The sequence below is a fragment of the Streptomyces sp. NPDC001816 genome (assembly GCF_042892235.1).
Lineage (GTDB): Bacteria > Actinomycetota > Actinomycetes > Streptomycetales > Streptomycetaceae > Streptomyces.
In genome coordinates this window covers 110,161-167,250 of sequence record NZ_JBIATY010000003.1, presented here as the reverse complement: position 1 = coordinate 167,250, position 57,090 = coordinate 110,161, and the positions used below count along the sequence as shown (strand labels likewise).

Here is a 57,090-nt window from a genome sequence, read left to right as displayed (position 1 = left end):
CCTCCTCCGGCCGCCGCACGATCCGTACGACTCAGCAGCACGTCGGCGCGGCAAAGCCCCGCGCGGGCGGCGGCCTGGCCCTGAACCTGCGCGACGGTGTCGGGCTCCTCGACCCCGACGACACCTTCCGCTGGCTTCACCACGAGCCCGTCCCCGGCCGCCGCGCGAACGACGCGGCCGTCGCTCCCGACGGGTCCCTCTGGGCGGGCACGATGCGCTACGACGAGGCGACGGGGGGCGGCACGCTAACCCGCCTCACCGGCGACGGGGACATACGGCTCGCCCTCCCCGACGTCACCGTCAGCAACGGCATCGGCTGGAGCCCCGACGGCTGCCTCATGTACTACGCCGACACCCCCACCCGGCGCGTGGACGTCTTCGACCACGACACTGAAGGCATCCGCAACCGGCGCACGCTCGTCGAGATCGAGCAGGGCGCCGGCTTCCCCGACGGCCTGACGGTCGACGCGGAGGGCTGTGTGTGGGTGGCGCTGTGGGACGGGGGAGCGGTCCGCCGCTACACGCCGTCCGGCGGCTTGGACCGCGTGCTCACCTTGCCTGCTCCGCGCACGACAGCTTGCACGTTCGGCGGTCCGGACCTGACTGATCTGTACATCACTACGGCTCGCACGGGATTGTCGGCACCGCATCCGGTGTCGGGTTCGGTGCTGGTGGTGCCGGGGGCGGGGAAGGGGTTGCCGCAACCTGCGTTCGCGGGCTGACCGGAACCGGCTGCGTCTTCGGCTGCGGGCGCGTGGGGGCTGGTCGCGCAGTTCCCCGCGCCCCTAGGGAGTTGCAGCCCCGTCGGCCGCATACGCACCCTGCGTAGCTGCGGGCAGTCGTGCCGCTGGGGCGGCACGGGTGGGCGCAGCGGCACCCCGCCGGCGCCGGGCCGCGCGAACCCACCCCCGCCCAGCCCCAGCCGACCCACGCCTACGAAACCCCCGCAGCCTTCCGCTCCTCCACAGTCAGCGGCGGAGCCGTGAGCGGGGGCTTCAGCGGCCCCACCGCCGCAGCGATCAACATGCTCGGGGTCAGCAAGGATTCCGCGCCCCGCTGCAGAGCCGTCACGTCCGTCACCCGGCGGGCAATGCGGCCGTTGCCCGTCGCGGTGTGCAGGAGGCGCCCGACGTAGGCGGACAGGAGGCGGTCCCGGAGAGTGGGGCCCGTCTCGGTCGCGCCGGGGTAGAAGACATCCGCCCCGATGGCCAGGTCCCAGGCCGCCCGAACCGTGCGCCCCACCGCCTTCTGGATGTGACAGGAGAGGCCGGGGGTGTCCAGGGAAGGCAGGCCCTGACGGCGGATCACCTCCCGCATCGCGAGGGCCGACTGGGCCGACACCGCCATCCCGTGGCCGTACAAGGGATTCAGCGCACACACCGCATCCCCGAGCACCACGAAGTTCTCGGGCCACAGCGGCATCCGCTCGAAGAAGTGGCGCCGGTTCGCGGTGGTCCGGGTCAGCGCCACCTCGGTCAGCGGCTCCGCGTTCGCCAGCAGCTCGCCGATGATCGGATGGCGAAGCTCCTCGCGGGCGTACCGGGCGAAGTCGTCGGCGGTCGTGGGCATGTCGTCGCCCCTGCCGCCGAACAGCGTGACGATCCACTTGCCGTCCTCGACCGGCATCAGCGCGCCCCCGCGCCCGGTCCCCGCGCCCCGTGGATCGGGTTCGATGTTGACGATCGGGAAACCGTCCCGTGCCGCCTGCTCGGGCGCCCGGAACAGCCGGCTGGCGTACACCAGCCCGGAGTCGACCTCCCGCCGCTCCGGCCCGGGCAGCCCCAGCTCGGCCAGCCAGTGGGAGGCCCGGGAGCCACGGCCGGTGGCGTCCACGACGAGGTCGGCCGACAGGGTGCGCTCGGCGTTGTCGTGGTCCCGGATCCGTACCCCGGTCACCGCCGCGTCCGTGCCCGTCAGGGCGACCGCCTCGGCCCGCTCCACCAGCTCGATGTCCCCGTCGGCCAGCACGAGTTGCCGTACCACCCAGTCCAGCAGGTCCCGGCTGGCCGGCAGCATGAACGCCGATTCGGCCCACCGCCGGTACCAGCCGTGCGGCGACAGCGCCACCATGCCGGTGGTCATCGGCACCCGGCTCACCCCGGCTGCCCGCAGTCGCCCGATCGCCCCGGGCAGCAGCTGCTCCAGCGCCCGGGCCCCGCCCGACCACAGCTGGTGCACGTGCCGGGCCTGCGGCAGCCCCTTGCGCGGCTCGGGCCCCGCGGGCAGTGCGTCCCGCTCGACCACGGTCACCCGGGCGCCGGTCGAGGCCAGGGCGCGGGCCGCGAGCAGGCCGGCGAGAGAGCCGCCGAGCACGACGGCGACGGGCTTGCGTTCAGTCATGTACGGCAACGCTCTCTGCTGGGACGGCCGCACGCGCGCGGACCGCCTCGATGTCGTCGGGACGGCGCAGGGCCCGGGAGACGGCCGCGATCTCCTGGAGCAGGCTGGTGGTGTCGGGCCCGGCGGCCGACTCGGCCGACTCGGGCGGCTCGGGGTCACGGGCCTTCGCCTCGATCGCGTCGAGGATGCTCACCGCGGCCGCCAGCGCCCGGGCCCGGGCCGGCGGATGCCCGAGGTCGAGCGCGGCGTCGTACGACCGTCTGTTCAGGCCGGTGTCGATGTGCCGGGCCAGCGGCAGCAGCACGTCCCGGATGAAGGTCTCGCGCCGGGTCAGCCGCAGCTCGGGCGTGGCCCGCAGCACGAACGGCACGCCCTCCCCGCTCGTGGACCGCATCAGCTGGTACAGCGGCCGCAGTTCGCGGTGGGCGAGCCGGACCCGCCAGCGGTCGTGCAGGTACTGGCCGGCGTGCGGCAGGATGAAGCCGACGGCGATCATGATGGCGGACAGGGCGGCGACCGGCGGGGCGAGGTTGGTGCTCAGCCAGTCCAGGTCCTGCCCGCACCAGCGCGCGACGACGGCGATCAGCTTGCTCGCGTCGAAGATCAGGTTCAGTACGTAGCCGGCCCCCAGCAGCTTCAGTCCCCAGCGCAGCCACGCGTCCAGGCCCTCGGTGCGCACCCAGTTCCAGATCAGCTTGGAGGTGATCAGACAGGCCACGGCGTGCGCGACGAGGTAGAGCAGGATCTCCTCGCGCATGAACGGGGTGGTGGCGTAGTACGTGTCGAGGTCCCGCAGCCGCTCCACGGGCGCGTCGGCGAGCAGGAACAGCACCCACAGCGCGACGACCACCCCGGAGTAGACCGAGACGACCCAGCGCATCGCGCGCCGGGTGGCGGCCGAGCGGTCGGACAGGCCGTTGCGCCAGGTGATGATCAGCAGCAGACAGGATCCGCAGAACGCGGTGATCAGCGAATAGCACCAGGGCGCCGAGATGTTGGGGACGCCGGTGAACCGGTTGACGGCGGCGATCGTGGACGGGGTGCAGAACACGAACACCCCGCAGGCGAGCAGCAGCAGTCCGCCGACCGCGCGCAGCAGCGGGTCCCGCCACAGCCGGATGATCGTGGGCAGCTTGATCACCAGGGCCGCGGTGAGCACCGCGGTGGGGATCCAGAAGGAGATGTAGAACTCGCTGAGGAAGTCCGAGGGGTCGAGTGCCAGCAGGGTCACCGCGCGGCTCCGCCTTTTTTGGTCGCTCGGTTCGTCTCCGGGGTGCGCCCCTTCGGCTCACTCGCTCGGTCGCGTCCGCGGTAGCCGAGGGAGCGCTGGACCGGGTCGAGGGGCGTGCCCGGGCCGGGACCGGTGAGGTAGGGCCGGAACAGCGTGGCCAGGCGGTGGCCGAAGTCGTCGGCCTCGGCCTCGTCCACCTCGCGGGAGCCGTTGCGGGCGGCCACCGTCAGGGCCATGTCGCGCCAGCGGGGCTCGCCCGCGAGTGCGCGGGCCGCGGCGGCCCCAGGCAGGCGGTGGTGCCGGTGCCCGGTGTGCAGATGCCACAACTCGTGTCCGAGGATGACCAGTTGCTGCACGGCCTCGGCCCGCTCCTCCACGATGACCAGGTCGAAGTCCTGGAACTCCACCCACAGGCCGGTGACCTCGATCTCGTCCGGGAAGCGCTCGAAGCGCAGCTCCACCGGCCGCCCGGCCCGTCGTGCGGTCATCTCCTCGCACAGCGCGTGGCACAACTCGCGGACACCGTCGGGTGGTTGTGGTCGCGCGCGGAGGGCGGTGGCGAGGTCGGCGGCCAGGGCGCGCATCGCCGGGCCCGGGCGGGAGCCGTACAGCCATGCGGCCAGCCGCGCCGCCCGCTGCCGCGCACCCGCGATGGTCATCGGTCCCCCTTCTCACCGCCGGTGTGCGGTTCGTCCGAGCGTACGCGCCTGGATGTGTCCGCGTCAGGTGATCGGACGACCGTCGTTCAACGCGGAACGACTGCTTCCCCTCCCGTGACGAGCGAAAGCCCGCCTCCAACCCATTGACGCGCAAGCGCTTCGATTCTACGGTCCCGTTCGAAGTTACGGGCAATATTCGATATCCCGAACGGTGGCGCAACACGAAAGGCACCCATGAGCAAGAGCACCGCCCGCTTCACGCTGGACCCCGCCTTCACGATCGGCGAAGTAAGTCCCCGCCTCTTCGGCTCCTTCGTGGAACACCTCGGCCGCTGTGTCTACACCGGCATCTTCGAGCCCGACCACCCCACGGCCGACGCCGAAGGCCTCCGTACCGATGTCCTCGACCTGGTCCGCGAACTCGGAGTCACCACGATCCGCTACCCCGGCGGCAACTTCGTCTCCGGCTACAAGTGGGAGGACTCCGTCGGCCCCGTGGAGGACCGCCCCCGCCGCCTCGACCTCGCCTGGCACTCCACCGAGACCAACCGCTTCGGCCTCTCCGAATACATCGCGTTCCTGAGGAAGCTCGGCCCCCAGGCCGAACCCATGATGGCCGTCAACCTCGGCACCCGATCAGTCGCCGAGGCTCTCGAACTCCAGGAGTACGCCAACCACCCCGAAGGCACCGCCCTGTCGGACCTCCGTGTCTCCCACGGCGACAAGGACCCCTTCGGCATCAAACTCTGGTGCCTCGGCAACGAGATGGACGGTCCCTGGCAGACCGGCCACAAGACGGCCGAGGAGTACGGCCGGATCGCCGCCGAGACGGCCCGGGCCATGCGCCAGATCGACCCCGCCGTGGAACTGGTGGCGTGCGGCTCCTCCAGCCAGTCCATGCCCACCTTCGCCGCCTGGGAGGCGACCGTCCTCCAGGAGACGTACGAGCTGGTCGATCACATCTCCCTGCACGCCTACTACGAGCCGGTCGACGGCGACCTGGACTCCTTCCTCGCCTCCGCCGTCGACATGGAGTCCTTCATCGAGAACGTGGTGGCCACGGCCGACCACGTGGGCGCCCGCCTCAAGTCCAAGAAGAGGATCAACCTCTCCTTCGACGAGTGGAACGTCTGGTACCTCTCGCGCTGGGAGGAGTACGCGAGGACCCTCGACCGGACCGGCTGGCCGGAGGCCCCCCGCCTCCTGGAGGACAACTACAGCGTCACCGACGCCGTCGTCTTCGGCTCGCTCCTCATCGCCCTGCTCCGGCACGCCGACCGTGTCACCGTCGCCTGTCTCGCCCAGCTGGTCAACGTGATCGCGCCGATCATGACCGAGCCGGGCGGCCCGGCCTGGCGGCAGACGACGTTCTTCCCGTTCGCGCAGGCCTCGAAGTACGGCCGGGGCGAGGTGCTGGACGTGCGGGTGGACTCGCCGACGTACGAGACGAAGAAGTACGGCGAGACGGACCTGCTGCACGCCACCGCCGTGCGCGCGGCCGACGGCACGGTCACGGTGTTCGCCGTGAACCGCAGCCGTACGGACGCCCTGCCCCTCGAAGTCGCCCTGAACGGACTGGAGTTGACGCACGTCACCGAGCACAGCGCGCTCGCGGACGCCGACCCCGACGCCCGCAACACCCTGGACCACCCCGAGCGGGTCGCCCCGCACCCGGTCGAGGGCACCGCCCTGCGCGACGGCACCCTCACCGCCGTGCTGGAGCCCCTGTCCTGGAACGTGATCAGGCTCGCCTGAGCGGTCTCAGCGGCCGGGGGAGAGCACCGGAGTCACCGGTGTCCCCCCGGTCGCCCGGCCCAGCAGGGTCAGCTGGACGTTCCCCGGGCCGGACTCCGTGGTGAACTCCGAAAGGACCGCCAGCGCCAGGGTGTTGGAGCCCCGGGTGCGCAGGATGCCGTTCGGCAGGACGAAGGTGTGCTGCGGGCCGACGTTGTTGATGTACTGGCCCATGTTCCAGCCGTTGAGGAAGATCTGCGCCCGGTAGGCCCGGTACGGGTCGTCCTCCAGGGTCAGGCCGATCGAGGCGTCGATGTCGGCCGGGACCGACAGCCGGAAGCTGGTCCGGTACCAGGTCACGCCCTGCCGCCGCTCGGCCCGCGGGAAGCTGACCGTCTTCCAGTCGCTGTCGCTGTCGCGGAAGCCGGGCAGGTGCCAGCCCTCGCGCTCGCCGTACAGGCCGCCGTTGTTCTGCGGCCCGCGCACCGGGTCCGGTGCTGCCTCGCCCTGGATCCGCCAGGTCACCTTCGGCGCGGCCCCCTTGAAGAGGGCGGCGGTGAGGCCGCGGGCCACCTTGTGGGTGTCCAGCGCCTTGCCGTCCTGGTCGTGCTGCATGCGCCGGACCAGGACCGACAGCACGTGCCGGCCGGGCGAGCGCAGCCGTTCGTCCACCGGGAAGACCGCAGTGGCGTCCCAACTGCCCTTCCTGACCGTGGTGTTCTTGTCCGGCACGGGCATCCGGTGGGTGCCCAGCGGCTCCCCGTCCAGCCATGCCATCAGCAGGCCCTGCGTGCCCGTGGTGTAGGCGAGCGAGACCTCCTCGATGCCGGCGGAGTCGCTGAACGTGCCCCGGTACCAGACGTCCCCGTAGTGGAAGCCGTAGTCGTCCGCGAACAGCACCGGCCGGTCCTCGGGGACCGGGGTGACGCTGTACGACGACGTCCGGTCCGCCTTCTTCCAGGACGAGTCGTCGAAGTTGGGCCCGGCCTCCGGGTTCTCGGTCCGCATCCGCCAGCGGTCCAGCCGGGGCAGCACGACCTCCGGCACGGAGGGCAGCATCCCGGTCGTCATCACGCTCTGGGACATGGTGATCCGGGCCGGCACCTTGCGCCCGTTCCACACCAGGCTTGTGATCCCGCGCGGCCCCCACACCTCCACGCTGGTCTCCTCGGTGACGTCACCCGTCAGGTGGACCTCGGAGCCGCGCACCTCGGCGTGGCGCAGCAGCGAGGGGCCGTACACCAGCAGGGTGCCGGACGGGGTGTCGTACGGGAAGATCCGCACGGCGGTGGCGTCGTCGGCGAAGAGCAGCAGCAGCGGGATGTCGCTCTCGCCCTTGGCGACCAGCACCCGGGTGAGACCGCCCTGCCCGAGGATCGCGTTGACGTGCAGTTCGTTGCTGTCGTACGCCCAGGCGCCCTCCGGGTCGAGCCGGGTGACGTAGGGCTCCTCCGGGCACTTCAGGACCAGTTCCGCCATGTCGTCGCGGCGGCCCGCGAACACGGCGATGTCCTGCCGCCCGGCCGTCACGCACAGCATGGGCTGGGTGGTGGAGTACTTCAGCGTCCGGTGGCCCAGGCGGAGTCCGGTGGTCAGCATGCGGGCGTCGCGCGCGGGCACGGTGATCTTCAGGTCCCCCGCGTCCGTGGGCAGGTCGGTGGTGACCGGCTCGGTCCCGTCGTTGCGGGCCACGTACACCTGGGTGCCGGTGTCCGGGTTGGAGAGGTGGTAGACCTTCAGCCCTTCCGCCTTGACCTCCGCGGCCCGGTCCAGCCGGGCGAAGTCGGGCACGCGCTGGAGCAGATGCCCGAGCTGGTGCATCGGGGCGATCTTGTCGGTGACGTTGCGCGCCTCGTCGATGGCGGCTCCGTAGTCGTACGACGTGTAGACGACCGGTGCGGGCAGCCAGCCCCACGACGTCCCGCCGAACGTCATGTACACGTTGTGCAGGGTGATGCCGTTGGCGAGGTTGGTGAGGTAGAAGCGGCGCTCGTAGGCCGCGTCCCGGGTGCGCCGCGACTCGGCGTACCCCTTGCCGTCGAACCAGGACCCGCCCCACGGGTCGAACCAGCCGCCCCCGAACTCGGGCATGAACCCGGGCGTGCGCGGCGAGGCGGTGGACCCGCCGGTCGGCCCGCCGGGCCCGAAGGTGCCCCAGTCGGGCGGCGTCTGGGACGGCGACGGATATCCGTCGAACCCGTACAGCCAGCCGCCCTTCTCCCCGCCGGTGTCGAACGCGCCCGGGACCCAGTGGCCGTTCCTGCCCTTGTCGTTGTGGAAGAGCGGGACGTCGATCCCGTCCTCCCTTACCTTCTTGTAGAGGTGGGACATGTAGTCCCGGCCGGTCGCCTCGTCGACGTGGGAGTCGTACTCGTTCTCGATCTGGTAGAGCAGGATCGTGCCCTTGCCCTGGGTGAACAGGTGCCGGCGGGCGATCCGGTTCACCTGGGTCAGCCATTCGTCGACGTGCGACAGATAGGTCGGGTCGGCGGTGCGGGCCGTCCCCTTGGTCGCCGTCAGCCAGCCCGGGAAGCCGCCGCCGTCGACCTCGGCGTTGATGTAGGGGCCGGGCCGCAGGATGACGTACAGGCCGGTCTCGGCGGCCATCCGCAGGAAGAGGTCGAGATCCCGGACCCCGGAGAAGTCGTACCGGCCGGGCGCGGGGGAGTGGTAGTTCCACGACACGTAGATGCTCACGGCGTTGTACCCGTGCGCCCGCATCTTCTGCAGCACGTCCCGCCACAGGGACGGGCTCGGCAGCCGGAAGGGATGCATCTCGCCGGACCACACGACCAGCCGCCGGCCGTCGACCAGCAGCGAGTAGTGGTCGTACCCGATCGTGTGGTGCTGCCCGTCGGCGCGCGGCGGGGCGGGTGCCGGACCGGTCGGCACACTGCGCGCCGCGTACGCCGAAGGCGCCCCGGGGCCGCCGCTGCCGCCCAGGGCGAAACCGAGCGCGGCCGAGCCGGCGAGGGCACTGAAGGTACGTCTGCTGAGCGCCAAGGTGGATCCTCCCGGGCGATCTTACGGGGGCGCGGTCCGGCCATTCTCCATGGAGATACGCCCCACAATGGACCCATGAGGATCTCGGCACGGGCGGATTACGCGGTACGGGCGGTCCTGGAGCTGGCCGTACGGGAGGGTGACACCCCGATGAAGGCCGAGGAAATCGCCGCTGTACAGGACATTCCGCACAAGTTCCTGGAGGGCATCCTGGGCGATCTGAGGCGCGCCGGAATCGTCGAGAGCCGGCGCGGGGGAGGCGGCGGTTACCGGCCGGCCCGGGCCGCGGCCGCGATCACTGTGGCGGACGTCATCCGGGCGGTGGACGGCCCGATCGTGTCGGTACGCGGAGAACGCCCGACGGACCTGTCCTACACGGGCACGGCCCAGCCGCTGCTGCCGCTCTGGATCGCTCTGCGTGCCAACGTCCGCCGCATCCTGGAGGGCGTCACGATCGCCGACCTCGCGGCGGACGCGCTGCCGGAGCCGGTACGGGCCCTGGCGGCGGAGCCGGCGGCGTGGGAGAACCCGTAGCCCGCCGGGCGGCCTGTGAACGGTCCGAAGTGAATGGCCGGAGTTCGCCCTGCCGGGGTGGAGCGGGGCTTCCTACGATTCCCTCGCCTCCCCCTCCTTCACAGGTTCCACACAGCTTCTGCAAGGTTGAACGGACGGGTCGGAGGCCGAAACCCCCCACTCGACATCTGGAGAAAGCATGGCTGGTGGACTCCTCCTGAGCGGTGCCTTAGCCGCTCTCCTCACCACCGCGATACCCGGCTCGACCTCCTCCCCCGTCTTCGACGACCCGCCGCCGGACAAGATCGTCATCGACGTGGCCACGGTGAACGGCTCCGGCTGTCCCGCGGGCACGGCCGCCGTGGCCGTCTCCCCGGACAACACCGCCTTCACGGTGACCTACAGCGACTACCTCGCCCAGGCCGGCGGCAACTCCGACCCCACGGCCTTCCGCAAGAACTGTCAGCTCAACCTCGTCGTGCACGTCCCGCAGGGCTTCACCTACGCGATCGCGAGCGCGGACTACCGCGGCTTCCTCTCGCTCCAGCAGGGCGCGACCGGCACGCAGAAGGCCTCGTACTACTTCCAGGGCTCGCCGAACACCGCGGCCAAGACCCACCCGTTCGGCGGCCCCTACAACGACGACTGGCAGGCTACCGACAGCACCGACTGGGCCCAGCTGGTCTGGGCTCCCTGTGGGGTGCTGCGCAACTTCAACATCAACACCGAGCTGCGGGTGTCGGCGGGCACCCAGGCTCCCGGCAAGGTGAGCTTCATGACGATGGACTCGACCGACGGGGACATCAGCACGGTGTACCACATGGCGTGGAAGACGTGCCCGCACAAGTGACGCAAGCCGAGACGTAACCGACTACTGCCGAGGCGCGTCGAACTCCTGGGAGACCACCTCGACGCGCCCGGTGGCAGGATCGGAACGTACGGTGTCCAGGCCCATGCGCTCCAACTCGGCGAGCGTCGCCGCGTGCGTGGTGGTGTTCAGGGCGAGCATGGCCACCTGGGGGCTTCCCTCCCCGAGCACCACCTCCCCGCCGAGCAGCGTCTCGGTCAGCCGGTGCGCGGAGGCCGACGGCAGCGGCTCGTCGACGGCCATGTGCAGCATCAGGTGCTCGAACCCGGTGTCCATGCGGCGCGCGTGCGACACCCAGACCGTACGGACGGCCGGGAAGTCCCGGATCCGCCGGGCGAGGGCATCCCGCAGCGCCACGGCTACGGGGTGTGTCGACCAGGTGAGCTTCAGCTGCTGCCCTCCGGCCTGCTGACCTCGCTCGCGCAGCGTCTGGGACAGCAACGGCAGCGGTACGCGCGCCCAGTTCGTGGCCGAGTGGAGCGCGAGGACACCGACGCCGGTCTGCTGGGAGATGTCCAGCAGCCGCAGGGCGTCGCAGTGGACGGCCCCGGCTGCCTGCGGCAACCGCTCGGCGCAGCACGCTTCGCTGACGTAGCCGGGGAGGAGGGGGCTGCCGTCCTCGCTGTTGCGCAGGAACATCACCGACCCGTTCGCCTGCACGGGCACGAAGACGCCGTGATCGGCGAGGGCGGCGAGCAGTTGCTGCGACTCCGACGCTGCGGCGCCACGGTCGAGGATGTCGGCGAGGGCCCCGTTGATGGTCATTCGGGCAGCATAGGTCAACTGTGTGGAGTTTCCTGGAGGTTGCTGTCGGAGGGAGGAGGGGAGGGGAGTGGGCGGCTTGGTACCGCCTCTACGTAAGTCGATTACTGTGCGTGTTGACGCTCGCATGGGTCGTCAGTGGTTCGACGTTGACCTATGGGTGATCTGAGCAGCCGCTCTTTGCGGTTGGGGCGCATGGGGGCGCGAGTTGTGAGCGGGACTCTCCTCGCGCGCCGCCTGTTTTGCTTACTCAACGTGATCGTGACTCTGATAGTCCTGTGTACGCAGCGTGACGACGCCTCGTCGTCGCGTTCTCATGTGTCACGGGATCCGAGGGAGAGTCATGCCACTCGAGACGGCGACAGCACCGGCCGCGGGCGCGGAGTCGGCCCAGCAGCGGGAGCAGCAGAGCCTCAGCACCGCGGCGGCGCGCAATCTCGCCACCACCACCAAGTCCGAACCCCAGATGCAGGGCATCAGCTCCCGCTGGGCGACCCGCATGCTGCCCTGGGTGAACGTGCCCGGTGCGACGTACCGGGTCAACCGCCGCCTGTCGTTCACCGTCGGGGACGGCCGGGTGTCCTTCGTGAAGACCGGCTCGAAGGTCCAGGTGGTCCCCGCCGAACTGGGCGAACTGCCGCTGCTGCGCGGCTTCTCGGACACCGACGCGCTCGGCGCGCTGGCCGACAAGTTCGTGCAGAAGGACTTCACGCCGGGCCAGGTCATCGTCCAGGCGGGCCGCAAGGCCGATCACGTGTACCTGATCGCGCACGGCAAGGTCGAGAAGATCGGCGAGGGGCCGTACGGGGACGAGGTCGTGCTCGGGCTGATGGCCGACGGGGACACCTTCGGCGGTCAGGTGCTGGCCGGGCAGGCCAGGAAGTGGGAGTTCACGGCCCGCGCGACGACCGCCACCACGGTGCTCGCGCTGCCGATGACGGCGTACAAGGCGGTCGCCGACCGGCACGAGGCGCTGCGCAGGCATGTGCAGCAGATCAGTTCCGACGGGCACCGCAAGGTGAACCGGTCGGGCGAGGCGGCGATCGAACTCAGCTCGGGACACGCGGGCGAGGCGACCCTGCCGCATGCCTTCGCCGACTACGAACTCTCCCCGCGCGAATACGAGTTGAGCGTGGCGCAGACCGTGCTGCGGGTGCACAGCCGGGTCGCCGACCTCTACAACGAGCCGATGAACCAGACGCAGCAGCAGTTGCGGCTGACCATCGAGGCGCTGCGGGAGCGGCAGGAGCACGAGCTGATCAACAACGCGGAGTTCGGCCTGCTCCACAACGCCGACTTCGACCAGCGGATCTCCACCTACTCGGGCCCGCCGACCCCGGACGACATGGACGAGCTGCTGAGCATGCGGCGCAAGACCCGCTGCTTCCTCGCCCACCCCAAGGCGATCGCCGCGTTCGGCCGCCAGTGCAACAAGCGGGGCCTCTACTTCGGCGGCATCGAGCTGCACGGCAACCATCTGCCCGCCTGGCGCGGGGTGCCGCTGCTGCCGTGCAGCAAGATCCCGATCAGCGAACAGGGCACGTCGTCGATCATCGCCATGCGCACCGGCGAGGACGACCAGGGCGTCATCGGCCTGTACCAGACCGGGATCCCTGACGAGGTCGAGCCGGGCCTGAACGTGCGGTTCATGGGCATCGACGAGAAGGCGATCATCTCCTACCTGGTCAGCACCTACTACTCGGCCGCCGTCCTGGTGCCCGACGCCCTCGGTGTCCTGGAGAACGTCGAGATCGCCCGTACGAACGGGAGCTGACGACGGTGTCGTTGATCTCCCGGGTCACGGCACCCGCCGCGACCCATGACGTGGCGGGGCTGGTCCGGGCCCTGCTGGCGGCGGTCCCGCCGACCCGGGCCAACCGGCCGCCGGGCGGGGCGGCCCCGCGGGGGTCGGTTCCGCGGGGGTCGGCGCAGCCTGGACCGCGCCTGCCGGAGGGGCGGCGCCTGCTGGAGGGGCGGCGCCTGCTGGAGGGGCCGCGCCTGCCCTCCGGCCCGACCGGGTCGGGCACGTCCGCGGCGCGGATCTCCGCCGGCGTCACGGCTGCACCGCACCCCTCCGGGACCGGCCCCGCCACGGCCGACGGCACCGTTGCATCTTCCCTCCCGCGGCCGACCTCGGCTGCACCTTCTCTCCCGCTGCCGACTCCGGCGGCATCTTCCCTACCGCTGCCCACTCCGGCTGCACCTTCCGTACCCCCGCCGGCTGCGGCCACCCCGCCCACGCCGGCGCCCAGGTCAACGCTCACGGCCTTACTACCCAACGGCCCCACCGGACTCGGAACATCCGGCGCGGCCGTCCGGATGACCACCACCCCCGAGCCCCGCCGGGAGGCGGCGCCTGCGGCCGATCCCGCGCCGGGGCTGTACTGCCCGCCCGCCATGCGCGACGATCCCGCCCTGGGGGAGACCGTCACCGAGCGGCTGGTCGAGCGGGCCGAGGAGATCGGGATCTACCCAGGCCAGCTCGACAAGATCCGCACCGCCGACTTCGGCCGGCTGATCATGCTGGCGCATCCCGAGTCGGACGACCCCGACCGGCTGCTCGCGGCCGCCAAGTGCGCGCTGTCGGAGTGGGCCGTGGACGACCACTACGTGGACGGCGAGGCGGAGGAGGCCCGGCACGAGCAGCTCGGGCAACGGCTCGCCATCGCCCACTCGGTGATCGACCAGGCACACCTGCCGCTCGGCTACGCCCCGCAGCTCGAAGAGGCCGTACGGGCGGACCCGGTCATGCGCGCCCTGCGCGACAGCCTGCGCAACCTCCACACGTACGCGACGACCTCCCAGGTGCGCCGGCTCCGCCACGAGCTGGGCATCATGTTCATCGCCTACAACCAGGAGGGGTACTGGCACACCGCGGGGCACACCCCGCCGGTGTGGGAGTTCCTGATGCACCGGCACGAGAACAGCTTCGTTCCGTGCATGGTGCTCGTCGACGCGGTCGCCGGATACGAGATCCCCTACGGCGAGTTCGCCGACCCCCGGGTCCGGCGCGCGTTCACCATGGCGGGTACTGCCAGCGTGATCGTCAACGACCTCTACTCCATGGGCAAGGAGGACCCGACGGACTTCAGCCTGCCCCGGCTGATCGTCGCCGAGGACGGCTGCTCGCCACAGGAGGCGGTCGAGCGCACCGTCGGGATCCACAACGAGCTGATGCACACCTTCGAGGCGGAAGCGGCCGCGCTCTGCGCGACCGGCTCCCCGGAGCTGCGCCGCTTCATGGCGAGCACCTGGGCCTGGCTCGGCGGCAACCGCGAGTGGCACGCGGGCAGCGCCCGCTACCACGCCGACGCGCAGGCTGCCTGACCCCACCCCACCCCGCCCCGTCTCACTGCATTCCCCCCACCTCAGTAAGGAACGCCTGCCATGTCCAAGATGTCCACCCAGATGGAAGGCATCGCCATGCGCGACGTCCTGCGCACCGAGTACCAGAAGTCGGTCGCGGAGTACTGGAACAAGGAGAAGGACCCGGTCAACATCAAGCTCGGCGAGGTGGACGGCCTCTACCACCACCACTACGGCCTCGGCGACTGGGACCCCTCGGTGCTGGCCGGCGCGCCGGAGAACCGCGACCAGCGCATGATCGAGGAAATGCACCGCCTGGAGACCGCCCAGGCCGAGGTGCTCCTCGACCACCTGGGGGACATCACCCCGGACGACCACCTCCTCGACGCCGGTTCCGGACGCGGCGGCACCAGCTTCATGGCCAACGCCCGCTTCGGCTGCCACGTCGACGGCGTGAGCATCTCCGAGCAGCAGGTCGACTTCGCCAACGACCAGGCGAGGCACCGCGGGGTCACCGACCGGGTCCGCTTCCACTTCCGGAACATGCTCGACACCCGCCTGGACACCGGCTCGCGCCGCGCGATCTGGACCAATGAGACGACGATGTACGTCGACCTCTTCGAACTCTTCGCGGAGTTCTCGCGCCTGCTGGAGTACGGCGGCCGCTACGTCTGCATCACCGGCTGCTCCAACGACGTCACCGGCATGCGCTCCAAGGCCGTCAGCCGGATCGACGAGCACTACACCTGCAACATCCACCCGCGCAGCGAGTACTTCAAGGCGCTCGCCGCCAACAACCTGGTGCCGATCCAGGTCGTCGACCTGACCCCCGACACCATCCCCTACTGGGAACTGCGCGCCAAGTCGTCCGTGGCCACGGGCATCGAGGACCCGTTCCTGACCGCCTACAAGGAGGGCAGCTTCCACTACCTCCTCATCGCGGCCGACCGCATCTGACCCACGCGCCCCTTGGAGCCGAGCCAGGCTCCAAAAGGCGGTCGTGTCAGAGGGCCTTCGGTCAGCCGGACACGCCCAGGGTGAGGGTGCCGGTGTACCGACACCCGAGCGAACGGTCTCGTGTGGCACTGCTCCGTACAGGCCACGAATCTCGCGTCGTCGGGATTGGCTGACATCCCCGCCTCGGGAGGGGCCTACAACCCCGGGACACCCACCACCAACAACGGGACGGTGACTCCCCACACCTCAAGCAACCTCGGCGCATCCACGGAGATCGCGACCCACTCGTCGGGCACCGGGAACAGCACCACCACATGGAACCCGACCATCACCTGGACCGTGCCCCTCACCGCCGAAGCAGGCAGCTACACGGGGACGGTGACGCACTCTGTCAGTCCCACGTAGACGGCCCGCTCCGCTGCTCCTGATCCTGCTGCTGGCCGCGCTTCTCCCGTGCGCGGCCAGCAGCCATGCCCAGGCCCAGGCGATGAGCGGCGGACACGGACAGGACAAGCAACCCACGCAGCCACAGGGGTCGTTCGGCCTCCGGCTGCTGGAGGCGCCCGTCATCCGCCGTGACGATCCCCGCGCATACACCTCCATCGTCGACCACCTCAACCCGGGCGCCGTCATCCGCCGACGGGTAGAGGTCAGCAACATGTCCCCGAACCCGCTGCGCATCGAGCTCTACGCCGCCGCAGCCTCCATCGAGAAACGGACGTTCACCTTCGCCCCCCGTCGCACTCCGAACGAGCTGACGGAATGGACATCGCTCGACCACTCCGCCCTCACCCTCAATGCAAACAGCAAGGAGACCGCTCGGATCACCATCCGGGTGCCGCCGAAAGCCTCGCGAGGCGAGCGGTACGGTGTCGTCTGGGCCCAGGTCGCCAGTTCCGGCCAAGGCAACATCCAAGTGGTCAACCGGGTCGGGATCCGCATGTACCTGGACATCGGCCCGGGCGGTGAACCACCCTCCGACTTCCGGATCGACAAGCTCACTCCCGGACGCTCCCGCGACGGCCGACCCGAACTCGCCGCCCAAGTCCGCAACACCGGGGAACGCGCCTTGGAAATCTCCGGCCGTCTTTCCCTGTCCGAAGGACCGGCGGGTCTGCGTGCGGGGCCGTATCGCGTGCCGACGGGTACCACTCTGGCCCTCGGCGACACCGGGTCGGTGAAGATCGTCCTGGATGACCGACTGCCCGACGGCCCCTGGACAGCGCGACTGACGCTGACCAGCGGCAGGGTCCAGAAGACCGCCACCGCCACCGTCACCTTCCCGGCGGCCGGCATGTGGGGAACGGCTGTCATGCCAGCAGACATCTCGCAATGGCCGCCGACGCTGTCCTGGGGACTCGCCGCCGTGGCCGCGATCCTGGCCGTCCTTGGCATCCGGACTCTGAAGCAACGACACGCACAGCGCCGGGACCCACCGGCCGACCGCACAGACGGCTAGGGCGCGTATCGAGTCGTGGTCAATGGGCGAATTCGGGTGAGGTCTTTGACCGAGATCATTCGGGCGCCGCTGACGCCACGCCCGACTGCGGCGCCGGAACCACCGCCTACGAGCCCATCCCGCTCCTCTCGGGCACCAAGGCCCTGCCCCTGCCCTGAGAACCGCCGGCCCGCCAGTCCGCTAGCCCGCCTGTCCCATATCCGCCGCGTTCGGCCAGCTCTGTGCGTTGGGCCAGCCGGTCGCCGGGGCCGGGGTCAGGTCGGCCGCCGGGGTGCCCGGGGCCGTCATGCCACGTACCTGGGCCGCCGTGAGGCCCCCGCGGGCCGGGACACCCGGCGGGGTGGGGCCGAGCGCGGCGGCCGGGACGGGGGCAGGAGCCATGGGGACAGGGGCGGGGGCGGGAGCCGCGGGGACAGGGACAGGGGCGGGTGCGGGTACCGGTGTCGGGTACGGCGCCGGTGCAGGAACCGGAGTCGGGACAGGTGCCGGCACCGGAACGGGCGCCGGAACCGGCACCGGTGCAGGTGCCGGGGCCATCGGCTGCTGTGCCGGGACCGGTACCGGCTGAGCCGGCGTCGGCTGCTGTACTGGCATCGCTTGAGCTGCCGCCGGCATCGGCATCCCGCCGCCGGTCGGCGCTGCGGCGGCGGGGAGCGGCATGCCGGTGCCGGCGGCCGGGACGGCGCCGGTGCCGACGGCCTGCGCGGCAAGCCCCGGCACTCCGGCGCCGTTGGTCGCGCTCACCAGCCGATCCACGGCCGCCGTACCCGAGCTGTAGCTGGTCCCTGTGCCCAGCTCGGGTACGGCGGCTCCCCTCCTGGTCCCGTAGAGCACCTGCTCCAGGCCGGACACCAGGCGACGCACGTCGACCTGGGGGCGCACCACGAGTCTCAGGAAGCGGCTGGAGGAGCCGATCTTGTTGCCGCACTCGCGGACCAGGATCCGGTGCTCGGTGAGCATCCGGTCCCGGACCACCGTGCCCTCGGCTCCCACGGGAAGGCGCACGAAGAGGAAGTTGCCCTGGGAGGGGTAGACGGTCAGGCCGGGCAGGGCCGACAGGTGGCTGGCCATCTCCAGGCGGTCCCGGCGCACCTGCATCAGGCTCTGCGCGTACTCGGCACCGTGCTCCTTCAGCATGAACACCACGTGCTCGGCGAAGGAGTTGAGGTTCCACTTCGGGAGCATCGAGCGGACGCGGCCGGCCAGGGCCGGGTTCGCCACCAGGTAGCCGAAGCGGATGCCGTGCAGGCCGAAGTTCTTGCCGAGGCTGCGCAGCACGACCACGTTGGGCCGGAGCATGGCCTCCTGGACGACGCTCGGGTCGGCCTCCGCGTCGGCGAACTCCAGGAACGACTCGTCCACGACCACCAGGTCCAGGTCCGCCATCGCGTCCATGAACTGCACGACGGATTGCTTGCGCAGGTAGCCGCCGTCCGGGTTGTTCGGGTTGCAGATGACCGCGACCCGGGTGCCGCGGGCGCGGATGAACTCGGCGTACTGGGCGAGGTCCAGCGCGAAGCCGTTCGCCTCCTGGAGCGGGAACATGTCGACCCGCTTGCCGGTCTCCATCGGCTGGTCGGTCCAGCGGCCGAACGTGGGGACGGGGATGGCCAGGGACTCACGGACCAGGAGATGGTCGATCCAGGTGATCAGCTCCGTCGAGCCGTTGCCCATCGCCACGCACTGCGGCGGCAGCTGGAGCAGACTGCACAGCTCGGCCGTGATGGTGTCGGCGCTGCTCGGGTAGTACGTGATGATCTCGCGCAGCCGGACCGCCAGCTCCTCGAACATGGCGGGAGTGGGGAAGTACGGATTGCACGGGATACAGAAGTCCACCGGGCCCGACCCGTCGCTCTCCCGCGCCAGCGCCGCCATCGAAGGGCTGTGCGCTGCGGTGTTGCGGAACAACGAGGTGACGTTGTCAGGCAAGGGAACCTCCGTCCAAGGGTGGCCCGGGCGGGGGAGCCCGGGCCACCCTTGGATACGGAGGAGACAGCAGTGGCGTTCAACTCACCTGCTGTGTGAGCCGCTTCACGCCGAGAACGTGTGGACCGTCGTCGTCCGGTAGGTGTGGCCGGGCCGCAGCACGGTCGACGGGAAGTTCGCGTGGTTCGGCGAGTCCGGGAAGTGCTGGGTCTCCAGGCACAGGGCGTCGCCCTGGCGGTAGGTGCGGCCGCCGGTGCCGGTCAGGGTGCCGTCGAGGAAGTTGCCGGAGTAGAACTGCAGGCCCGGCTGGTCGGTGGCGATCTTCAGGGTGCGGCCGGAGCGCGGGTCGCGCAGCGTGGCGACGTGCTCGGGCCGCGTGGTGATGCCCTTGTCCAGGGCCCAGTTGTGGTCGTAGCCCTTGGCCTGCACCTGCTGCTCGTGGCCGGCGCGGATGTCGCGGCCGATCGGCTTGGCGTGCCGGAAGTCGAAGGGGGTGCCCGCGACCTTGGCCAGTTCACCGGTGGGGATCAGACCCGAGTCGGTGGGGGTGTAGCGGGAGGCGGCGATGCGGAGTTCGTGGTCCTCGATCGTGCCGCTGCCCTCGCCGGCCAGGTTCCAGTAGACGTGGCTGGTGAGGTTGACGACGGTCGCCTTGTCGGTGGTGGCCTCGTAGTCGATGCGCCAGTCACCGTGCCTGGTGAGGGTGTACGTCACCGTCGCCTTGAGCGTGCCGGGGTAGCCCATCTCGCCGTCGACGCTGGTGTAGTGCAGGTGCAGGCCGACGTCGGTGCCCTTGGTGAACGGCTCCACGTCCCACACGTGCTTGTCGAAGCCCTGCTTGCCGCCGTGCAGGCTGTTCACGCCGTCGTTGACGGACAGCTGGTGGCTCTTGCCGTCGAGGGTGAACTGGCCCTTGGCGATGCGGTTGCCGTAGCGGCCGATGAGGGCGCCGAAGTACGGGGTCTTCGCGACGTAGTCGTCGATGTTGTCGAAGCCCAGGGAGACGTTGGCGTAGTGGCCGCGCCGGTCCGGGATCTCCAGGCTCTGGACGACACCGCCCCAGTTGAGGACCTTCAGGCGGGTGCCGCCGTTCTCCAGCGACCAGCGGTAGATCTTCGTGCCGTCGGCGAGCTTCCCGAAGTGTTCCTTCACCGGCCTCCTGCCTCCCGAGGCGGCCTCGGCGCTGCCCGTGCCGAGGGTGGTGGTGGCGAGGCCTGCGGCTGCCGCGCCCGCAATGACCGTGCGTCTGTTCAGTTCCATCTAGCGGCTCCTTAAGAAGAGAGTTGAAAGGCGCCCGCTGAGCCCCGCGCCCCAAAGGGGCGCGGGGCGGGGACATGTGCGGCTCCGCCGCGCGAGCGCGACCAGCCGCCGACGGCCCGCAGCTTTGATTCGGCCTGCCCAGCGGAGCGTTCGCGCTGACTTACGAACCGGACTTGCGCTTGTTCCACACGTCGAAGCCGACCGCCGCCAACAGGGCGAAGCCCTTGATGACCTGCTGCCAGTCGGTGCCGACGCTGAGGAGGTTCATGCCGTTGTTCAGCACGCCGAGGACGAGACCGCCGATGATCGCGCCGAGGACGGTGCCGACACCGCCGCTCATGGACGCACCACCGATGAACGACGAGGCGATCGCCTCGAGTTCGTAGTTCAGGCCCGCCTTCGGCGAGGCCGCGTTGAGGCGGGCGGCGATCGCCAGACCCGCCAGGGCCGCGAGCGCGCCCATGTTCAGGAAGACGTAGAAGGTGACCTTCTTGTCCTTGATGCCGGACAGCTTCGCCGCGGGCAGGTTGCCGCCGATCGCGTAGATGTGGCGGCCGAAGACGGCGTTGCGCATGACGTAGGTGTAGGCGACCACCAGGACACCGAGGATGATCAGCACGATCGGGGCGCCCTTGTAGCTGGCCAGCAGCAACGTGAGGGTGAGGACCGCGGCGACCAGGGCGACCAGCTTGAGCAGGAAGAGGCGGCCGGGCAGCACCTCCAGCGCGAACTCCTGCTGGCGGCGCCGGTCCTGCACCTCCTGCCACACCACGGCGACGATCAGGACGAGGCCGAGGAGCAGCGTGAGGTTGTGGTAGTTGGTGTTCGGGCCGACCTCGGGCAGGAAGCCGTTGCCCATCTTCTGCAGGCCGTCGGGGAAGGGGCCGAGGGTCTGGCCCTTGAGCAGGATCTCCGTGAAGCCGCGGAAGATCAGCATCCCGGCGAGGGTGACGATGAACGACGGTATGCCGAGGTACGCGATGAAGAACCCCTGTGCCGCGCCCGCCGCCGCGCCTGCCAGCAGACACAGCACCACGGCGATCGGCCAGGGCACATGGTGCTGCACCGTCAGCAGGGCCGCGAACGCGCCCACGAAGGCGGTCAGCGAGCCGACCGACAGGTCGATGTGGCCCGCGATGATCACCAGCATCATGCCGATGGCGAGGATCAGGACGTAGGCGTTCTGCAGCACCAGGTTGGAGACGTTGTGCGGCAGCAGCAGGTCGCCGTCGGTCCAGATCGCGAAGAGCAGGACGATCAGGCCGAGCGCGAGCAGCATGCCGTACTGGCGCATGTTGGCGCGCAGCCCCGCCAGCATCAGCTGGAGCAGGCCCTCGCCGGAGCCCGATCCGCTCCTGCCCGGCGGCGCGGAGGCCGGGATCTTGTCGGTCACGTCGGTGCTCATCGCGTTACCTCTTTGTCCTTCGTCATATGACGCATCAGCACTTCCTGCGTGGCCTCGGCCCGCGGCACCTCACCGGTCAGCCGTCCGGCGGCCATCGTGTAGATGCGGTCGCACATGCCGAGCAGCTCGGGCAGCTCGGAGGAGATGAAGACGACCGCCTTGCCCTGGGCGGCCAGCTGGTCGATGACCGTGTAGATCTCGTACTTGGCGCCGACGTCGATGCCGCGCGTGGGCTCGTCCAGGATCAGCACGTCCGGACCCGAGAAGATCCACTTGCTGAGGACGACCTTCTGCTGGTTGCCGCCGGACAGCTTGCCCACCGGCTCGAAGACGGTCGGCGCCTTGATGTTCATGGACTTGCGGAAGCCCTCGGAGACCTGCCGCTCCTCGTGCTCGTCGACGATGCCCCGCTTGGCGACCTTGCTCAGGGCGGTCAGCGAGATGTTGCGGTTGATCGTGTCGATGAGGTTGAGGCCGTAGTGCTTGCGGTCCTCGGTGACGTACGCGATGCCGTGGTCGACCGCCTCCGCGACGGTCTTCGTACGGATCTCCTTGCCGTCCTTGAGGACCGTGCCGCCCGCGTACCGGCCGTAGGCCCGCCCGAAGACGCTCATCGCGAGTTCGGTGCGGCCGGCGCCCATCAGGCCCGCGATGCCGACGATCTCCCCGCGGCGCACGTCTATCGACACGTCGTCGACCACCTTGCGCTCCTGGTCGATCGGGTGGCGCACGGTCCAGTTGCGGATCTCCAGGGCCGGGGCGGCACCCTCCTCAGCCTCGTGCGGGGTGCGCTCGGGGAAGCGGTGGTCCAGGTCGCGGCCCACCATGCCGGCGATGATCCGGTCCTCGGTCGTCTCCGGCGACTTCACGTCGAGCGTCTCGATGGAGTGGCCGTCGCGGATGATCGTCACCGAGTCGGCGACCTTGCGGATCTCGTTCAGCTTGTGGGAGATGATGATCGAGGTGATGCCCTGCTTCTTCAACTCCAGGATGAGGCTGAGGAGTTTGTCGCTGTCCTCGTCGTTCAGCGCTGCCGTCGGCTCATCCAGGATGAGCAGCTTCACCTTCTTCGACAGCGCCTTCGCGATCTCCACGAGCTGCTGCTTGCCCACGCCGATGTCGGCGACGCGGGTCTCCGGGTGGTCGTCGAGACCGACCCGGCGCAGCAGCTCGGTGGCGTGCCGCAGGGTCTCCCGCCAGTTGACGAACCCGCGCTTGGCGTGCTCGTTGCCGAGGAAGATGTTCTCCGCCAGGGAGAGGTACGGCGACAGCGCCAGTTCCTGGTGGATGATGACGATGCCGTGCTGCTCGCTCGCCCGGATGTCCTTGAAGCGGCAGACCTCTTGCTCGAAGAGGATCTCGCCCTCGTAACTGCCGTGCGGATGGACGCCGGAGAGCACCTTCATCAGGGTGGACTTTCCGGCGCCGTTCTCACCGCAGATGGCGTGGACCTCGCCCTGACGGACGGTCAGTGTGACGTCCGACAGCGCTTTGACACCGGGAAAGGTCTTGACGATCGAGCGCATTTCCAGGACGGGTCCCGCCATGGTCGTGCCTTCCAATCAGTGTGGGGTCGGTCGGTTGGCGGGACTACTTCAGCTGGGCGTCGGTGTAGTAACCGGTCTTGATCAGCGCGTCCTCGTAGTTGGTCTTGTCGACGCTGACCGGCTCCAGCAGGTAGGCGGGGACGACCTTGGTGCCGTTGTCGTACGACTTGGTGTCGTTGACCTGCGGCTTCTTGTTGTGCAGGACGTCGTCGACCATCGTCGAGGCGACGTCGGCGAGCTTGCGGATGTCCTTGTAGACGGTCTGCGTCTGCTCACCGGCGATGATCGACTTCACCGAGGCCAGCTCCGCGTCCTGGCCGGTGATGACCGGCAGCGGCTTGCTCTTGGTGCCGTAGCCGTCCGACTTCAGGGCGGACAGGATGCCGATGGAGATGCCGTCGTACGGCGACAGGACCGCGTCGACCCGCTCGCTCTTGTAGGAGGAGGTGAGGACGTCGTCCATGCGCTTCTGCGCGGTGGCGCCGTCCCAGCGCAGGGTGGTGACCTTGGTCAGCTCGGTCTGTCCGGAGCGGACGACCAGCTGCTTCTTGTCCATGTACGGCTTCAGGACGCTCATCGCGCCGTTGAAGAAGTACCGGGTGTTGTTGTCGTCGTTGGAGCCGGCGAACAGCTCGATGTTGAACGGGCCCTTCTTGCCGCTGTCCAGGCCGAGCTTGTGCACGATGTAGGTGCCCTGCAGCTTGCCGACCTTCTCGTTGTCGAAGGAGGCGTAGTAGTCGACGTTCTTGGTACCGAGGATCAGGCGGTCGTAGGAGATGACCGGGATGTTGGCGTCCGCGGCCTCCTGGAGCACGCTGTTCAGGGACTTGTTGTCGATCGCCGCGATGATCAGGCCCTTGACGCCCTGGGTGATCAGGTTCTCGATCTGCGAGACCTGGGTCTCCGGGTCGTCCTCGCCGTAGACCAGCTTGGTCTTGTAGCCCTTGGCCTCAAGGTCCTTGACGACGTTCTTGCCGTCGGCGATCCAGCGCTCGGACGACTTGGTCGGCATCGCGATGCCGATGGTGGACCCCTTGGTGCTGCCGGCCTTCTCCTTGCTGCCGCCCTCGCCGCTCTGGCCGCAGGCGGACAGGGTGAGGGCGAGGGAGGCGGCTCCGGCTATCGCGGTGAGAGCGGCTCTGCGGTTGCGCATGTGATCAGTCCTTGTTCTTCTCGTCGTTGAGAGGGGTCACGCGTTGGTGGGGAAGCGGTTGAGCGCGCCGGGCAGCCGGGAGCCGAGCGGCGCCATGTCGCCGTCCGCGCCGTGCCGGGCGAGCAGGTCGAGGGCGAGCCGGCCGCGCCGCACCCGCTCCCGGGCGGTGTCCAGGGTCACGTCCCGCAGGTGGGTGCCCCACGGGTAGATGCCGGGAGCCTTGGACAGGCCGAACTTCAGGTAGAGCGGTGCGCCGCGCCGGATCAGCTCGGCGACCTCGTACATCCGCACATAGCCGCCGAGGTCGTCGGGGGCCTCGATGTACATGTCCATGGGGGTGGCGGACACCCGGCGGATCTCGGTGAGGTGATCCAGCGTCAGATCGCTGGGCACGTTGATGGAGTCGGCCCCCAGCCCCTCGTACACCGCATACGAGGCGGGGTTGACCGGTCCGATCAGCGCCGAGACCTTCAGGGTGGTGTCGGCCGGGATGATCCCCGCCTGACGAGCCCGGTGCAGGGTCCACAGCACGCCCTCGTCGGCGACGAGGAGGCACTTGACGCCGAGTTCGGTGGCGCGGACGGCGTCCTCGACACAGCCGGCGACGGCGTCGTGACCACGGGCGCGCAGTCCGGCCCCCCGCGAGTCGGTGCGCACCGAGCCGCCGATGTCCCAGGTGCCGCGCGGGCCGGTGAACAGGCAGAGTTCGATGTCCCGTTCGCCGGTCGCGTCGACCATCTCGGTGATCTCGGCGTCGGTCAGCATCCACACGCCGCTGCCCTGGCTGATCCGGTGGATCGGCACGTCGAGGCGGGAGGCCTCCTTCAGTACGACGGCCAGCGCTTCGGGACCCTCACACGAGGGGATCTCGGTGCGCCAGCGGCCGCCGCCCGGGAAGCTGTGGGCGGAGGTGTCGGCGGGGTCGAGGGCGGGCGCGTCCAGGCCCAGTGCGGCGAGCACCTGCTCGCCGGGCCTGCGGGCTGCCGGAGCGGAAGCGTCGGTCACAAGCTGTCCTTCGTGTTCGATATATCGGACAAGGTTCGCGGCTCTGGGTAGAAAAAGGCCTTGGTGGTACGCCGGTCAGGGCGCCGTCAGGTCACGCCCCGACCGGCGTACGGTCAGGGGCGGAGCAGCACCTTGCCCACCTTCGGATCGCCGGCTCCCACCAGCTCGATGGCCTGCGGGAACTCGGTCAGCGGCAGCTCGTGCGTGACCAGCGGCAGCGGGTCGAGCAGCCCGGCGCCGAACACTCGCACGGTGTGCGCCCAGGCGTCCGGCGGCGCCCCGAACACGGTGTGCACCTCCAGCTGCCGTACGACGAGATCGGTCGGGTCGAGCCCCTCGGCGCCCGGCGCCGGGATGCCCGTCAGGACCAGGCGTCCGCCGCGCCTGAGCAGGGAGGCGGCGGTGCGCGCGGCGGACGCGGACCCGGCGGTCTCGATCACCGCGTCGAAGTCGTCGGGCAGTTCCTGGTCCCTGAGCCGGAAGTCGGTCGCTCCGAACTGCCGGGACAGCGCCTCCCGGTCGCCCCGGGTGCCCACGACGAGCAGCTCCACCGGCGAGATGGCCTTCAGGAACTGCACCGCGAACATCCCGAGCGTTCCCGTGCCCACCACCGCGACCCGCTCGCCCGGCTGGGCCTTCGCCTTCAGCGCGGCGGCTGCGATGCACGCGGCGGGCTCCAGCAGGGCGGCGGCGGTGAGGTCGGCGTCGTCCGGCAGCGGGTGCAGCAGCCGGGCGGGCAGGGTGAGCGTGGCGGCCATGGCACCGGGCTGGGTGAACCCGGTCTCCTCGTACCCGGCCGTGCACAGCGTGGTCTCGCCCGCGTGGCAGCGGTCGCACACCTGGCAGTTGCGGAAGCCCTCGCCGACGACCTTGCGGCCGACGAGGCTCTCCGGCACACCGGCCCCCACGGCGCGCACGGTCCCCGACCACTCGTGGCCGGGCGTGAGCGGGTACCGCACGTACCCCTCGGGCCGGTTGCCCTGGTACACCTCGCGGTCGCTGCCGCAGATGCCCACCGCGTGCACGGCGACCAGCGCCTCGCCGGGACTGGGATCCCGGGGCGTGTGCTCCTCGACCCGGTGCGTGCCCGGCGCCTCGATCAGGACCTGGGAACTCACTTCGAGCCCTTCGGCTTGCGCTGCTCCCAGCCCTCGGCCCACAGGTCGAACCGGGCCTGCTGCTGCGGGAACTCGGCGGCCGCGTCGGTGTCCAGCTCGACGCCGAGACCGGGCTTGTCGGAGAGGTGGAAGTAGCCGTCCACGACCTCCGGCGCCCCCTTGACCACTTTCTTGATCTCCGCGTCCGCGAAGTCGTTGAAGTGCTCCAGGATCTTGAAGTTCGGGGAGGTGAAGCCGACCTGGAGCGAGGCGGCGGTCAGCACGGACCCGCCCACGTTGTGCGGGGCGACGAGCATGTAGTGCGTCTCGGCGGTGGCGGCCAGCTTCCGGGTCTCCCAGATGCCCCCGATGTGGCCGACGTCGGGCTGGAGGATGTCCGCTGCCTGGCTCTCGAACAGCTCGCGGAACTCGATCCGGTCGTGGATGCGCTCACCGGTGGCGACCGGGATGTCCACCTTGGCGGCGACCTTCTCCAGCGCCTTCAGGTTCTCCGGCGGCACCGGCTCCTCCAGCCAGGCCGGCTTGAACGGCGCCAGCTCGTGGGCGAGCCGGACGGCGGTGGCGGGGGAGAAGCGGCCGTGCATCTCCAGCATCAGCTCGGCGTCCGGACCGATGGCGTCGCGCACGGCCTCGATGAGCGAGACGGCGTACCGGGTCTGCTCGTGGTCCAGCTCGAAGTGCCCGGTGCCGAACGGATCGATCTTGAGCGCCTTGTACCCGCGCTCCATCACCCTCCGGGCGGCCTTGTGGTACGCCTCGGGCGTTCGCTCGGTCGTGTACCACCCGTTGGCGTACGCCTTGACCTTGTCGGTGACCTTGCCGCCCAGCAGCTGCCACACCGGCACGCCGAGGGCCTTGCCCTTGATGTCCCAGCACGCCATCTCGACGACCGCGATGCCGGACATGACGATCTCGCCGGCCCGGCCGAAGTCGCCGTACTTCATGCGGCGGACGAGGTCCTCGACAGCGAACGGGTCCGAACCGAGAATGTGGTTGGCCTCGGCCTCCCGCAGATAGCCGAGCAGCGCGTCGGTGTGACCGAGCATCCGGGTCTCGCCGACTCCCGTGATCCCTTCGTCGGTGTGCACCTGGACGTAGGTCAGGTTGCGCCACGGCGTCCCGACCACGTGTGTGCTGATTCCGGTGATGCGCACGGCAGTTGCCTCTCAGCTGTTCGAGATTTCGTCACACGTTCGAAATGCTGGCGTGACAGTAAGGACGGCGCGGCGGGGGTGTCAATGGGTCGAACGGGTAACGGTTTCGACAAGACTTTCGAGAACCTTTTCGGTCCCGCACGAAACCTTCACAGCGGCGCCTAGGAACGTGACCGATGGGGAATCTAGTCTTCCGGCGTCATGGACTTCTGCCACCCGTGCCAACGGCACCTCAACGGCGCCCTGGCCTGCCCCGGGTGCGGCGCGCCGGCGCCCTCTCTCGCCGCGCACGGACACACGGGCACGGCGGCGAGTCCGTACGGTCAGGAAACCTTCACGAGTGCAGCGGCCCGGCCGTACGCCGAACAGGTCGCCCACCACCCCCACGAGTCCCCCCGCGTGCCCACGCAGTTCGGCGCCGCGGAGGCGGCGGACGCGTACGGGGCCGCCACGGACGCGTACGGGGCCGCCACGGACGAGTACGCGTACACCGGCGCGGACGCCCACACCGGCCCGGACGACTACGCAGACCACGCAGGCCAGGACAACTACGCCGACCACGCAGACCGGGACGCCCCTGACGACGCTCGCGGCGAGGCACAGGGCGACGCCGATGACGCCTCCGACACCCCCGACGAGCCCGGGGGCCGTGCCGCCCGGCGGCAGTCGCGCGGCCGGGGCCGCGGTGGAGCCACGGGCGGCGGCGAGGCGGACAGCGGCCCCGGCGCCGCCGACGCCAGCCGTCGCGATCGCAAGGCCGCCGCGCACCGGCGCCGCCGCCGTCGTACCGTCCTGATCGCCGCGGGCCTCGTGCTGGCGGCCGGCGGCCTCAGCGTCGCCGAACTCGGCACCGACGCCCCCTTCTCCCCGTTCTCCAGCGACGAGCCGGCGACGACCGCGGACACGTCGGCGGACGGCGGCACCTCCTCCGCGTCCCCGGACCGGACGGCGAACCCCCTCGACGACGCCTCGGGCGCCGCGGGGAAGGCGGGCGCCTCCGCCTCCCCGGACGCCTCGGCCTCGGCCTCCGCCTCCAAGTCGCCGAAGGACAAGGCCTCCAAGTCCCCGTCCGCCACGGACCAGGCGGAACAGTCGGCCACGTCGGGCGCGGGCGGGCCGACCACGGCGCCGACCGCGCCGGCCACCTCCCACCCGACGTCCACCCCCACGTCCGACCCGACGACGTCGAACCCGACCGCGCTGCCGTCGCCGACGAAGACGTGCAACCGCTTCCTGTGGTGGTGCACGTAGGCCCTGCAACCCCTCTCCCTCTGATCCCTCACTGGGATACCCCCTGTCACGTACCGCCCTGAGCCATCGGCCATCCGGGGTATCGATGACACCAACCCGCCTCCTGCGCGGTTGAGTCGGACAGGTACATCCCGCCGTACACGATCCAGGGAACGCGCGACGGCGGAACGGGCGTTGTGCACAGGGGGAGCAGCGAGCAGCGGCTCAGTGGAGGAAAGCGGATGACGCAGGGGATCACCGTGCACGGCACGGTCGCCGAGGGATTCGAAGCGGTGCGCGAGCAGTTCGCCTCCTTCGTCGCCGAGGAGCGGGACGACTACGAGGGCCAGTTGTGCGCCTACGTCCACGGCCGGCGGGTCGTCGACCTGTGGGCGGGCGAGGGCGCCGACGGGGACTCGCTGTACGGCGTGTTCTCGTCCACCAAGGGCGCCGCCCATCTCGTCGTGGCCCTGCTCGTGCAGGACGGCACCCTGGAGCTGGACCGCAAAGTCACCTACTACTGGCCGGAGTTCGGCGCCGAGGGCAAGGGCGCGCTGACCCTGCGCGACGTGCTCGCGCACCGCGCGGGCCTGGTCGGCACCGACACCGGCTTCAGCGCGGCCGAGCTGGCCGACGACCGTGCGCTGGCCGAACGCCTCGCCGACCAGCGGCCGTTCTGGCGTCCGGGCACGGCCTTCGGCTACCACGCGCTGGTGATCGGCGCGCTGACCGGCGAGGTCGTCCGGCGGGCGACGGGCCGCACGATCCAGGAGCTGTACGAGGAACGGGTACGCGCCCCCTACGCCCTGGACTTCCACCTGGGTCTGCCGGTCTCCCGCGAGCCCCGCTTCCGCACGGTTCAGCCGATGCTGCCGACCCCCGAGCAGCAGGCGGAACTCGACGCGCTGCCGTCCGGACCGCACAGCCTCTCCGCGATCGCGTTCAACCGGCACACGGCCGAGCCGACCGACCTGGTCGCCCTGCCGAACGAGCGCGGCGTCCGTGCCAAGGGCCCGGCTTCGGTGGGCGGTGTCGCCTCGGCGCGCGGCCTGGCCGGGATGTACGCGGCGATGATCAGCGAGTTCGACGGCAAGGCACCGCTGCTGAAGGAGGACACGGTCGCGGAGTTCGGCCAGCCGCACTCCGTCGGGTACGACCTGGTGGCCCGCGCCCACAGATCGTTCGGCCTCGGCTTCCAGGCCACGTCCGACGCCTGGTACCCCTTCCTGGGCGCCGGCACGATCGGCCACAGCGGAGCAGCAGGCTCCCAGGCCTTCGCGGACCCACGCAGCGGCTTGGCGTACGGCTACACACGCCGACGGTTCGCATTTCCGGGAGGCGCGGCGCCAGAGAACGAAAAGTTGGTGGCGGCACTACACCGGGCGGCGCTAACTCGTTAAGGGGCGCGGGGCTGTATCGATATGCGGCTCCGCCGCGTGGGCGCGAGCAACCCACCACAACCCGCACCCGAAAAGCACAGCAGCCGCACCCCACGTCCAAGGATGCGGCTGCCGATGTACGCAACGACGGTTCTCAGACCAGCGTCACGGTGATGTTGCCCCGGGTCGCCTTCGAGTAAGGGCACACCTGGTGAGCCTTCTCGATCAGCTCCCGCGCAGCGGCATCGCCGACGTTCGGGATCTCCGCGGAGATCTCCACGATGATCCCGAACCCCTCCTCGTTCCGCCCGATCCCCACCTTCGCGGTGACGGTCGAACCGGAGACGTCGACGCCCTCCTGCCGGGCGACCACGCCGAGCGCGCCCTGGAAGCAGGCGCTGTACCCGGCGGCGAACAACTGCTCCGGGTTGGTACCGGCGCCGCTGCCGCCCATCTCCTTGGGCGGGTTCACGACGACGTCGAGCTTGCCGTCGTCGGTGGCGACCCGGCCGTCGCGGCCGTTCTCGGCGGTGGCGACGGCGGTGTACAGGACGTCGGACTGCTGGATGGGCATGCGGTTGTCTTCCTCCTCGGTCCGCCGTGACTCGCGCCCACGATCGACGGCGGATTTCGGAAAGAAGTTACCGCATGCCGGAAAGTCCGGGCCAGGGGTCAGGGATCGTCAGAGCTTGACGATCATCTTGCCGGTGTTGTCGCCGCGCAGGACCCCGAGGAACGCCTCCAGGTTGTTCTCGATGCCCTCGACGACGGTCTCGCGGTACTTCAGCTGCCCGGAGGCCACCCAGGGGCCGACCTCGGCCACGAACTGCGGCTGCAGGTCGTAGTGGTCGCCGACCAGGAACCCCTCGATGCGACCGCGGGTCTGGATCAGCCGGGTGAGGTTCCTCGGGCCCGGGGCGGGCTCGGTGTTGTTGTAGACGGAGATCATGCCGCAGACCGCGATCCGGCCGCCCTCGTTGAGCGAGCCGATGGCCGCCTCCAGGTGGTCGCCGCCGACGTTGTCGAAGTAGACGTCGATGCCGTCGGGAGCGGCCGCGCGCAGCTGCTCGGCCACCGGGCCGTTCTTGTAGTTGAAGGCGGCGTCGAAGCCGTACTCCTCCACCAGCAGCTTGACCTTCTCGTCGGAGCCGGCCGAGCCGATGACCCGCGAGGCGCCCTTGAGCTTGGCGATCTGTCCGACCTGGCTGCCCACGGCACCCGCGGCGCCGGACACGAACACGACGTCGCCCTCCTTGAAGGCGGCGGTGCGCAGCAGGCCGGCGTAGGCGGTCAGGCCGGTCATGCCGAGCACGCCGAGGTACGTCGACAGCGGCGCAGCCGCGGGGTCGACCTTGACGGCGTGCTGCGCGTCCAGGGCCGCGTACTCGCGCCAGCCGAAGAAGTGCAGGACGTGGTCGCCGACCGCGATGCCCTCGGCGTTGGAGGCGACGACCTCGCCGACCGCGCCGCCCTGCATCACCTTGCCCAGCTCGAAGGGGGCGGCGTACGACTTCGCGGCACTCATCCGGCCGCGCATGTACGGGTCCACGGAGAGGTACTTGTTCCGTACCAGAATCTGGCCCTCACCCGGCGTCGGGACCTCTGTCTCGACCAGGGCGAAGTCCTCGGGCTTCGGCCAGCCGACCGGTCGGCTGAGCAGGTGCCATTCGCGGTTGATCATGACAGTGCCTTTCGAGATTTACTTCAGTATCTGAAACAACCATGCGCCTGAATATTTCAGGATGTCAAGTAACGGGGTATCCTGGAGCCCATGTCCACCCCAGAGAAGACCCGCCGCCCCGACGCCGTGACCATGGAGGTCGTCGAGCTGATCGGGGACGTCGTGGCCCGCTTCTACGCGGACTACGAGCTGGCGGCGGGCGAGCACGCACTGACCGGTCCGCAGGCCCGCCTGCTCAGCCTGCTGTCGCTGGAGCCGCTGCCCATGCGCAAGCTGGCCCAGAAGCTGAAGTGCGAGCCGTCCAACGTGACCGGGATCGTGGACCGCCTGGAGGCACGCGGCCTGGTGGTGCGCCGCCCCGACCCCGCCGACCGCCGGGTGAAGGTGGCCGCCGCCACCGACGAGGGCCTCGGGGTCGCCCGGGACCTGCGCGAGGGCCTGCGCTTCGCCCGCGAGCCCCTGGCCGGCCTCACCGACGAGGAGCGAAGCTCCCTCAGGGACCTGCTGCGCCGCATGCTGGACGCGTAGCGCCGGTCTCGACGCGTAGCGCCGGTCCGTCGGCCGGACAAGGTCGTGAACGAGCCAACGGCATCCCCCGATAGGGTTTCCCCATGCGCGATCTCGGGGTGGGTTTCGGTTATCTCCTCAAGGGCCAGCGGTGGGTCGGCCGGCACGGCAAGCAGTACGGCTTCGGCCTGCTGCCCGGCCTGATCGCGCTGGTCCTGTACGCGGCGGCGCTGGTCGCGCTCGCCGTGTGGGGCGAGGACGGCGTCGCCTGGGCGACCCCGTTCGCGGACGACTGGTCGAGCCCCTGGCAGGGTCTGTTCCGCGGCTTCCTCACGGTCGTCCTCTTCGCGCTCGGCCTGCTGCTGGCCGTCCTCACCTTCACGGCCGTCACCCTGCTGATCGGCCAGCCCTTCTACGAGAACCTGTCGGAGAAGGTCGACGAGGACGTCTCGCCCGACGGCACCGCACCCCGCTCCGACCTCCCGCTCTGGCACGAGCTGTGGATCTCGGCCCGCGACAGCCTGCGGATCCTGGTCCGGGCCATGCTGTGGGGCATCCTCCTCTTCGGGCTCGGCTTCCTGCCCGTCGTCGGCCAGACGGTCGTCCCGGTGCTCGGCTTCTTCGTCACCGGCTTCTTCCTCACCGAGGAACTGACCGCCGTGGCCCTCCAGCGCCGCGGGGTCGAACTCCGCGCCCGCCTCACCCTGCTCCGCTCCCGCAAGTCCCTGGTCTGGGGCTTCGGCACGCCCCTCGGCCTGGCCTTCCTGGTCCCGTTCGTCGCGGTGTTCCTGATGCCGGGCGCGGTCGCGGGGGCGACCCTCCTCGCCCGTGACCTGCTGGGCGAGGAGAGCGCCGAGGAAGAGGACGCCGAGGACGGGGTGCGGGTCACTTCCTGAACGTGGCCTGCGCCGCCACCGTCACGATCGACCGCACCTGCGCGATGATGTCCAGCCGGTTCCGGACGAACTCCGGGTCGGTCACCGTGCCCGTCGCCGGGTCGGTGTTGCCCGCGCCGAACTGCAGCACGGGCGTGTGCACGTGGCCGCCCGGCAGCGTGTCGTGCAGGCCCAGCCGGTCCCGGAGCAGGGTCGCGCGGTAGGCGATCTCGTTGGAGAGGTAGTTGCCGCCGCCGCCCGCACGGGCGGTCGAGCCGGCGGTCGGGCCGTCCGGCCGTACGACGGGATCGGTGCCGCCCGCCGGGACCTCGGTCACCTCCGTGTGGTCGTACACCGGGAACCGGCCCGTTTCCGCGGCCGTGATGGCGGCGTACGGCAGGGTCGTCGTCGTCCACTGGGGCTGTGTGGCCGGATCGGTGACGGGGACGGTCTCGGTGCGGGAGACGTTGTCGTTGTCCGGGAAGCCGCCCCGCCAGGCGCCGTTGCTGCGCTCGATGTCGAAGCGCCCGACCCGGCCCTGGCTCACGGTCGTGAACAGGTCGACCTTCGGCAGATGGGGCCGGAGCGTCCGCTCCACCGTGCCGTCCGCGAAGTCCTGCCAGCGCACGGGGAACACGGCCGTCTCGACCCGGGCCGGACCCTCTGCCGTCTCGATCACCGTGCCGTCCAGCGCCAGCGCACTCGCCCCGGACGGGTTCGAGATACGGACGTCCCGGTCGAGCGTGAAGGGGTCGAAACCGGTGAGGAGGACCCGCCTGAGGTGCGGCTGCCCCGGATAGCGGATGTCGGTCTGACCGCGTGAGGTGCGCTCCAACTGATCCAGCAGGGCGGACCGTTGGGAGTCGGTGAGACCGAACTCCGGCTCCCAGGTGCGCACTTCCCGGGTCATCCCGAGGCGCGCCCAGTACAGCGGCCGGTCGTCGTCCCGGCTCAGATCACCACCCTCCGGCCCCCGCCCCTGCGCCCGCTCCACGGCCCGCCGCCACAGCGCGAACCCCTCGCGTACGACGATGCGGCGGGCCTGCGGGTAGGAGTGCGCGCGCTCCAGAGCATCGGCGAACTCCGGTGCCACGCCGTCGAATCCGGAGCGGCGGAGAATCTCCTGCGGTACGGCCCTGTCGAGCCGCTGCTCCTCGACGGTGGGGGAGGCGGCGGCCGCCTGGGTGGCACAGGCCGTCGCCCCGGGAGCCGACAGCCCGGCCAGCAGAGCCATACCGAGCACGGCGGTCCGGATACGTAACGAGGTCACGGGGGTTGGGGTCCTTCCGTCGCTGGGGGACGTGTGATGCGGGGGAAGTATCGCGTGCGGGGAGTGGTCTGCATAGTTGCCGTCCGTAGCTGCGGGCAGTCGTGCCGCTGAGGCGGCACGGGTGGGCGCAGCGGCACCCCGCAAGCGCGGGCAAGCGAGACCCACCCCCGGCGTCCTTCGTCGGGAAGTAGTGCAGCAGCCCCTGCTGGGCGGATGCAGGATGAGAGGAATCCAAGGCACTCAGCGAGGAGGTACCGCTGTGGCGGAGACAGACAAGGCACGCGCAGACGAGGCCCGCGAGACGGCCGTCGAGGCCGCGCTGGGACGCCTCGAACTCGACGCCAAGGCACGGCTGCTGGCAGGGCAGGACACGTGGACCCTGCCCGCCCTGCCGGAGATCGGCCTGAAGTCCCTCGTCATGTCCGACGGCCCGATCGGCGTCCGGGGCGTGCGCTGGACCGCCGACGACCCCTCCGTCGCCCTGCCCTCGCCGACCGCGCTCGCCGCCACCTGGGACCCGGCCCTCGCCCGCCGCGCAGGCGTGCTGCTCGCCCAGGAGGCCCGCCGCAAGGGCGTCCACGTCCTGCTCGCGCCGACCGTGAACCTGCACCGCTCCCCGCTCGGCGGCCGCCACTTCGAGGCCTACAGCGAGGACCCCTACCTGACCGGCGAGATCGGCTCCGGCTATGTGACCGGCGTCCAGTCCGGCGGCGTCGGCACCACCGTCAAGCACTTCGTCGCCAACGACGCCGAGACCGACCGCTTCACCGTGAACAACCTGGTCTCCGAACGCGCCCTGCGCGAGCTGTACCTGGCCCCCTTCGAGGCGATCGTCGCGAACGCCCGTCCCTGGGGATCATGACCGCCTACAACCAGGTCAACGGCACGACCATGACCGAACATCACTACCTGGTCAACGAAGTCCTGCGCGGCGAGTGGGGCTTCGACGGCTTCAACGTCTCCGACTGGATGGCCGCCCGCGACACCGTCGGCGACATCGAGGGCGGCCTCGACGTCGCCATGCCCGGCCCCGAGACCGTCTACGGCGAGGCCCTCGCCCGGGCCGTCCGGGACGGCCGGGTCGCCGAGGCCACCGTCGACGCGGCCGTTCGCCGGGTACTGCGCCTCGCGGCCCGCGTCGGCATCCTGGACGGCGCCGAACCCGTCGTCACCGAGCCGCCCGCGCCGGTCGACGGCGAGGCCCTGGCCCGCGAGATCGCCCGCCGCTCCTTCGTCCTCGTACGCAACGAGAACAGCGCACTCCCGTTGAGGGCCGGCACGGTCGCCCTGATCGGCGCCGCCGCCCGCGACGCCCGCGTCCTCGGCGGCGGCTCCGCCACCGTCTTCCCCGCCCGGATCGTCTCCCCGCTCGACGGCCTCACCGCCGCCCTCCCCGAGGGCACCCTCAGCTACGCCGTGGGGGCCGACCCGGCCACCGAACTCGCGCCCGCCGGCCAGGACTTCACGCTCCGCGCGGTCTGCCGGGACACCGACGGCAACGTCATCGGCACGGGCACCGCCCCGAGCGGCCACATCCAGTGGATGGGCACCGACCTCCCCGAGGGCGTCACCCATGAATCCCTCCACACCGTCGAGCTGACCGGCACCTTCACCCCGCGCGAGTCCGGCCCGCACACCTTCGGCATCAAGGGCATGGGCGCCTTCACCCTCACGGTCGACGGGACGACGTACTACGACGACGTCCAGCGCCCCGAGAACGAGGACCCCTTCGAGACCCTCTTCGCGCCCCCGACGCGCCGCGCCCAGACCGAACTCGTCGCGGGCGAGCCGGTCGACGTCTCCCTGACCCATGTCGTCCGGTTCCCCGAGCACATCCCCATGAAGGTCGTCACCTTCGGCCTCGCCCACGCCGGACCCCAGCGCGACCCCGACGAGCTGATCGCCGAGGCCGCCCTGGCCGCACGCGGCGCCGACACGGCCGTCGTCATGGTCGCCACCACCGACCGCGTCGAGTCCGAGGGCTTCGACCGCACCGACCTCCGCCTCCCCGGCCGCCAGGACGACCTGGTCCGCGCCGTCGCCGCCGCCAACCCGAACACCGTCGTGATCGTCAACTCCGGCTCCCCGGTCGAACTGCCCTGGCGCGACGAGGTCGCCGCCGTGCTGCTGACCTGGTTCCCCGGCCAGGAGGGCGGCGCCGCCCTCGCCGACGTGCTGACCGGCGCCCACGAGCCCGGCGGCCGCCTCCCCACCACCTGGGGCTCCCTCACCGACGCCCCCGTCACCCAGGTCGTCCCCGCCGACGGCGAACTGCCCTACACCGAGGACCTGCTCATCGGCTACCGCGCCTGGGAGAGGGCCGGCCGCACACCGTCGTACCCCTTCGGCCACGGCCTCGGCTACACCGACTGGACCTACGAGGCGCTGGAGACGGACGGCGCCACCGCCCGCGTCCGCCTGCGCAACACCGGCAAGCGTCCCGGCCGCGAGGTCGTCCAGGTCTACGTCTCCCCGGCCGAGCCCGACACCGAGCGCCCGGCACGCTGGCTGGCCGGATTCGCGGACGCCGAGGCCGGACCCGGCGAGAGTGTCGAGGTGACCGTCGAACTGTCCCGCCGCACCTTCGAGGTCTGGGACGACACGGCGAAGGCGTGGGCGTTTGTGAAGGGTTCGTACGAGATCACCGCTGCCCGCTCGATCTCGGACCACAGGCTGACCGCGACGATTAACGTCTGATCCGGGACAGTCTGCACACACCGCGGACAAAGTCCCCACATGCAGCCCCGGTCCGGGACCTGACCCCTGGACCGGGGCTCACTCAGCGGACCGAGAAGCCGTACACCGTCTCCGAGCGGAAGACCCGGCCCGGCCGCAGCTCGGTGCTCGGGAAGTCCGGGTGGTTCGGGGAGTCCGGGAAGTGCTGGGTCTCCAGGGCGATGCCGTCGCCGGGGGCGAAGGGGGCCGCGAGGTGGTCGGCGGTGTAGAGCTGCAGGCCCGGCTCGGTCGTGGCCACGGTGAGCACCCGGCCCGACGCCGGGTCGTACAGCTCGGCCACCTCCTCGGCCGCCTCGGTCACCCCCTTGTCCAGCACGAAGTTGTGGTCGTAGCCGGAGCCCACCTTGCGGGCCGTACGGAAGTCGAAGCGGGAGCCGGAGACGTCCGTCAGCGCTCCGGTGGGGATCAGGTCGGTGTCCACCGGCGTGTAGCGGGAGGCGGCCAGCCGCAGTTCGTGGCCGCCCGCGTGGCCGGAGCCGCTCAGGTTCCAGTACGTGTGGTTGGTGAGGTTGATGACCGTCGGCGCGTCCGTGACGGCCTCGTAGGCGATCCGCAGCGCACCGGACGCGTCCAGGGTGTACGTGGCCGCCACCTCCAGCCGGCCGGGGAACCCCTCCTCGCCGTGCGGGCTCACCCGGCTCAGCCGCAGCCCGTCCTCGACCGGCTCGACCTCCCACACCCGCTTGTCGAACCCCTGTGAGCCGCCGTGCAGCGAGTTGGGGCCGCTGTTCTGCTCCAGCGCGTAGGTGCAGCCGTCCAGCGGGAAGCGGCCGCCCGCGATGCGGTTGGCGTACCGGCCGACCAGAGCGCCGAGAAACGGCTCCGGATGCTCCCGGTAGCCGTCGAGCCCCGGGAACCCCAGCACCACGTCCGCCGTGTACCCGTCCCGGTCCGGGACCTCGACCGACTGCACGATCCCGCCGTACGACAACACCCGCACCCGCACCCCGGCCCGCCCCAGCGTCCAGCGGTGCACCGGGGTGCCGTCGGAAAGTGTGCCGAAAAGTTCGCTCATGTGGGAAACCCTAGGTCACGGCCGTTCCGCGGTCACCGTGCGGTAGGCGATCTCGGCGAGCCGTGCCTGGCCGTTCCGGCTCGGGTGGAACCAGTCCCAGTGGCTGAGCTGCTCCGTGTCGAAGCGGTAGTCGAAGACCGCGTTGCGATCGAAGCGGCAGCGGCGGTCCTTGGCGCACACGTCCTTCAGCACCGCGTTGTAGGCCTCCACCCGCTTCTGCACCTTGTCCCGGCGCAGTGTGGCCCTGACGGTCAGGTCGTCCGCGTCCCCCAGCATCGACGGGCAGATGCCCAGCTTCCACACCTGCTTGCCCAGCGGGTTCGTCCGGCCCGCCGACCACAGCCGCTTCAGGTTCGGCACGCTCGCCACGTACACCTGCGTCTTCGGCAGCGCCGCGCGCAGGGTGGCCAGCGACTCCTCGAAGTCCGTGCGGAAGGAGGCCACCGAGGTCATCGCCCGGGCCGACGAACGGCACGCGTCGTTCGCACCGATCATCACCGTCACCAACTGGGGGGCGCGGGCGGCCGCCTGGGCCATCTGCTCCGGCAGGTCGGCCATCCGGGCACCGGTCACCGCGTAGTTCCAGCTGCGCTCCGCCGCGCCCGTCACCCCCAGCAGCCGCACCGCCAGGCTGTCCACCTTGGCGTCGCTGCCCGTCGCCCACGACACCTCGGGGCAGTCCGAGAGCACCGTGCACGCGTCGAACCCACGGGTGATGGAGTCCCCGACCGCGGCGATCGAGCCGGGGCTGCGGTTCCACACCGGCGTGGGCCGGGGCGAGGGACGGGACGCGCTCGCCCCGGAATCCTTCGTACCGTCACCACCGCCACCGAAGGCGTCACACCCCGCCGTGCTCAGCACGGCCGCCGCCACGACGGCAAGGGCAGCCCGCGCACGGTGGCTTCGCTTCCGCATCCCTGCTGATCCCCTCGCTCGATGTGGAGTGGTCGCTCTTATAACAACGCGCGAGGGTTCCCGGCCCGGGGACCTTGGAACGGCTCACCCCCGTACAAGCGTCCCCCTGGGTGAATGGCGGGAGTTTCCTGGCACTGGGACCGACGGTACGTCACACTCCTTGCGCCGCCGCAGGGTAGCCTCGCCATCAACGCGGCCGTCGCGCCACTGCCGCCCAGCCAGTCCGCAAGATGTCCCGCTCTGCCCGGAGGTTCCGGTGACGACACGTGGAGTTCTGTACGTGCACTCCGCGCCGCGCGCGCTGTGCCCGCACGTCGAGTGGGCCGTCGCCGGGGTGCTCGGCACGCGCGTCAACCTCGACTGGATCCGGCAGCCCGCGGCACCCGGCACCTGGCGCTCTGAGTTCTCCTGGCAGGGCGAGGTGGGCACGGCCTCCAAGCTGGCCTCCGCCCTGCGCGGCTGGCACCTCCTGCGCTTCGAGGTCACCGCCGAGCCCTGCCCCACCGCCGAGGGCGAGCGCTACAGCTGCACCCCGGACCTCGGCATCTTCCACGCCGTCACCGGCATCCACGGCGACATCCTCATCCCCGAGGACCGACTGCGCGCGGCCCTGCTCCGCAGCCAGCGCGGGGAGACGGATCTGGAGGCGGAACTCTCCAAGCTCCTGGGCAAGCCGTGGGACGACGAACTGGAGCCGTTCAGGTATGCGGGCGAGGGAGCACCGGTGCGGTGGCTGCACCAGGTGGTGTGAGTACCGGGACATGAGGAAGGGCCCCCGCCGGCAGGTGGGGGCCCTTCCTCATGTCTCTCAGACGGTCCGGAACGCCAGGACCACGTTGTGCCCACCGAACCCGAACGAGTCGTTCAGTGCGGCGATCCGGCCCTCGGGGAGAGCCCGCGCCTCACCGACCACGATATCCGCGTTGACCTCGGGGTCCAGCTCACGCACGTTGATCGTCGGCGGAGCCGTACGGTTCACCAGCGCCAGGATCGACGCGACCGTCTCGATACCACCGGCGCCACCCAGCAGGTGACCCGTCATCGACTTGGTCGCGGAGATCGCCATGTGGTCGACGTCGTCGCCGAACACCTTCCGCAGCGCCTTGATCTCGGCCACGTCACCCTGCGGCGTCGAGGTGGCGTGCGCGTTCACGTGCACGACCTCGGCCGGCTTCAGGTCCGTGTTGTCCAGCAGGTTCTGCAGCGCGGCCGCGATGCCGTTGCCCGACGGCTCCGGCTGCGTGATGTGGTGGGCGTCGGCGGAGATGCCCTGGCCGACCGCCTCCGCGTAGATCCGGGCGCCGCGGGCCTTCGCGTGCTCCTCGGACTCCAGGACGATCACACCGGCGCCCTCGCCGAGCACGAAGCCGTCACGACCGGAGTCGTAGGGACGCGAGGCGCCCTCGGGGTCGTCGTTGTTCTTGGACATCGCCATCATGTTGCCGAACGCGGCGATGGGAAGCGGGTGGATGGCGGCCTCGGTACCACCGGCCACGACCACGTCCGCACGCCCGGTGCGGATCATCTCGATCGCGTACCCGATGGCCTCCGCGCCCGAGGCGCAGGCCGAGACCGGGGTGTGCACACCGGCGCGGGCACCCAGCTCGATACCGACGTTGGCCGCCGGGGAGTTGGGCATTAGCATCGGCACGGTGTGCGGGGAGACACGGCGTACGCCCTTCTCCTTGAGCACGTCGTACTGGTCCAGGAGCGTCGTCACACCGCCGATTCCGGAGGCGATGACCGCACCCAGCCGGTCCGGGTTCACGGACACGTCCTCGCCGGCCTTGGCGGTGAATCCGGCGTCCTTCCAGGCCTCCTGAGCGGCGATCAGCGCGAACTGCGCGGACCGGTCCAGCTTGCGGGCCTGCGGGCGGGGGATGATCTCGCCCGGCTCGACGGCGATCTGTGCGGCGATACGGACCGGCAGTTCGGCCGCCCAGTCCTGCTCGAGGGCGCTCACTCCGGACTTGCCGGCGAGCAGGGCCTCCCAGAACGAAGCTGCGTCGCCACCCAGCGGTGTGGTTGCGCCGATACCGGTGACGACCACGGTGCGATTGGTCGGGCTCACGGGAATTCTTTCTCCAACGGATGCGGGATTCATACGGCGCCACCGCCGGGTGGCGGGGCCTTGCAGCCTGTGACCTAAAGGGTGGCTCAGGCCTGGTGCTTGAGGATGTAGTCCGTGGCGTCGCCGACGGTCTTGAGGTTCTTGACGTCCTCGTCGGGGATCTTGACGTCGAAGCGCTCCTCGGCGGCGACGACGACCTCGACCATGGACAGCGAGTCGACGTCCAGGTCGTCGGTGAAGGACTTGTCCAGCTGGACGTCCTCAACCGGGATGCCGGCGATCTCGTTCACGATCTCGGCGAGACCTTCGACGATCTCTTCCTGAGTGGCGGCCATGTTGGCGCTCCTTCTTCGATAATCCAGACGGTTTGTGGCAAATGATCCCGCACCGGATCGCATGATCCGGCACGGAGTGCCTAGGGGAGGGTAACGACCGTCGCGGCGAACACGAGACCCGCCCCGAAGCCGATGAGAAGCGCGGTGTCGCCGCTCTTCGCCTCCCCGGTCGCCAGGAGCCGCTCCATCGCGAGCGGAATCGAGGCGGCCGAGGTGTTGCCGGTGGTGCGGATGTCACGGGCGACCGTGACGCTCTCCGGCAGCTTCAACGTCTTCACCATCGAGTCGATGATCCGCATGTTGGCCTGGTGCGGAATGAAGACGTCCAGGTCGTCCGGGGTGATTCCGGCCGCGTCCAGCGCCTGCTGGGCGACCTTCGCCATCTCGAACACGGCCCAGCGGAACACCGCCTGGCCCTCCTGCGTGATCGCAGGGAACTTGACGTTGCCCTCGCTGTCGACGGGCAGTTCGGAGAGGTCCCCGACGTGGAACCGGTCCCAGGGGACCGTCTGCTTGATGGTCTCGGCCTTGTCGCCCTCGGAGCCCCACACGGTCGGGCCGATCGCCGGCTCCTGGGAGGGGCCGACCACGACCGCGCCGGCGCCGTCACCGAACAGGAAGGCCGTGGCCCGGTCCTCCAGGTCGGTCAGGTCGCTCAGCCGCTCCACGCCGATGACGAGCACGTACTCGGCGGAACCTTCCGTCACCATGCCCTTGGCAAGGGTGAGGCCGTAGCCGAAGCCCGCGCAGCCCGCCGAGATGTCGAACGCGGCGGCCTTGTCGGTGCCCAGCTTGTCGGCGATCTCGGTGGCGACGGCCGGGGTCTGGCTGAAGTGCGAGACGGTCGAGACGACCACGGCGCCGATCTGCTCGGCAGCGATGCCCGCGTCGGCGATCGCCTTGCCGGAGGCCTCGATGGCCATCGCGGCGACCGTCTCGTCGGGGCCGGCCCAGTGCCGGGTCTCGATGCCGGAGCGCGAACGGATCCACTCGTCGGACGAGTCGATCTTCTCCAGGATCACCTCGTTGGGCACGACCCGGACCGGCCGGTAGCCGCCGACACCGAGGATGCGCGCGTACGGGGCGCCCTTGCTGGGCTTGATCTTCGCCATGTGCGTTACGGCTCCTTAAGCGTCGGCGCCCGCTGCGGCAGCAGCGGAATCAGCTGCTGCGGCGATGAGCTCACGGGCCGCGTCGAGGTCGTCGGGGGTCTTCAGGGCCAGCGTCTTGACACCCGGAAGGGCCCGCTTGGCCAGGCCGGTCAGCGTGCCGCCCGGGCACATCTCGATGAGCGCGGTGACACCCAGTGCCTTGAACGTCTCCATGCACAGGTCCCAGCGCACCGGGTTGGCGACCTGGCCGACCAGCCGCTCCAGCACCTCGGCGCCGGTGGCGACGGCCTGGCCGTCCTTGTTGGAGACGTAGGTGACCTTCGGGTCGCCGGGCGTCAGCTCGGCGGCGGCCTTGGCCAGCGCGTCCACGGCAGGAGCCATGTGGTGCGTGTGGAAGGCGCCGGCGACCTTCAGCGGGACGATCTTGCGGACGCCCTCGGGCTTGTCCTCGTTCAGCGCGGCGAGCTGCTCCAGCGTGCCCGCGGCGACGATCTGGCCCGCGCCGTTGACGTTCGCGGGGGTCAGGCCCAGCTTCTCCAGGTGCGCGACGGAGACCTCGGGGTCACCGCCGAGCAGCGCGGACATGCCGGTCTCGGTGATCGCGGCGGCGTCGGCCATGGCCAGACCGCGCTTGCGGACGAGGCCGAGCGCGGCGGTGTCGTCCAGGACGCCCGCGAAGGCGGCGGCGGTGATCTCACCGACGCTGTGGCCGGCGACGGCGCCCGGGGCGATCTCGGCAATGTCGCCGAGTGCCGCAGCGGACAGGATGCCGGCGGCGACCAGCAGCGGCTGAGCCACCGCGGTGTCGCGGATGGCGTCCGCGTCGGCCTGGGTGCCGTAGTGGACCAGGTCCAGTCCGATGGCGTCCGACCATGCGGCGACACGGTCGGCGGCACCGGGGAGGTCGAGCCAGGGAGTCAGGAAGCCGGGCGTCTGGGCGCCCTGGCCGGGAGCGACGAGTACGAGCACTCTCACACTCTCTCTTGGGGACGGCCGAGGCCGCCCGTGGGGACAGGGACGAAGAACACGAGGGGCTTTTGTAGGGCCCCGACAAAAGCCTAGAGTTGGGCGTCTCCTTCGGCCAGACGCCCCAGGATCAGCGCGATCCGCAGTGTGAAGGCGGATCGTACATCCGAAGGCGACCAACCGGTGACGTCTGTCACACGTCGGAGCCGGTAGCGCACGGTGTTCGGGTGAACGAAGAGCATCCGGGCCGCGCCCTCCAGGCTGCTCGCCTGCTCCAGGTAGACACTCAACGTTTCCAGGAGCGCCGACCCGGCTTCCTCCAGCGGTCTGTAGATCTCCTCCACCAGCTGCTCGCGGGCGCTCGGATCGCCCGCGATGGCGCGCTCCGGCAGCAGATCCTCCGCCAGCACCGGCCGCGGCGCGTCCTGCCAGGCGGAACACGCCTTCAGCCCCGCGGCGGCGGCCTGCGCGGACCGCGTGGCGGCCAGCAGATCGGGTACGACGGGCCCGGCGACGACCGGTCCGGCCGCGAACGGCCCGATCAGTGACTTGGCGACGGCGAGCGGATTCGCGCTGCCACCCGCGATGACGACGAGCCGGTCACCGAGCACCCCGGTGAGCACCTGGACCTTGGCGTGCCGCGACGCCCTCCTGATCGCCTCCACAGTCAGCTCGCTGTCCCCGTCGGGAGCGGTCCCGAGCACGACACACACATGCTCCGGCGAGTTCCAGCCGAGCGCGGCGGCCCGGCTGACGGCCCCCTCGTCGGCCTCCCCGCTCAGCACGGCGTTGACGACGAGCGACTCCAGCCGCGCGTCCCAGGCACCGCGTGCCTCGGCGGCCTGGGCGTAGACCTGGGCGGTGGCGAAGGCGATCTCGCGGGCGTACACGAGCAGCGCCTCGCGCAGCACGTTCTCGTCTCCGGGCGCCGCCACCTCGTCGATGGCGCTCTCCATGACCTCGATGGTGGTCCGCACCATCTCCACGGTCTGCCGCAGCGTGATGGCCCGGGTCAGCTCGCGGGGCGCCGTCCCGAAGACATCCGTCGAGATCGCCTGCGGAGCATCGGGATGCCGGAACCACTCGGTGAAGGCGGCGATGCCCGCCTGGGCCACGAGCCCGATCCAGGAACGGTTCTCCGGGGGCATGGCCCGGTACCACGGCAGCGTCTCGTCCATGCGTGCGATGGCCTGCGCGGCGAGGCTCCCGGAGGACTTCTCCAGCCGCTTCAGGGTCGCGGGGTGCGGGTGGACGACATGTGCTGCGGGTTCGCTGTGACGGGATTCGGGTTCGGGCACGTGGACAAGACTGCCTTATCCGGACGTGAGCGTGCGTCGCCGGGGTCAGCAGGTGAGACGCCCCGCCGGGCCGAGGGGGCGTGTGCGCGGTCTACGGTGGTGCCGTGATGGACGTACGGCGCGCCGCAGAGCGCTACCCCGGCGGGGACCCAGGGGCCGGGATCGACACCCGCCACGCCTTCTCCTTCGGCCCGCACTACGACCCCGAGAACCTGCGCTTCGGCGCGGTGATCGCCTGCAACGAGGAGCGGCTCGCCCCCGGCGCCGGCTTCGACGAGCACCCGCACAGCCACACGGAGATCGTCACCTGGGTCGTCGAGGGCGAACTGACCCACCGCGACTCCACGGGCCACGAGACCCGGGTCCGCCCCGGAGACGTCCAGCACCTCAGCGCGGCGGCGGGCGTCCGCCACGTGGAGCGCAACGACGGCTCCACCCCCCTGACCTTCCTCCAGATGTGGCTGGCCCCCCTGACCCCCGGCGGCGACCCGTCCTACGCGATCGTCCCGGGCATCGCCGACTCCACCCCCTACGCACTCCCGGCCGCCGGCGCAATGCTCCACGTCCGCCGCCTGGCCCCGGGAGAGCGGACGGCTGTGCCGGACGCGGCACACGTCTACGTCCACGTCGTACGCGGCGAGATCAACTTGGCGGGGGAGACGCTGGGCCCCGGGGACTCGGCCCGGATCACGGAAGCGGAGGGTTTGGAGGCGGTCGGTGTCACGTCAGCGGAACTTCTGCTGTGGGAGATGGCGCCGTAGGGCCGTCAGGGGTGCGGGCGCGTGGGGGCTGGGCGGGGGTGGGTTTCGCTTGCCCGCGCTGGCGGGGTGCCGCTGCGCCCACCCGTGCCGCCCCAGCGGCACGACTGCCCGCAGCTACGGTGCGATGCAGCCGACGGAGCTGCAACTCCCCAGGGGCGCGGGGAACTGCGCGACCAGCCCCCACCGGCCCGCAGCCGAAAGGTCAGCCTCGCAGCTCGGAGAGCACCGCGTCCGTGAACGCCGGCCACGCCTCGATCGCCCAGGGGCCGAATGCGCGGTCCGTCAGGGCAACACCGGCCACACCCGCATCCGGATCGATCCACAGGAACGTACCGGACTGACCGAAGTGTCCGAACGTGCGCGGTGAAGACGAAGACCCCGTCCAGTGCGGCGACTTGGAGTCACGGATCTCCAAGCCGAGCCCCCAGTCGTTGGGGTTCTGGTGCCCGTAGCCAGGGAGGACACCCTTCGTCCCCGGATACTGCACGGACATCGCCTCGGCGACCGTACGCGGATCCAACAGCCTCGGCGCCTGCACCTCCGCAGCGAACCGCAGCAGGTCGTCCACCGTCGAAACGCCGTCCTTGGCGGGGGACCCGTCCAGCGACGTCCGCGTCATCCCCAACGGCTCCAGCACCGCCTGCCGCAGATACTCCGCGAACGGAATGTCCGTCGCCTTGGCGATGTGATCCCCGAGCTGCTCGAACCCGGCGTTGGAGTACAGCCGCCGCTCCCCGGGAGGCGCCATCACCTTGTGCTCGTCGAAGGCCAGCCCGGAGGTGTGCGCGAGCAGATGGCGGACGGTCGCCCCGGCAGGACCGGCCGGCTCGTCCAGCTCGACGGCACCCTCCTCGTACGCGACCAGCGCCGCGTAGGCCGCCAGCGGCTTGGTCACCGAGGCCAGCGGAAACCGGTGCCCGACGGGCCCATGGGTCCCGAGGACGGTCCCGTCGGCCTGTACGACACCGGCCGCGGCGGTGGGAACCGGCCAGTTCTCGATCAACGCGAGGCTCTTCAGCGACATGCCGTCGAGCCTAAGCGCTCAGAGCTTCAGCTCCATCAAAGGGTCCGGCCTGGGCAGGAAGCCGAGGCCGGCATAGAGCGGCGCGGCCTGGGCGGACGCGGTGAGGTGGACGCGCCCGGCGCCGCGCTCACGGAACCACTCCAGCAGCGCGTCCATGCACGCACGCGCGTACCCCCGGCGCCGTGTGCCCGGGTCGGTGGCGACACTGAAGACGAAGCCGACCGTCCCGAACGGATCGCCCGCCTTCCCGATCCGGTAGTCGACCGTCCCAGCCACCAGCGCGGCCAGCGCCCCCGGCCGCTCCGGGTGGTCCACGACGAACGCCACGAAGCTCCCGTCCGGGTCGCCCAGCCGTGCGCGCAGTCCCGGCAGGGACTCCTCGTGCCAGTCGGTGGAAGGGTCGGCGCCCGCCATCGAATCAATCATGACCTGCCGCAGTCGCAGCACTTCCTCGGCGTCCTCGGGCAGCGCCCGGCGTACGAGACTCATGTCCCGCACGCTAACGACCGCCGCCCGGCCCCGTCGTGCGCATTTCTTACCGGGTTCGGCTTGCTTCGAGTGCACTCGAAGGCCATAGCGTGGGGCCATGACGGTGATGCAGACCGAGGAGAACGCGAGCAGGACCGACATCTGCGCAGCCCCGCCCCGGCGGCACCCACGCCCCGACGGCCAGGACCGCTACACGATCAGCGAGGTCGTCGCCTTCACCGGCCTGACCGCGCACACCCTGCGCTGGTACGAGCGGATCGGGCTGATGTCCCACATCGACCGCTCCCACACCGGCCAGCGCCGCTACAGCAACCGCGACCTGGACTGGCTGGACTTCGTGACCAAGCTGCGCCTGACCGGCATGCCGGTGGCGGACATGGTCCGCTACGCGGAACTGGTGCGCGAGGGCGAGACGACCTACCCGGAACGCCAGGCACTGCTGGAATCGACCCGCCGGGACGTGCTGGCCAGGATCGCGGAGCTGCACGACACCCTCTCGGTCCTGGACCGGAAGATCAGCTTCTACTCCACGGGCCGCTGACTACATTTCGGCCAGCAGTTCCGCCTTCTTCGACGAGAACTCCTCGTCCGTGAGCAGCCCCGCCTGGTGCAGCTCCCCGAGGTGGCGGATCCGCTCGGCGATGTCGGCCGGGTCCCGGCGTGCCGGGGCCGGTACCGCCGGTACCGGCCCACGGGTGCGTACGGCCTCCAGGACCGCCGCCGCGAACGGCAGCGACTCGTGCACCGGGCCGTATCCGAGCCCGAAGACGACGGACGCCGGATCCTGGTCGGGCTGCGCCGGCCGGGCGGAGCCGCCCTCGCGGGGCAGCAGCCGTAGATGCCCCTCGAAGACCTCCGGCGACCGCCACTCCACCCCGCTGAGGCCGGCGACCGCGAAGCTCTGGTCCCCGGCTTTCCACTTCGCCGAGGACGCTCCCGTCCAGGACCACCGGAACTGCACGGTCGTCCCGTCGAAGGACGCCTTCCCGTCGTACGCCTTGAACTGCAGCGGCGCCTCCGGCGCGGCCACCAGATACCGGTCGGTGGGCCCGGACTCGGTCAGCAGCCCCTTCAGCTCGTCCGCGTAGTACTCCGCGAGCGTCGACCGCTCGGCCGGCAGCGCCAGCCGGTACGGGTCGGAGCCCTCGCGCAGCTGCCCGGCCGCCGCCTCCCACAACGGGTCGGCCCCGACGCGCGGCCGCAGCCGCAGTGCGACGGTGCCGCGCTTGCCCGGCGTGAGAGTCACTTCCTCGACCGCGGACAGCGGGATCCGCCGTTCGCCCAGCGCCTGGAACAGCTTCGGTGTTCGAATCCCCCGTTCGTAGCGGATGAGCACGGAGTCGGACTCGAACTCCCAGACGGCATGAAAACCCGCCAGTACGTCACCCATGCGGCTCATCGTATGCGGCACGTGCTCCTCCGTCGCCACCCGCGCAGACCGCACTTCCTGCTGTTTCTACGCGCGTTGGGCCATCGACGTGCGGGGCAGACCGGCCCGGCACGCATCGTTCTCGCGTGCGCAGGTGACCGCGTCGTACGCGCCCACCCCGATGTCGGCGAGGTTGCGCAGGCTGTCCGTGCCCGGCTGGAAATAGCCTGCGTGACCCTGCGCGTCCCGTGCCGACAGCACCCGCGCGCCGAACGACGAGGAGACCGGGTCGGCGCCGTGCCCGAGCCCGCCGACCTCCAGGTACGGCACGTCCTGCACCCAGTCGGTGGCGTCCCGCATCGCCCACACCCGGGCCGAGGTGCCGAGGCCGGAGGCATTGCCGACCCGCATGCCGGGGCTCGCGGCCACCGCTATGTCGGTCACCCGGCGGGGCATGTCGTGCGCGGCGACCCCGCAGACCACCGAACCGTAGCTGTGGCAGAACATCGACACCGGAGCCTTGCCGGGCAGGGCGTGCAGCAGCGCGTTCAGGCGCAGGGCGCCCTCCGCGGCGCGCAGCCCCGTGGCCGCGTCCACGCCGAGTCCGTCCGGCGCGGTGTAGTCGGCCCAGGCGATCACGGCCGTACGGGTCGTGGGGCTCTGCGTCCGCTCGGCCGCGTACAGGGCCTTGGCCATGCCGACCGGGGCGCTGTACCTGCGGCTCGTGCGCTGGAAGGTGAGCAGGTCGGTGTCGACGCCGGGGACGACGACGGAGATCCGCTCGGCCTTGGTCAGGTTCCCGAACACCTCGGCGATCCGGCCCGAGCCCTCGGGGTCGAAGGCGAGGATCTGCCGGTCGGGGTTCAGCAGCGACTCGTAGCGGTGCATACGACGCCCCGCCTCCTGCTGTCCGGCCGCGCTGAGCCGGCTGTCGTGCATGCGCTTCTTCTCGACCTTGCGGGCCTGCTCCAGCGCGACGTGGTTGGCGCGGTAGCGCAGCGAGACGGGCGCGCCGTTCATGTTGCCGACCGCGAGGGGGTAGCGGTGGGCGAGGCGGTCCTGCTCGTGCGGGGTGAGCGAGGCGAAGAAGCGGGCGAGCCGCGCGGGGGAGCCGTCGGGGTCCGGCAGGTGCAGGCCGTGGATGCTGCCCTGCTCCCACTTGGCGAGCGAGGCCTGCAGGGCGGTCGCTTCCCGGTGGCTGCGCAGCGCGGTCCAGCCGGTGGTCGCGAGCATCACGAACACCACGGCCAGCGCGAGCAGCATGCGCCAGACGTTGAGTTGCGGGGAGGTGTCGAAGGAAGTCACTGGGAGGACACACTAGGAGAACGGGAGGGTCTCGGGGTAACCGAGTGACAGGTATCACGTTTCGTGAGGCGTCGAACGAACCCCGAACGACCTCAGGTGATACGCCAGTTCCCGGTGAGCGCCGAACCCACCTGATCGAGGTACGACGCGGTGAGTTCGCGGATCGCCTCCACGCTGAAGTCGTCGCCCGTGCTCCACTGCCGCTCGGTGACCCTTATCACCCCGCCGAAGACGGCCACGGCCAGCCGCGGCCGCGGGTCGGCGTCCACGTCGACGCCCTCCCGTTCGGCGAGCAGCCGCGCGAGGGCCTCCTCCGTGGCCACGGAGCGCAGCAGATGGGCGGCGAGCAGGGACGGGGTCGACTCGATCGTCCGGTACATGCGCACGTACAGCTCGACCGGTACGACCGCCTCGACGGCCTCGCGCAGCCCGTCCCAGCCCTCCAGTACGGCCTGCTGCAGCGTCTCCATCGGGGTCTCGTGCGCCGGCCGTTCCCGCACCGCCGCCACGAAGCGGGCCTCCGCCAGGTCCTGGACGGCGAAGGCCACGTCCTCCTTGCCGGCGAAGTAGCGGAAGAAGGTGCGCTGCGAGACGCCGACGGCCTCGGCGATCTCGTCGACGGTCGTGTGCTCGTACCCCTGGGTCGTGAACAGTTCGAGGGCGGAGCGCAGCAGGGCGTCCCGGGTGCGCTGCTTCTTGCGCTCACGCAGTGTTTCCATAATGTGTCAGTTACCGACTTGTGAATTGGTTTGTCAAATGTCAGCGGCTGTCACTAGCCTCGAACGCATGACTAGTCAGACCACCATCGACACGACGGGGCCGGAGGACAAGGCGCCGGCAGCCCCGTCGGAGGCGACCCCGGCCGCGGGGCTGCGCGGGCACCCGTGGCTCACCCTCATCACCGTCGCCGTAGGGGTCATGATGGTGGCCCTCGACGGCACCATCGTGGCGATCGCCAACCCGGCCATCCAGAAGGACCTCAAGGCGAGCTTCGCCGACGTCCAGTGGATCACCAACGGGTACTTCCTCGCCCTCGCGGTCTCCCTGATCACCGCGGGCAAGCTCGGTGACCGCTTCGGCCACCGGCAGACCTTCCTCATCGGCGTGACCGGCTTCGCCGCCGCTTCCGGCGCCATCGGGCTGTCGAACAGCATCGCCGCGGTGGTCACCTTCCGCGTCTTCCAGGGCCTGTTCGGCGCGCTGCTGATGCCGGCCGCGCTCGGTCTGCTGCGGGCCACCTTCCCGGCCGAGAAGCTCAACATGGCGATCGGCATCTGGGGCATGGTGATCGGCGCCTCCACCGCGGGCGGCCCGATCCTCGGCGGCGTCCTGGTCGAGCACGTCAACTGGCAGTCGGTGTTCTTCATCAACGTGCCGGTCGGTCTGCTGGCGCTGGTCCTGGGCGTGCTGATCCTGCGCGACCACCGCGCGGCGAACGTCCCGCGCTCTTTCGACTTCCTCGGCATTGTCCTGCTCTCCGGCGCGATGTTCTGCCTGGTGTGGGCCCTGATCAAGGCGCCGAGCTGGGGCTGGGGCTCCGGCCGCACCTGGCTCTTCATCGCCGCCTCGGTGATGCTCTTCGCCTTCTTCGCCCTCTGGGAGACGAGGGTCGCCGAACCGCTGATCCCGCTGGGCCTGTTCCGCTCGGTGCCGCTGTCCGCGGGCGTCGTGCTGATGGTCCTGATGGCGATCGCCTTCATGGGCGGCCTGTTCTTCGTGACGTTCTACCTCCAGAACGTGCACGGCATGAGCCCCATCAAGGCGGGTCTGCACCTGCTGCCCCTCACCGGCATGATGATCGTCGGCTCCCCGCTCGCGGGCGCCGCGATCACCAAGCTCGGCCCGCGCATCCCGCTGGCCGGCGGCATGGCCGCGACCGCGATCGCCATGTACGGCATGTCGACGCTCAAGGCCGACACCGGCAGCGGTGTGATGTCGATCTGGTTCGCCCTGCTCGGCTTCGGCCTCGCGCCGGTCATGGTCGGCGCCACCGAGGTCATCGTCGGCAACGCGCCCATGGAGCTGTCCGGTGTGGCGGGCGGCCTCCAGCAGGCGGCCATGCAGATCGGCGGCAGCCTCGGTACGGCGGTGCTGGGTGCCGTGATGGCCTCCAAGGTCGACAGCGACCTGCCGGGCAACTGGACCGGTGCGGGGCTGCCGCCGCTGACGCCGGCTCAGTTGGACAAGGCCTCCGAGGCCGTTCAGGTCGGTGTGGCCCCGGTCGCCAAGGGCACCCCGGAGCCGATCGTCGCGAAGATCACCGGCGTCGCCCATGACACGTTCATCTCCGGCATGAGCCTCGCGTCCCTGGTGGCGGCGGGCGTGGCGGCGGTCGCCGTCCTCGTCGCGCTGCTCACCAAGCGGGGGCAGAACGCGGAGGCGGGCGCGGGAGTCGGCCACATCTGAAGCCCCGTCCGAGGAGGATTTCCCCTATCAGGGTGACTCCGCTAAAGATTCCTCGCACTCGGCGCGCGCCGCAGGTCACAGTGGGTCAGGTCCTCCGCAGGGCATGGGAGGACGACCGGGCCGCGGCGCGCGCTGCGGAGGGGGCTGCGCGCGCCTTCGCCTTCGGCGATTCGGCCGTGCTTCGTCTGCGGGCCGGTGGGGGCTGGTCGCGCCCACGCGGCGGAGCCGCATATCGATACAGCCCCGCGCCCCTGGGGAGTTGCGGTGCCGCCGGCTGCAAGGCGCCGTAGCCACGCAGCCGCAGATAGCCGCGGGCCCGCCGTCCCCGCGTAGCTGCGGGCAGTCGTGCCGCTGGGGCGGCACGGGTGGGCGCAGCGGCACCCTGCCAGCGCCGGTGAGCGGACCCACTCCCGGTCGGCAACAGCACCGGGCGCCAAGTCAACTCCGCTGCTCCTCCCGATCCGCAGCCAACCGCGCCACTTCCGCCCGCAGCAAGCGAACCTCCTCCGCCAAAGAAGCAATCGCCTCCGTCTGCCGCCGCTCCTCCACATCGTCCTTCTCGAACCGCGAGATGAACCACGCGGCGATGTTCGCGGTCACGACACCCAACAGCGCGATCCCCGACAGCATCAGCCCGACCGCGATCATCCGCCCCAGACCGGTAGTCGGCGCATGGTCCCCGTACCCCACGGTCGTCATCGTCGTGAAGGACCACCACACCGCATCACCCAGCGTCCGGATGTTCCCGTTCGGCGACTCCCGCTCCACCGACAGCACCGCGAGCGACCCGAACATCAACAACCCGACCACCGCCCCGCCGACATAGGTCGTGAGCCGGATCTGCGAGGCCATCCGCGCCCGCCGCCCCACCAGCAGCAGCGTCGACACCATGCGCAGCAACCGCAGCGGCTGCAACAGCGGCAGCACTACGGCGCACAGGTCTATCCAGTGCGTCCGGACGAATTCCCGGCGCCGCTGGGTGAGCGCCAGCCGCATCACGTAGTCCACGGCGAACGCGCCCCACACCACCCACTCCGTGGCCGTGCAGGCGACCGTCAGGGACCGGCTGGCGGGGTTGTCCACGATCGGTACGGCATACGCGACGGCGAACGCCACCGCGAGCGCCAGCAGCGGTCGTTGGGTGCGCTGTTCCCAACGGGCCTGCGCCGACTGTTCGTTCATGGCCGCATAGTAAAGAACAAGTAACGGGGGCGGTGCACAGGCACCGCCCCCTTGACCGCTGAAGCCGCGCAGCGCTACGCGTCGCCGCCCGCTGCGCCCGGATGCGCCGCCGAGACGTCCAGCAGCTGGTACCGGTCGATGGCCTGCTTCAGCACGGACCGGTCGACCTTGCCCTCCCGGGCCAGCTCGGTCAGCACCGCCACCACGATCGACTGGGCGTCGATGTGGAAGAAGCGGCGGGCCGCGCCACGGGTGTCCGCGAAGCCGAAGCCGTCGGCGCCCAGCGACTGGTACGTGCCGGGCACCCACCGGGCGATCTGGTCCGGGACCGATCGCATCCAGTCGGACACGGCCACGAACGGCCCTTCGGAACCGCTCAGCTTCTGCGTCACGTACGGCACCCGCTGCTCCTCCTCCGGGTGCAGCAGGTTGTGCTGCTCCACCGCCACGGCCTCGCGCCGCAGCTCGTTCCAGGAGGTCGCCGACCAGACGTCGGCCTTCACGTTCCAGTCCTCGGCGAGGAGCTTCTGCGCCTCCAGCGCCCACGGCACCGCGACACCGGACGCCATGATCTGCGCCGGGACCGAGCCCGCCGTACCCTCGCTGATCCGGTGGATGCCCTTGAGGATGCCCTCGACGTCCACGTCCGCCGGCTCGGCCGGGTGCTGGATGGGCTCGTTGTAGACGGTGAGGTAGTAGAAGACGTCCTCGCCGTGCGGGTGCTCGGCGTCGCTGCCGTACATCCGGCGCAGGCCGTCCTGGACGATGTGCGCGATCTCGTACGAGTACGCCGGGTCGTAGGCCACGCACGCCGGGTTCGTCGAGGCGAGCAGCTGGGAGTGGCCGTCCGCGTGCTGGAGGCCCTCACCGGTCAGGGTCGTACGGCCCGCGGTCGCACCCAGCACGAATCCGCGCGACAGCTGGTCGGCCATCTGCCAGAACTGGTCGCCGGTGCGCTGGAAACCGAACATCGAGTAGAAGACGTAGACCGGGATGAGCGGTTCGCCGTGGGTGGCGTAGGCCGAGCCCGCCGCGATCAGGGAGGCCGTGCAGCCCGCCTCCGAGATGCCGTCGTGCAGCATCTGGCCGGTCGGCGACTCCTTGTACGCGAGCAGCAGGTCGCGGTCGACCGCCTCGTACTGCTGGCCGAGCGGGTTGTAGATCTTCGCGCTCGGGAAGAAGGAGTCCATGCCGAACGTGCGGTACTCGTCCGGTGCGATCAGCACGAACCGCCGGCCGATCTCCTTGTCCCGCATGAGGTCCTTGAGGAGCCGGACAAAGGCCATCGTCGTGGCGATGGACTGCTGGCCGGTGCCCTTCTTCACGGTCGCGTACGTCTTGTCGTCGGGCAGCTGCAGCGGCTTGGAGCGCACGACGCGGGTCGGGACGTACCCGCCGAGCCCCTTGCGCCGGTCGTGCATGTACTGGATCTCCTCCGAGTTCCGGCCCGGGTGGTAGTACGGCGGAGGGCCGGACTCCAGCTCCTTGTCGGAGATCGGCAGGTGCAGACGGTCCCGGAAGTGCTTGAGGTCGGAGACCGTCAGCTTCTTCATCTGGTGCGTGGCGTTGCGGCCCTCGAAGTTCGGGCCCAGCGTCCAGCCCTTGATCGTCTTCGCGAGGATGACCGTGGGCTGGCCCTTGTGCTCGACGGCCGCCTTGAAGGCCGCGTAGATCTTGCGGTGGTCGTGACCGCCGCGGCCCAGGTGCAGGATCTGGTCGTCGGTCATGTTCTCGACCATCGCGCGCAGCCGGTGGTCGTCACCGAAGAAGTGCCGGCGGATGTAGTCGCCGGACTCGGTGGCGTAGGTCTGGAACTGGCCGTCCGGCGTCGTGTTCATCTTGTTGACCAGCACGCCGTCGCGGTCCTGGGCGAGCAGCGGGTCCCAGGTGCGGTCCCAGACCAGCTTGATCACGTTCCAGCCGGCGCCCCGGAAGACCGACTCCAGCTCCTGGATGATCTTGCCGTTGCCGCGCACCGGGCCGTCCAGGCGCTGCAGGTTGCAGTTGACGACGAAGGTCAGGTTGTCCAGGCCCTCGCGCGCGGCGATGGTCAGCTGGCCGAGCGACTCCGGCTCGTCCATCTCGCCGTCGCCGAGGAACGCCCACACGTGCGACTTGGAGGTGTCCGCGATGCCGCGCGCCTGCATGTAGCGGTTCATCCGGGCCTGGTAGATCGCGCCCAGCGGGCCGAGGCCCATGGAGACGGTCGGGAACTCCCAGAAGTCCGGCATGGAGCGCGGGTGCGGGTAGCTGGAGAGCGCGTTCGGGTACTTCGACTTCTCCTGGCGGAAGCCGTCGAGCTGCTCCGCGCTGAGCCGGTCGAGCAGGAACGCGCGCGCGTAGATGCCCGGGGAGGCGTGGCCCTGGAAGAAGACCTGGTCGCCGCCGTCGCCCTCGTCCTTACCGCGGAAGAAGTGGTTGAAGCCCACGTCGTACAGCGAGGCGGAGGAGGCGAAGGTGGCGATGTGGCCGCCGACGCCGATGCCGGGGCGCTGTGCGCGCGAGACCATCACGGCCGCGTTCCAGCGGGTCGCGTTCAGGATCCGGCGCTCGATCTCCTCGTTGCCGGGGAAGAACGGCTCGGCCCGGGTGGGGATCGTGTTGACGTAGTCCGTGCTGCGCATCTCGGGCACGGCCACGCGCTTCTCGCGGGCCCGCTCGATCAGGCGCAGCATGAGGTAGCGGGCCCGCTCACGGCCCCGCTCGTCCACGGCGGCGTCGAGGGAGTCGAGCCACTCCTGGGTCTCTTCGGGATCGAAGTCAGGAACCTGACTCGGAAGGCCGCCAATGATGATCGGATTGCGATCGGATCCGGAAGCCACGCTGTTCCTTACCTGTGAGAGGGCCACTTTTTTTCCTAGTGCCTGCACCGATCCCCATCGTGTACCTCGGGAAGGCGTACGTCATCTCTACCCTGGGGTAACCGAGGCGCAGGTCCGGTGGGTCCGGCCAAAACGCAACGATACGCCCGGGCTGTGACGGACTTGGCAAACTTGTTCGAGGCTCGTAGTGGCGGATGATTCCGAACGGCGCAAAGCGGGCACATCGGTGTGATGTGGGGCATGGCGAATCGGGGTACGGTGCCAGAAGTTGCGACGACACGGCCGGTATCGTCACCGTTTCGGCGGTCTGAACGGCCGGGTACTTGCGCGATCCGTCCCGCCCGTGTGGACTACGGCCAATGCTTCGCGCACGCGCGTGGCTGAGATTCCATCCAAGACATGATCAGGAGGCAACCCGTGAGCGCGACCGCGGACCACGCGGAGGAGCGGACGAACCCTGCCGCCAGGCTGGGGTTCCAGCCCGGGCAGGTGGTCCAGGAGATCGGCTACGACGACGACGTCGATCAGGAGCTCCGCGAGGCCATCGAGGAAGCCATCGAGAGCGACCTCATGGACGAGGACTACGACGACGTGGCCGACGCCGTCGTGCTGTGGTTCCGTGACGAGGACGGCGACCTGACCGATGTACTCGTCGACGCAACCACGTACATCGAAGAGGGCGGCGCCATCCTGCTGCTCACGCCGAAGACCGGCCGTACGGGGTACGTGGAGCCGAGTGACATCTCGGAGGCCGCGACGACTGCCGGTCTGACGGCGTCGAAGAGCGTCAGCGTCGGCAAGGACTGGAGCGGCTCGCGTCTGGCGACGCCGAAGGCCGCGAAGTCCGGCAAGAAGTAGACCGCCTCGTCCTGAGGACGTCGGACGGGCCGGGAGCACCCGGCCCGTCCGAAAGTCCGCGCTGAACCCGCGGTGATCGCTGCG

48 protein-coding genes and 1 pseudogene (1 of these 49 only partly in view) are annotated in these 57,090 nt (G+C 70.4%); 18 read left to right on the top strand and 31 right to left on the bottom strand.

Features of this window, described 5'->3' with window-relative positions:
- A protein-coding gene (locus ACFYZZ_RS11780) for an SMP-30/gluconolactonase/LRE family protein (protein WP_389174121.1) crosses the window boundary here: on the top strand, positions 1–722 show its 3' portion. The gene continues 124 nt to the left of window position 1, outside the view; the window shows 722 of its 846 coding nt (coding positions 125–846); its start codon lies beyond the left edge, outside the window; the stop codon is at positions 720–722.
- A 211-nt stretch (positions 723–933) separates the two neighbouring features.
- Here ACFYZZ_RS11780 and ACFYZZ_RS11775 read toward each other — a convergent pair whose 3' ends face one another.
- From ACFYZZ_RS11775 to ACFYZZ_RS11765, 3 genes are read right to left on the bottom strand one after another with little or no spacing between them, the layout of a single operon-like run.
- On the bottom strand, positions 934–2,340 hold the full coding sequence (locus ACFYZZ_RS11775; protein WP_389174119.1) for an NAD(P)/FAD-dependent oxidoreductase: 1,407 nt from the start codon (positions 2,338–2,340) through the stop codon (positions 934–936).
- The gene (locus tag ACFYZZ_RS11770; protein ID WP_389174116.1) at positions 2,333–3,571 is read right to left on the bottom strand and encodes an MAB_1171c family putative transporter; all 1,239 of its coding nucleotides are present in this window, start codon (positions 3,569–3,571) and stop codon (positions 2,333–2,335) included. The genes ACFYZZ_RS11775 and ACFYZZ_RS11770 overlap by 8 nt, the downstream gene beginning before the upstream one ends.
- Positions 3,568–4,230 carry a toxin-antitoxin system, toxin component family protein gene (locus tag ACFYZZ_RS11765; RefSeq protein WP_389174113.1) on the bottom strand — a complete coding sequence of 221 codons (663 nt, stop codon included), beginning with the start codon at positions 4,228–4,230 and terminating at the stop codon, positions 3,568–3,570. Before ACFYZZ_RS11765 ends, ACFYZZ_RS11770 begins: the two co-directional genes overlap by 4 nt.
- A gap of 234 nt (positions 4,231–4,464) precedes the next feature.
- Here ACFYZZ_RS11765 and ACFYZZ_RS11760 point away from each other — a divergent pair, with 234 nt between their 5' ends.
- Positions 4,465–5,985, top strand: coding sequence for an alpha-N-arabinofuranosidase (locus tag ACFYZZ_RS11760; RefSeq protein WP_389174110.1), 1,521 nt, complete (start codon positions 4,465–4,467; stop codon positions 5,983–5,985).
- 6 nt (positions 5,986–5,991) lie between these two features.
- Here the strand turns inward: ACFYZZ_RS11760 and ACFYZZ_RS11755 are convergent, their stop codons facing one another.
- Positions 5,992–8,967, bottom strand: coding sequence for a beta-galactosidase (locus ACFYZZ_RS11755; RefSeq protein ID WP_389174107.1), 2,976 nt, complete (start codon positions 8,965–8,967; stop codon positions 5,992–5,994).
- Positions 8,968–9,042: 75 nt separating this feature from the next.
- On the opposite strand from ACFYZZ_RS11755, the gene ACFYZZ_RS11750 reads away from it, so the two are divergent.
- Together ACFYZZ_RS11750 and ACFYZZ_RS11745 are read left to right on the top strand one after the other, a co-directional pair.
- Entirely contained in the window at positions 9,043–9,501 is a 459-nt protein-coding gene (locus ACFYZZ_RS11750) for an RrF2 family transcriptional regulator (protein WP_389174104.1), read from the top strand.
- Positions 9,502–9,679: 178 nt separating this feature from the next.
- Positions 9,680–10,330 (top strand): DUF4360 domain-containing protein, encoded by a 651-nt coding sequence (locus ACFYZZ_RS11745; RefSeq protein WP_389174101.1) that lies wholly within the window; start codon positions 9,680–9,682, stop codon positions 10,328–10,330.
- Positions 10,331–10,351: 21 nt separating this feature from the next.
- On the opposite strand, the gene ACFYZZ_RS11740 is transcribed toward ACFYZZ_RS11745, so the two are convergent.
- Positions 10,352–11,113, bottom strand: a complete 762-nt coding sequence (locus tag ACFYZZ_RS11740; RefSeq protein WP_389174098.1) for a hypothetical protein — start codon at positions 11,111–11,113, stop codon at positions 10,352–10,354.
- 340 nt (positions 11,114–11,453) lie between these two features.
- On the opposite strand from ACFYZZ_RS11740, the gene ACFYZZ_RS11735 reads away from it, so the two are divergent.
- The 3 genes from ACFYZZ_RS11735 to ACFYZZ_RS11725 are packed head-to-tail and all read left to right on the top strand — an operon-like array spanning position 11,454 to position 15,373.
- The gene (locus ACFYZZ_RS11735) at positions 11,454–12,884 is read left to right on the top strand and encodes a family 2B encapsulin nanocompartment shell protein (protein WP_389174096.1); all 1,431 of its coding nucleotides are present in this window, start codon (positions 11,454–11,456) and stop codon (positions 12,882–12,884) included.
- Positions 12,885–12,889: 5 nt separating this feature from the next.
- Positions 12,890–14,437, top strand: coding sequence for a family 2 encapsulin nanocompartment cargo protein terpene cyclase (locus tag ACFYZZ_RS11730; protein ID WP_389174093.1), 1,548 nt, complete (start codon positions 12,890–12,892; stop codon positions 14,435–14,437).
- A gap of 60 nt (positions 14,438–14,497) precedes the next feature.
- Positions 14,498–15,373 (top strand): geranyl diphosphate 2-C-methyltransferase, encoded by an 876-nt coding sequence (locus tag ACFYZZ_RS11725; protein ID WP_389174090.1) that lies wholly within the window; start codon positions 14,498–14,500, stop codon positions 15,371–15,373.
- A gap of 194 nt (positions 15,374–15,567) precedes the next feature.
- On the opposite strand, the gene ACFYZZ_RS11720 is transcribed toward ACFYZZ_RS11725, so the two are convergent.
- Complete coding sequence (locus ACFYZZ_RS11720; RefSeq protein ID WP_389174087.1) at positions 15,568–15,723, bottom strand: hypothetical protein; 156 nt, start codon at positions 15,721–15,723, stop codon at positions 15,568–15,570.
- A 137-nt stretch (positions 15,724–15,860) separates the two neighbouring features.
- On the opposite strand from ACFYZZ_RS11720, the gene ACFYZZ_RS11715 reads away from it, so the two are divergent.
- Positions 15,861–16,832: a peptidase gene (locus ACFYZZ_RS11715; RefSeq protein WP_389174084.1), complete on the top strand. Its 972-nt coding sequence runs from the start codon at positions 15,861–15,863 to the stop codon at positions 16,830–16,832.
- 180 nt (positions 16,833–17,012) lie between these two features.
- Here the strand turns inward: ACFYZZ_RS11715 and ACFYZZ_RS11710 are convergent, their stop codons facing one another.
- The 8 genes from ACFYZZ_RS11710 to ACFYZZ_RS11675 form a co-directional block, all read right to left on the bottom strand.
- The gene (locus ACFYZZ_RS11710) at positions 17,013–18,761 is read right to left on the bottom strand and encodes an aminotransferase class I/II-fold pyridoxal phosphate-dependent enzyme (protein ID WP_389174081.1); all 1,749 of its coding nucleotides are present in this window, start codon (positions 18,759–18,761) and stop codon (positions 17,013–17,015) included.
- A 102-nt stretch (positions 18,762–18,863) separates the two neighbouring features.
- A complete protein-coding gene (locus ACFYZZ_RS11705; RefSeq protein WP_389174078.1) occupies positions 18,864–20,018 on the bottom strand; it encodes an aldose epimerase family protein in 1,155 nt (384 codons plus the stop codon).
- A 160-nt stretch (positions 20,019–20,178) separates the two neighbouring features.
- Positions 20,179–21,423 carry a multiple monosaccharide ABC transporter permease gene (gene mmsB, locus ACFYZZ_RS11700; RefSeq protein WP_389174075.1) on the bottom strand — a complete coding sequence of 415 codons (1,245 nt, stop codon included), beginning with the start codon at positions 21,421–21,423 and terminating at the stop codon, positions 20,179–20,181.
- Positions 21,420–22,970, bottom strand: a complete 1,551-nt coding sequence (mmsA, locus tag ACFYZZ_RS11695; RefSeq protein WP_389174073.1) for a multiple monosaccharide ABC transporter ATP-binding protein — start codon at positions 22,968–22,970, stop codon at positions 21,420–21,422. Before mmsA ends, mmsB begins: the two co-directional genes overlap by 4 nt.
- Positions 22,971–23,013: 43 nt before the next feature.
- Complete coding sequence (gene chvE, locus ACFYZZ_RS11690) at positions 23,014–24,123, bottom strand: multiple monosaccharide ABC transporter substrate-binding protein (RefSeq protein ID WP_389174070.1); 1,110 nt, start codon at positions 24,121–24,123, stop codon at positions 23,014–23,016.
- Positions 24,124–24,159: 36 nt separating this feature from the next.
- On the bottom strand, positions 24,160–25,128 hold the full coding sequence (locus tag ACFYZZ_RS11685) for a hypothetical protein (RefSeq protein WP_389174067.1): 969 nt from the start codon (positions 25,126–25,128) through the stop codon (positions 24,160–24,162).
- 113 nt (positions 25,129–25,241) lie between these two features.
- A complete protein-coding gene (locus ACFYZZ_RS11680) occupies positions 25,242–26,246 on the bottom strand; it encodes a zinc-binding dehydrogenase (protein ID WP_389174064.1) in 1,005 nt (334 codons plus the stop codon).
- A complete protein-coding gene (locus ACFYZZ_RS11675) occupies positions 26,243–27,400 on the bottom strand; it encodes a mandelate racemase/muconate lactonizing enzyme family protein (protein ID WP_389174062.1) in 1,158 nt (385 codons plus the stop codon). Before ACFYZZ_RS11675 ends, ACFYZZ_RS11680 begins: the two co-directional genes overlap by 4 nt.
- Before the next feature lie 201 nt (positions 27,401–27,601).
- Between ACFYZZ_RS11675 and ACFYZZ_RS11670 the strand changes: the two genes are divergently transcribed.
- Positions 27,602–28,651, top strand: coding sequence for a hypothetical protein (locus ACFYZZ_RS11670; RefSeq protein ID WP_389174059.1), 1,050 nt, complete (start codon positions 27,602–27,604; stop codon positions 28,649–28,651).
- Between the two features lie 221 nt (positions 28,652–28,872).
- The gene (locus ACFYZZ_RS11665; RefSeq protein WP_389174057.1) at positions 28,873–30,030 is read left to right on the top strand and encodes a serine hydrolase domain-containing protein; all 1,158 of its coding nucleotides are present in this window, start codon (positions 28,873–28,875) and stop codon (positions 30,028–30,030) included.
- A gap of 133 nt (positions 30,031–30,163) precedes the next feature.
- On the opposite strand, the gene ACFYZZ_RS11660 is transcribed toward ACFYZZ_RS11665, so the two are convergent.
- Complete coding sequence (locus ACFYZZ_RS11660; RefSeq protein WP_389174054.1) at positions 30,164–30,583, bottom strand: organic hydroperoxide resistance protein; 420 nt, start codon at positions 30,581–30,583, stop codon at positions 30,164–30,166.
- Positions 30,584–30,691: 108 nt separating this feature from the next.
- The gene (locus ACFYZZ_RS11655; protein ID WP_389174051.1) at positions 30,692–31,690 is read right to left on the bottom strand and encodes an NADP-dependent oxidoreductase; all 999 of its coding nucleotides are present in this window, start codon (positions 31,688–31,690) and stop codon (positions 30,692–30,694) included.
- A 90-nt stretch (positions 31,691–31,780) separates the two neighbouring features.
- Between ACFYZZ_RS11655 and ACFYZZ_RS11650 the strand changes: the two genes are divergently transcribed.
- Together ACFYZZ_RS11650 and ACFYZZ_RS11645 are read left to right on the top strand one after the other, a co-directional pair.
- A complete protein-coding gene (locus ACFYZZ_RS11650; protein ID WP_389174048.1) occupies positions 31,781–32,218 on the top strand; it encodes a MarR family winged helix-turn-helix transcriptional regulator in 438 nt (145 codons plus the stop codon).
- Positions 32,219–32,301: 83 nt separating this feature from the next.
- A complete protein-coding gene (locus ACFYZZ_RS11645; RefSeq protein ID WP_389174045.1) occupies positions 32,302–33,093 on the top strand; it encodes an EI24 domain-containing protein in 792 nt (263 codons plus the stop codon).
- On the opposite strand, the gene ACFYZZ_RS11640 is transcribed toward ACFYZZ_RS11645, so the two are convergent.
- Complete coding sequence (locus tag ACFYZZ_RS11640) at positions 33,083–34,342, bottom strand: pyroglutamyl peptidase (RefSeq protein ID WP_389174042.1); 1,260 nt, start codon at positions 34,340–34,342, stop codon at positions 33,083–33,085. The genes ACFYZZ_RS11645 and ACFYZZ_RS11640 overlap by 11 nt on opposite strands.
- Positions 34,343–34,562: 220 nt before the next feature.
- On the opposite strand from ACFYZZ_RS11640, the pseudogene ACFYZZ_RS11635 reads away from it, so the two are divergent.
- Positions 34,563–37,039, top strand: a pseudogene (locus ACFYZZ_RS11635) (glycoside hydrolase family 3 protein).
- Positions 37,040–37,121: 82 nt separating this feature from the next.
- On the opposite strand, the gene ACFYZZ_RS11630 reads toward ACFYZZ_RS11635, so the two are convergent.
- Both ACFYZZ_RS11630 and ACFYZZ_RS11625 read right to left on the bottom strand, forming a co-directional pair.
- The gene (locus ACFYZZ_RS11630) at positions 37,122–38,093 is read right to left on the bottom strand and encodes an aldose epimerase family protein (RefSeq protein WP_389174039.1); all 972 of its coding nucleotides are present in this window, start codon (positions 38,091–38,093) and stop codon (positions 37,122–37,124) included.
- 15 nt (positions 38,094–38,108) lie between these two features.
- Positions 38,109–39,008 (bottom strand): SGNH/GDSL hydrolase family protein, encoded by a 900-nt coding sequence (locus ACFYZZ_RS11625; RefSeq protein ID WP_389174037.1) that lies wholly within the window; start codon positions 39,006–39,008, stop codon positions 38,109–38,111.
- 256 nt (positions 39,009–39,264) lie between these two features.
- On the opposite strand from ACFYZZ_RS11625, the gene ACFYZZ_RS11620 reads away from it, so the two are divergent.
- The gene (locus ACFYZZ_RS11620) at positions 39,265–39,759 is read left to right on the top strand and encodes a DUF3145 domain-containing protein (protein WP_145883325.1); all 495 of its coding nucleotides are present in this window, start codon (positions 39,265–39,267) and stop codon (positions 39,757–39,759) included.
- Positions 39,760–39,816: 57 nt separating this feature from the next.
- On the opposite strand, the gene fabF is transcribed toward ACFYZZ_RS11620, so the two are convergent.
- From fabF to ACFYZZ_RS11595, 5 genes are all read right to left on the bottom strand, one after another.
- Positions 39,817–41,079 carry a beta-ketoacyl-ACP synthase II gene (gene fabF, locus ACFYZZ_RS11615; RefSeq protein WP_389174033.1) on the bottom strand — a complete coding sequence of 421 codons (1,263 nt, stop codon included), beginning with the start codon at positions 41,077–41,079 and terminating at the stop codon, positions 39,817–39,819.
- Positions 41,080–41,165: 86 nt separating this feature from the next.
- Positions 41,166–41,414 carry an acyl carrier protein gene (locus tag ACFYZZ_RS11610; protein ID WP_046425089.1) on the bottom strand — a complete coding sequence of 83 codons (249 nt, stop codon included), beginning with the start codon at positions 41,412–41,414 and terminating at the stop codon, positions 41,166–41,168.
- Between the two features lie 80 nt (positions 41,415–41,494).
- Positions 41,495–42,526, bottom strand: coding sequence for a ketoacyl-ACP synthase III (locus ACFYZZ_RS11605; RefSeq protein WP_389174030.1), 1,032 nt, complete (start codon positions 42,524–42,526; stop codon positions 41,495–41,497).
- Positions 42,527–42,541: 15 nt separating this feature from the next.
- The gene (locus ACFYZZ_RS11600; RefSeq protein WP_389174027.1) at positions 42,542–43,495 is read right to left on the bottom strand and encodes an ACP S-malonyltransferase; all 954 of its coding nucleotides are present in this window, start codon (positions 43,493–43,495) and stop codon (positions 42,542–42,544) included.
- Between the two features lie 89 nt (positions 43,496–43,584).
- Positions 43,585–44,790, bottom strand: a complete 1,206-nt coding sequence (locus ACFYZZ_RS11595) for a PucR family transcriptional regulator (protein WP_389174024.1) — start codon at positions 44,788–44,790, stop codon at positions 43,585–43,587.
- 107 nt (positions 44,791–44,897) lie between these two features.
- Between ACFYZZ_RS11595 and ACFYZZ_RS11590 the strand changes: the two genes are divergently transcribed.
- Complete coding sequence (locus tag ACFYZZ_RS11590) at positions 44,898–45,551, top strand: pirin family protein (RefSeq protein ID WP_389175720.1); 654 nt, start codon at positions 44,898–44,900, stop codon at positions 45,549–45,551.
- 202 nt (positions 45,552–45,753) lie between these two features.
- Here the strand turns inward: ACFYZZ_RS11590 and ACFYZZ_RS11585 are convergent, their stop codons facing one another.
- Both ACFYZZ_RS11585 and ACFYZZ_RS11580 read right to left on the bottom strand, forming a co-directional pair.
- Complete coding sequence (locus ACFYZZ_RS11585) at positions 45,754–46,575, bottom strand: serine hydrolase domain-containing protein (protein ID WP_389174021.1); 822 nt, start codon at positions 46,573–46,575, stop codon at positions 45,754–45,756.
- A gap of 18 nt (positions 46,576–46,593) precedes the next feature.
- Positions 46,594–47,064, bottom strand: a complete 471-nt coding sequence (locus ACFYZZ_RS11580; protein ID WP_389174019.1) for a GNAT family N-acetyltransferase — start codon at positions 47,062–47,064, stop codon at positions 46,594–46,596.
- Between the two features lie 97 nt (positions 47,065–47,161).
- Here ACFYZZ_RS11580 and ACFYZZ_RS11575 point away from each other — a divergent pair, with 97 nt between their 5' ends.
- On the top strand, positions 47,162–47,605 hold the full coding sequence (locus ACFYZZ_RS11575) for a MerR family transcriptional regulator (protein ID WP_389174017.1): 444 nt from the start codon (positions 47,162–47,164) through the stop codon (positions 47,603–47,605).
- Here the strand turns inward: ACFYZZ_RS11575 and ACFYZZ_RS11570 are convergent, their stop codons facing one another.
- The 3 genes from ACFYZZ_RS11570 to ACFYZZ_RS11560 all read right to left on the bottom strand — a co-directional run bounded on the left by ACFYZZ_RS11570 (position 47,606) and on the right by ACFYZZ_RS11560 (position 50,457).
- On the bottom strand, positions 47,606–48,454 hold the full coding sequence (locus ACFYZZ_RS11570) for a DUF4429 domain-containing protein (protein ID WP_386572180.1): 849 nt from the start codon (positions 48,452–48,454) through the stop codon (positions 47,606–47,608). It abuts the gene before it with no gap.
- Positions 48,455–48,520: 66 nt separating this feature from the next.
- Complete coding sequence (locus ACFYZZ_RS11565; protein WP_389174014.1) at positions 48,521–49,738, bottom strand: alpha/beta hydrolase; 1,218 nt, start codon at positions 49,736–49,738, stop codon at positions 48,521–48,523.
- Positions 49,739–49,830: 92 nt separating this feature from the next.
- Positions 49,831–50,457, bottom strand: a complete 627-nt coding sequence (locus ACFYZZ_RS11560) for a TetR family transcriptional regulator (protein WP_389174011.1) — start codon at positions 50,455–50,457, stop codon at positions 49,831–49,833.
- Positions 50,458–50,524: 67 nt separating this feature from the next.
- On the opposite strand from ACFYZZ_RS11560, the gene ACFYZZ_RS11555 reads away from it, so the two are divergent.
- Positions 50,525–52,144, top strand: coding sequence for an MFS transporter (locus ACFYZZ_RS11555; RefSeq protein ID WP_389174008.1), 1,620 nt, complete (start codon positions 50,525–50,527; stop codon positions 52,142–52,144).
- A gap of 438 nt (positions 52,145–52,582) precedes the next feature.
- Here the strand turns inward: ACFYZZ_RS11555 and ACFYZZ_RS11550 are convergent, their stop codons facing one another.
- Both ACFYZZ_RS11550 and aceE read right to left on the bottom strand, forming a co-directional pair.
- Positions 52,583–53,326 (bottom strand): potassium channel family protein, encoded by a 744-nt coding sequence (locus ACFYZZ_RS11550; protein WP_389174005.1) that lies wholly within the window; start codon positions 53,324–53,326, stop codon positions 52,583–52,585.
- 74 nt (positions 53,327–53,400) lie between these two features.
- Positions 53,401–56,148: a pyruvate dehydrogenase (acetyl-transferring), homodimeric type gene (aceE, locus tag ACFYZZ_RS11545; protein ID WP_389174002.1), complete on the bottom strand. Its 2,748-nt coding sequence runs from the start codon at positions 56,146–56,148 to the stop codon at positions 53,401–53,403.
- Positions 56,149–56,565: 417 nt separating this feature from the next.
- On the opposite strand from aceE, the gene ACFYZZ_RS11540 reads away from it, so the two are divergent.
- A complete protein-coding gene (locus ACFYZZ_RS11540) occupies positions 56,566–57,006 on the top strand; it encodes a DUF3052 domain-containing protein (protein WP_067314036.1) in 441 nt (146 codons plus the stop codon).
- Positions 57,007–57,090 lie beyond the last annotated feature (84 nt).

Bases quoted from the DNA above. Each gene is read 5' to 3' on its own strand.
- ACFYZZ_RS11775 (WP_389174119.1), bottom strand. From the start codon at position 2,340: ATGACTGAACGCAAGCCCGTCGCCGTCGTGCTCGGCGGCTCTCTCGCC.
- ACFYZZ_RS11765 (WP_389174113.1), bottom strand. From the start codon at position 4,230: ATGACCATCGCGGGTGCGCGGCAGCGGGCGGCGCGGCTGGCCGCATGG.
- ACFYZZ_RS11760 (WP_389174110.1), top strand. From the start codon at position 4,465: ATGAGCAAGAGCACCGCCCGCTTCACGCTGGACCCCGCCTTCACGATC.
- ACFYZZ_RS11750 (WP_389174104.1), top strand. From the start codon at position 9,043: ATGAGGATCTCGGCACGGGCGGATTACGCGGTACGGGCGGTCCTGGAG.
- ACFYZZ_RS11745 (WP_389174101.1), top strand. From the start codon at position 9,680: ATGGCTGGTGGACTCCTCCTGAGCGGTGCCTTAGCCGCTCTCCTCACC.
- ACFYZZ_RS11740 (WP_389174098.1), bottom strand. From the start codon at position 11,113: ATGACCATCAACGGGGCCCTCGCCGACATCCTCGACCGTGGCGCCGCA.
- ACFYZZ_RS11735 (WP_389174096.1), top strand. From the start codon at position 11,454: ATGCCACTCGAGACGGCGACAGCACCGGCCGCGGGCGCGGAGTCGGCC.
- ACFYZZ_RS11725 (WP_389174090.1), top strand. From the start codon at position 14,498: ATGTCCAAGATGTCCACCCAGATGGAAGGCATCGCCATGCGCGACGTC.
- ACFYZZ_RS11715 (WP_389174084.1), top strand. From the start codon at position 15,861: ATGAGCGGCGGACACGGACAGGACAAGCAACCCACGCAGCCACAGGGG.
- ACFYZZ_RS11705 (WP_389174078.1), bottom strand. From the start codon at position 20,018: ATGGAACTGAACAGACGCACGGTCATTGCGGGCGCGGCAGCCGCAGGC.
- mmsB (WP_389174075.1), bottom strand. From the start codon at position 21,423: ATGAGCACCGACGTGACCGACAAGATCCCGGCCTCCGCGCCGCCGGGC.
- mmsA (WP_389174073.1), bottom strand. From the start codon at position 22,970: ATGGCGGGACCCGTCCTGGAAATGCGCTCGATCGTCAAGACCTTTCCC.
- chvE (WP_389174070.1), bottom strand. From the start codon at position 24,123: ATGCGCAACCGCAGAGCCGCTCTCACCGCGATAGCCGGAGCCGCCTCC.
- ACFYZZ_RS11670 (WP_389174059.1), top strand. From the start codon at position 27,602: ATGGACTTCTGCCACCCGTGCCAACGGCACCTCAACGGCGCCCTGGCC.
- ACFYZZ_RS11665 (WP_389174057.1), top strand. From the start codon at position 28,873: ATGACGCAGGGGATCACCGTGCACGGCACGGTCGCCGAGGGATTCGAA.
- ACFYZZ_RS11660 (WP_389174054.1), bottom strand. From the start codon at position 30,583: ATGCCCATCCAGCAGTCCGACGTCCTGTACACCGCCGTCGCCACCGCC.
- ACFYZZ_RS11655 (WP_389174051.1), bottom strand. From the start codon at position 31,690: ATGATCAACCGCGAATGGCACCTGCTCAGCCGACCGGTCGGCTGGCCG.
- ACFYZZ_RS11650 (WP_389174048.1), top strand. From the start codon at position 31,781: ATGTCCACCCCAGAGAAGACCCGCCGCCCCGACGCCGTGACCATGGAG.
- ACFYZZ_RS11645 (WP_389174045.1), top strand. From the start codon at position 32,302: ATGCGCGATCTCGGGGTGGGTTTCGGTTATCTCCTCAAGGGCCAGCGG.
- ACFYZZ_RS11630 (WP_389174039.1), bottom strand. From the start codon at position 38,093: ATGAGCGAACTTTTCGGCACACTTTCCGACGGCACCCCGGTGCACCGC.
- ACFYZZ_RS11625 (WP_389174037.1), bottom strand. From the start codon at position 39,008: ATGCGGAAGCGAAGCCACCGTGCGCGGGCTGCCCTTGCCGTCGTGGCG.
- ACFYZZ_RS11610 (WP_046425089.1), bottom strand. From the start codon at position 41,414: ATGGCCGCCACTCAGGAAGAGATCGTCGAAGGTCTCGCCGAGATCGTG.
- ACFYZZ_RS11605 (WP_389174030.1), bottom strand. From the start codon at position 42,526: ATGGCGAAGATCAAGCCCAGCAAGGGCGCCCCGTACGCGCGCATCCTC.
- ACFYZZ_RS11590 (WP_389175720.1), top strand. From the start codon at position 44,898: ATGGACGTACGGCGCGCCGCAGAGCGCTACCCCGGCGGGGACCCAGGG.
- ACFYZZ_RS11585 (WP_389174021.1), bottom strand. From the start codon at position 46,575: ATGTCGCTGAAGAGCCTCGCGTTGATCGAGAACTGGCCGGTTCCCACC.
- ACFYZZ_RS11580 (WP_389174019.1), bottom strand. From the start codon at position 47,064: ATGAGTCTCGTACGCCGGGCGCTGCCCGAGGACGCCGAGGAAGTGCTG.
- ACFYZZ_RS11575 (WP_389174017.1), top strand. From the start codon at position 47,162: ATGACGGTGATGCAGACCGAGGAGAACGCGAGCAGGACCGACATCTGC.
- ACFYZZ_RS11570 (WP_386572180.1), bottom strand. From the start codon at position 48,454: ATGGGTGACGTACTGGCGGGTTTTCATGCCGTCTGGGAGTTCGAGTCC.
- ACFYZZ_RS11560 (WP_389174011.1), bottom strand. From the start codon at position 50,457: ATGGAAACACTGCGTGAGCGCAAGAAGCAGCGCACCCGGGACGCCCTG.
- ACFYZZ_RS11555 (WP_389174008.1), top strand. From the start codon at position 50,525: ATGACTAGTCAGACCACCATCGACACGACGGGGCCGGAGGACAAGGCG.
- ACFYZZ_RS11550 (WP_389174005.1), bottom strand. From the start codon at position 53,326: ATGAACGAACAGTCGGCGCAGGCCCGTTGGGAACAGCGCACCCAACGA.